The 56,493-nt window shown below is 62.9% G+C and carries 52 protein-coding genes and 2 tRNA genes (1 of these 54 only partly in view); 25 read left to right on the top strand and 29 right to left on the bottom strand.

Annotated elements, in window-relative coordinates:
• Positions 1-747, bottom strand: partial view of a Mu transposase C-terminal domain-containing protein gene (locus OLX02_RS15920; RefSeq protein WP_021224394.1) — the 5' portion only. The gene continues 657 nt to the left of window position 1, outside the view; only the first 747 of its 1,404 coding nucleotides appear in the window; its start codon is at positions 745-747; the stop codon falls past the left edge of the window.
• A 441-nt stretch (positions 748-1,188) separates the two neighbouring features.
• On the opposite strand from OLX02_RS15920, the gene OLX02_RS15915 reads away from it, so the two are divergent.
• Positions 1,189-1,734, top strand: coding sequence for a hypothetical protein (locus OLX02_RS15915; RefSeq protein WP_264424463.1), 546 nt, complete (start codon positions 1,189-1,191; stop codon positions 1,732-1,734).
• A gap of 1,764 nt (positions 1,735-3,498) precedes the next feature.
• On the opposite strand, the gene OLX02_RS15910 is transcribed toward OLX02_RS15915, so the two are convergent.
• The 3 genes from OLX02_RS15910 to OLX02_RS15900 all read right to left on the bottom strand — a co-directional run bounded on the left by OLX02_RS15910 (position 3,499) and on the right by OLX02_RS15900 (position 6,948).
• Entirely contained in the window at positions 3,499-4,611 is a 1,113-nt protein-coding gene (locus OLX02_RS15910) for a replication initiator protein A (protein ID WP_264424461.1), read from the bottom strand.
• A gap of 73 nt (positions 4,612-4,684) precedes the next feature.
• Positions 4,685-5,755: a ParB/RepB/Spo0J family partition protein gene (locus OLX02_RS15905; protein ID WP_264424459.1), complete on the bottom strand. Its 1,071-nt coding sequence runs from the start codon at positions 5,753-5,755 to the stop codon at positions 4,685-4,687.
• Positions 5,752-6,948, bottom strand: a complete 1,197-nt coding sequence (locus OLX02_RS15900) for an AAA family ATPase (protein WP_226019418.1) — start codon at positions 6,946-6,948, stop codon at positions 5,752-5,754. The genes OLX02_RS15905 and OLX02_RS15900 overlap by 4 nt, the downstream gene beginning before the upstream one ends.
• A 534-nt stretch (positions 6,949-7,482) precedes the next feature.
• Between OLX02_RS15900 and OLX02_RS15895 the strand changes: the two genes are divergently transcribed.
• The 6 genes from OLX02_RS15895 (at position 7,483) to OLX02_RS15870 (ending at position 19,569) form a co-directional block, all read left to right on the top strand.
• Complete coding sequence (locus tag OLX02_RS15895) at positions 7,483-8,145, top strand: toprim domain-containing protein (RefSeq protein ID WP_264424455.1); 663 nt, start codon at positions 7,483-7,485, stop codon at positions 8,143-8,145.
• A gap of 36 nt (positions 8,146-8,181) precedes the next feature.
• The gene (locus OLX02_RS15890) at positions 8,182-12,420 is read left to right on the top strand and encodes a strawberry notch family protein (RefSeq protein WP_264424453.1); all 4,239 of its coding nucleotides are present in this window, start codon (positions 8,182-8,184) and stop codon (positions 12,418-12,420) included.
• A 283-nt stretch (positions 12,421-12,703) separates the two neighbouring features.
• Entirely contained in the window at positions 12,704-13,240 is a 537-nt protein-coding gene (locus OLX02_RS15885; RefSeq protein WP_319641258.1) for a sigma-70 family RNA polymerase sigma factor, read from the top strand.
• Positions 13,237-14,208 (top strand): FecR family protein, encoded by a 972-nt coding sequence (locus OLX02_RS15880; protein WP_264424449.1) that lies wholly within the window; start codon positions 13,237-13,239, stop codon positions 14,206-14,208. Before OLX02_RS15885 ends, OLX02_RS15880 begins: the two co-directional genes overlap by 4 nt.
• Before the next feature lie 352 nt (positions 14,209-14,560).
• The gene (locus OLX02_RS15875) at positions 14,561-17,497 is read left to right on the top strand and encodes a TonB-dependent receptor (protein WP_264424447.1); all 2,937 of its coding nucleotides are present in this window, start codon (positions 14,561-14,563) and stop codon (positions 17,495-17,497) included.
• Positions 17,491-19,569, top strand: a complete 2,079-nt coding sequence (locus OLX02_RS15870; RefSeq protein ID WP_264424445.1) for an Atxe2 family lasso peptide isopeptidase — start codon at positions 17,491-17,493, stop codon at positions 19,567-19,569. The genes OLX02_RS15875 and OLX02_RS15870 overlap by 7 nt, the downstream gene beginning before the upstream one ends.
• On the opposite strand, the gene OLX02_RS15865 is transcribed toward OLX02_RS15870, so the two are convergent.
• The 5 genes from OLX02_RS15865 to OLX02_RS15845 form a co-directional block, all read right to left on the bottom strand.
• The gene (locus tag OLX02_RS15865) at positions 19,506-21,224 is read right to left on the bottom strand and encodes an asparagine synthase C-terminal domain-containing protein (protein ID WP_264424443.1); all 1,719 of its coding nucleotides are present in this window, start codon (positions 21,222-21,224) and stop codon (positions 19,506-19,508) included. The two genes, OLX02_RS15870 and OLX02_RS15865, sit on opposite strands and share 64 nt — an antisense overlap.
• On the bottom strand, positions 21,221-21,895 hold the full coding sequence (locus OLX02_RS15860; RefSeq protein ID WP_264424441.1) for a lasso peptide biosynthesis B2 protein: 675 nt from the start codon (positions 21,893-21,895) through the stop codon (positions 21,221-21,223). The genes OLX02_RS15865 and OLX02_RS15860 overlap by 4 nt, the downstream gene beginning before the upstream one ends.
• A gap of 59 nt (positions 21,896-21,954) precedes the next feature.
• The gene (locus OLX02_RS15855) at positions 21,955-22,086 is read right to left on the bottom strand and encodes a benenodin family lasso peptide (RefSeq protein WP_169495135.1); all 132 of its coding nucleotides are present in this window, start codon (positions 22,084-22,086) and stop codon (positions 21,955-21,957) included.
• A gap of 108 nt (positions 22,087-22,194) precedes the next feature.
• The gene (locus tag OLX02_RS15850) at positions 22,195-22,806 is read right to left on the bottom strand and encodes a GntR family transcriptional regulator (protein ID WP_264424437.1); all 612 of its coding nucleotides are present in this window, start codon (positions 22,804-22,806) and stop codon (positions 22,195-22,197) included.
• A complete protein-coding gene (locus tag OLX02_RS15845; RefSeq protein WP_264424434.1) occupies positions 22,803-23,696 on the bottom strand; it encodes a phytanoyl-CoA dioxygenase family protein in 894 nt (297 codons plus the stop codon). Before OLX02_RS15845 ends, OLX02_RS15850 begins: the two co-directional genes overlap by 4 nt.
• Positions 23,697-23,822: 126 nt before the next feature.
• On the opposite strand from OLX02_RS15845, the gene tnpA reads away from it, so the two are divergent.
• The 4 genes from tnpA (at position 23,823) to OLX02_RS15825 (ending at position 26,472) form a co-directional block, all read left to right on the top strand.
• The gene (tnpA, locus tag OLX02_RS15840; protein ID WP_264424432.1) at positions 23,823-24,167 is read left to right on the top strand and encodes an IS66-like element accessory protein TnpA; all 345 of its coding nucleotides are present in this window, start codon (positions 23,823-23,825) and stop codon (positions 24,165-24,167) included.
• Positions 24,164-24,505: an IS66 family insertion sequence element accessory protein TnpB gene (tnpB, locus tag OLX02_RS15835; protein ID WP_264424430.1), complete on the top strand. Its 342-nt coding sequence runs from the start codon at positions 24,164-24,166 to the stop codon at positions 24,503-24,505. Before tnpA ends, tnpB begins: the two co-directional genes overlap by 4 nt.
• 72 nt (positions 24,506-24,577) lie before the next feature.
• Positions 24,578-26,239, top strand: a complete 1,662-nt coding sequence (gene tnpC, locus OLX02_RS15830; RefSeq protein WP_264424562.1) for an IS66 family transposase — start codon at positions 24,578-24,580, stop codon at positions 26,237-26,239.
• Positions 26,239-26,472, top strand: coding sequence for a hypothetical protein (locus OLX02_RS15825; protein WP_264424428.1), 234 nt, complete (start codon positions 26,239-26,241; stop codon positions 26,470-26,472). Before tnpC ends, OLX02_RS15825 begins: the two co-directional genes overlap by 1 nt.
• On the opposite strand, the gene OLX02_RS15820 is transcribed toward OLX02_RS15825, so the two are convergent.
• Together OLX02_RS15820 and OLX02_RS15815 are read right to left on the bottom strand one after the other, a co-directional pair.
• On the bottom strand, positions 26,449-27,096 hold the full coding sequence (locus OLX02_RS15820) for an acyl-homoserine-lactone synthase (RefSeq protein ID WP_264424426.1): 648 nt from the start codon (positions 27,094-27,096) through the stop codon (positions 26,449-26,451). The genes OLX02_RS15825 and OLX02_RS15820 overlap by 24 nt on opposite strands.
• Positions 27,097-27,155: 59 nt before the next feature.
• A complete protein-coding gene (locus tag OLX02_RS15815; protein ID WP_264424424.1) occupies positions 27,156-27,923 on the bottom strand; it encodes a LuxR family transcriptional regulator in 768 nt (255 codons plus the stop codon).
• 287 nt (positions 27,924-28,210) lie between these two features.
• Between OLX02_RS15815 and OLX02_RS15810 the strand changes: the two genes are divergently transcribed.
• From OLX02_RS15810 to OLX02_RS15800, 3 genes are all read left to right on the top strand, one after another.
• Positions 28,211-29,122 carry a HEPN domain-containing protein gene (locus OLX02_RS15810; protein ID WP_264424422.1) on the top strand — a complete coding sequence of 304 codons (912 nt, stop codon included), beginning with the start codon at positions 28,211-28,213 and terminating at the stop codon, positions 29,120-29,122.
• A gap of 136 nt (positions 29,123-29,258) precedes the next feature.
• Positions 29,259-30,143: a 3'-5' exonuclease gene (locus tag OLX02_RS15805; RefSeq protein WP_264424420.1), complete on the top strand. Its 885-nt coding sequence runs from the start codon at positions 29,259-29,261 to the stop codon at positions 30,141-30,143.
• Positions 30,144-30,176: 33 nt separating this feature from the next.
• Positions 30,177-30,668, top strand: coding sequence for a DUF1810 domain-containing protein (locus OLX02_RS15800; protein WP_319641257.1), 492 nt, complete (start codon positions 30,177-30,179; stop codon positions 30,666-30,668).
• A 286-nt stretch (positions 30,669-30,954) separates the two neighbouring features.
• Here the strand turns inward: OLX02_RS15800 and OLX02_RS15795 are convergent, their stop codons facing one another.
• The 12 genes from OLX02_RS15795 to OLX02_RS15740 all read right to left on the bottom strand — a co-directional run bounded on the left by OLX02_RS15795 (position 30,955) and on the right by OLX02_RS15740 (position 47,251).
• Positions 30,955-32,313 carry a hypothetical protein gene (locus OLX02_RS15795; protein WP_264424416.1) on the bottom strand — a complete coding sequence of 453 codons (1,359 nt, stop codon included), beginning with the start codon at positions 32,311-32,313 and terminating at the stop codon, positions 30,955-30,957.
• 9 nt (positions 32,314-32,322) lie between these two features.
• Positions 32,323-32,841: a hypothetical protein gene (locus OLX02_RS15790; RefSeq protein WP_264424414.1), complete on the bottom strand. Its 519-nt coding sequence runs from the start codon at positions 32,839-32,841 to the stop codon at positions 32,323-32,325.
• Entirely contained in the window at positions 32,789-33,262 is a 474-nt protein-coding gene (locus OLX02_RS15785) for a hypothetical protein (RefSeq protein ID WP_264424406.1), read from the bottom strand. The genes OLX02_RS15790 and OLX02_RS15785 overlap by 53 nt, the downstream gene beginning before the upstream one ends.
• Positions 33,259-33,768: a ubiquitin family protein gene (locus OLX02_RS15780; RefSeq protein ID WP_264424404.1), complete on the bottom strand. Its 510-nt coding sequence runs from the start codon at positions 33,766-33,768 to the stop codon at positions 33,259-33,261. The genes OLX02_RS15785 and OLX02_RS15780 overlap by 4 nt, the downstream gene beginning before the upstream one ends.
• A gap of 107 nt (positions 33,769-33,875) precedes the next feature.
• Complete coding sequence (locus OLX02_RS15775; RefSeq protein WP_264424402.1) at positions 33,876-37,304, bottom strand: ATP-dependent helicase; 3,429 nt, start codon at positions 37,302-37,304, stop codon at positions 33,876-33,878.
• A 3-nt stretch (positions 37,305-37,307) separates the two neighbouring features.
• Positions 37,308-37,970, bottom strand: coding sequence for a hypothetical protein (locus tag OLX02_RS15770; RefSeq protein WP_264424401.1), 663 nt, complete (start codon positions 37,968-37,970; stop codon positions 37,308-37,310).
• Complete coding sequence (locus OLX02_RS15765) at positions 37,967-38,746, bottom strand: RNA polymerase sigma factor (RefSeq protein WP_264424399.1); 780 nt, start codon at positions 38,744-38,746, stop codon at positions 37,967-37,969. Before OLX02_RS15765 ends, OLX02_RS15770 begins: the two co-directional genes overlap by 4 nt.
• Positions 38,747-39,014: 268 nt before the next feature.
• Positions 39,015-42,500 carry a YhaN family protein gene (locus tag OLX02_RS15760; RefSeq protein ID WP_264424398.1) on the bottom strand — a complete coding sequence of 1,162 codons (3,486 nt, stop codon included), beginning with the start codon at positions 42,498-42,500 and terminating at the stop codon, positions 39,015-39,017.
• The gene (locus OLX02_RS15755) at positions 42,487-43,740 is read right to left on the bottom strand and encodes a metallophosphoesterase family protein (RefSeq protein WP_264424396.1); all 1,254 of its coding nucleotides are present in this window, start codon (positions 43,738-43,740) and stop codon (positions 42,487-42,489) included. Before OLX02_RS15755 ends, OLX02_RS15760 begins: the two co-directional genes overlap by 14 nt.
• A gap of 342 nt (positions 43,741-44,082) precedes the next feature.
• Entirely contained in the window at positions 44,083-45,210 is a 1,128-nt protein-coding gene (locus tag OLX02_RS15750; RefSeq protein WP_264424394.1) for a GTP pyrophosphokinase family protein, read from the bottom strand.
• A 499-nt stretch (positions 45,211-45,709) separates the two neighbouring features.
• Positions 45,710-46,096, bottom strand: a complete 387-nt coding sequence (locus OLX02_RS15745; protein WP_264424392.1) for a response regulator — start codon at positions 46,094-46,096, stop codon at positions 45,710-45,712.
• 48 nt (positions 46,097-46,144) lie between these two features.
• A complete protein-coding gene (locus OLX02_RS15740) occupies positions 46,145-47,251 on the bottom strand; it encodes a sensor histidine kinase (RefSeq protein ID WP_264424391.1) in 1,107 nt (368 codons plus the stop codon).
• Between the two features lie 354 nt (positions 47,252-47,605).
• On the opposite strand from OLX02_RS15740, the gene OLX02_RS15735 reads away from it, so the two are divergent.
• From OLX02_RS15735 to OLX02_RS15725, 3 genes are all read left to right on the top strand, one after another.
• Positions 47,606-47,767 carry a hypothetical protein gene (locus OLX02_RS15735; protein WP_264424390.1) on the top strand — a complete coding sequence of 54 codons (162 nt, stop codon included), beginning with the start codon at positions 47,606-47,608 and terminating at the stop codon, positions 47,765-47,767.
• A gap of 145 nt (positions 47,768-47,912) precedes the next feature.
• The gene (locus OLX02_RS15730) at positions 47,913-48,389 is read left to right on the top strand and encodes a hypothetical protein (protein ID WP_264424389.1); all 477 of its coding nucleotides are present in this window, start codon (positions 47,913-47,915) and stop codon (positions 48,387-48,389) included.
• A gap of 44 nt (positions 48,390-48,433) precedes the next feature.
• The gene (locus OLX02_RS15725; RefSeq protein ID WP_264424387.1) at positions 48,434-48,793 is read left to right on the top strand and encodes a thermonuclease family protein; all 360 of its coding nucleotides are present in this window, start codon (positions 48,434-48,436) and stop codon (positions 48,791-48,793) included.
• A gap of 12 nt (positions 48,794-48,805) precedes the next feature.
• On the opposite strand, the gene OLX02_RS15720 is transcribed toward OLX02_RS15725, so the two are convergent.
• Positions 48,806-49,414 (bottom strand): SOS response-associated peptidase, encoded by a 609-nt coding sequence (locus tag OLX02_RS15720; RefSeq protein WP_264424385.1) that lies wholly within the window; start codon positions 49,412-49,414, stop codon positions 48,806-48,808.
• 99 nt (positions 49,415-49,513) lie between these two features.
• Here OLX02_RS15720 and OLX02_RS15715 point away from each other — a divergent pair, with 99 nt between their 5' ends.
• A complete protein-coding gene (locus tag OLX02_RS15715; protein ID WP_264424384.1) occupies positions 49,514-49,696 on the top strand; it encodes a DUF6771 family protein in 183 nt (60 codons plus the stop codon).
• Here the strand turns inward: OLX02_RS15715 and OLX02_RS15710 are convergent.
• The 3 genes from OLX02_RS15710 to OLX02_RS15700 form a co-directional block, all read right to left on the bottom strand.
• Positions 49,640-49,846, bottom strand: a complete 207-nt coding sequence (locus OLX02_RS15710; RefSeq protein ID WP_264424568.1) for a hypothetical protein — start codon at positions 49,844-49,846, stop codon at positions 49,640-49,642. The genes OLX02_RS15715 and OLX02_RS15710 overlap by 57 nt on opposite strands.
• Before the next feature lie 185 nt (positions 49,847-50,031).
• Positions 50,032-50,292 carry a hypothetical protein gene (locus OLX02_RS15705; RefSeq protein WP_264424382.1) on the bottom strand — a complete coding sequence of 87 codons (261 nt, stop codon included), beginning with the start codon at positions 50,290-50,292 and terminating at the stop codon, positions 50,032-50,034.
• A 58-nt stretch (positions 50,293-50,350) separates the two neighbouring features.
• Positions 50,351-50,626, bottom strand: coding sequence for an HU family DNA-binding protein (locus OLX02_RS15700; protein ID WP_169495323.1), 276 nt, complete (start codon positions 50,624-50,626; stop codon positions 50,351-50,353).
• A gap of 196 nt (positions 50,627-50,822) precedes the next feature.
• Between OLX02_RS15700 and OLX02_RS15695 the strand changes: the two genes are divergently transcribed.
• From OLX02_RS15695 to OLX02_RS15685, 3 genes are all read left to right on the top strand, one after another.
• Complete coding sequence (locus OLX02_RS15695) at positions 50,823-52,838, top strand: ParB/RepB/Spo0J family partition protein (RefSeq protein WP_264424379.1); 2,016 nt, start codon at positions 50,823-50,825, stop codon at positions 52,836-52,838.
• Positions 52,839-52,972: 134 nt separating this feature from the next.
• On the top strand, positions 52,973-53,275 hold the full coding sequence (locus OLX02_RS15690; RefSeq protein ID WP_225010847.1) for a type II toxin-antitoxin system HigB family toxin: 303 nt from the start codon (positions 52,973-52,975) through the stop codon (positions 53,273-53,275).
• An 11-nt stretch (positions 53,276-53,286) separates the two neighbouring features.
• A complete protein-coding gene (locus OLX02_RS15685; protein ID WP_264424376.1) occupies positions 53,287-53,652 on the top strand; it encodes a helix-turn-helix domain-containing protein in 366 nt (121 codons plus the stop codon).
• 31 nt (positions 53,653-53,683) lie between these two features.
• Here OLX02_RS15685 and OLX02_RS15680 read toward each other — a convergent pair.
• Together OLX02_RS15680 and OLX02_RS15675 are read right to left on the bottom strand one after the other, a co-directional pair.
• Positions 53,684-53,759 (bottom strand) — tRNA-Ile (locus tag OLX02_RS15680).
• A gap of 5 nt (positions 53,760-53,764) precedes the next feature.
• Positions 53,765-53,850, bottom strand: a tRNA-Leu gene (locus tag OLX02_RS15675).
• 180 nt (positions 53,851-54,030) lie between these two features.
• On the opposite strand from OLX02_RS15675, the gene OLX02_RS15670 reads away from it, so the two are divergent.
• From OLX02_RS15670 to OLX02_RS15655, 4 genes are all read left to right on the top strand, one after another.
• Complete coding sequence (locus tag OLX02_RS15670) at positions 54,031-54,228, top strand: hypothetical protein (RefSeq protein WP_264424374.1); 198 nt, start codon at positions 54,031-54,033, stop codon at positions 54,226-54,228.
• 63 nt (positions 54,229-54,291) lie between these two features.
• Entirely contained in the window at positions 54,292-54,813 is a 522-nt protein-coding gene (locus tag OLX02_RS15665) for an MbcA/ParS/Xre antitoxin family protein (RefSeq protein ID WP_264424373.1), read from the top strand.
• A 110-nt stretch (positions 54,814-54,923) separates the two neighbouring features.
• Positions 54,924-55,481 carry an RES family NAD+ phosphorylase gene (locus tag OLX02_RS15660; protein WP_264424372.1) on the top strand — a complete coding sequence of 186 codons (558 nt, stop codon included), beginning with the start codon at positions 54,924-54,926 and terminating at the stop codon, positions 55,479-55,481.
• Between the two features lie 178 nt (positions 55,482-55,659).
• Positions 55,660-56,409, top strand: a complete 750-nt coding sequence (locus OLX02_RS15655; RefSeq protein WP_264424370.1) for an ArdC family protein — start codon at positions 55,660-55,662, stop codon at positions 56,407-56,409.
• The last annotated feature ends 84 nt before the right edge of the window (positions 56,410-56,493 follow it).

Here is a 56,493-nt window from a genome sequence, read left to right as displayed (position 1 = left end):
TGCCGCCTGTCCGGCGTCATAACCATCGCGCTGGGTGACATTGCCGCCCGTCGCACCAGGTAGCAGCCGCATCTTCCCAACCATTGTGCCGATCAGGCGCTCGATGTGGCCTCCGAAGTGGGCCGGTCCGCGTGGACGGATGTCGGGATCGATGCCGTTGGCCAGGCAAGCTCGCCTGAAGCTCTCCGCCCGGTGCGGTGCTGCGTGATCGGCATGGAGCCGCCGGAATTGCCCATACATCGGGTAGGAGACATCGACGCCCAATTGCTCAAGCAGCGGTTCCTTGGGCAGCAAGGCGTTGGCCACCGCCCGGCCACAGCGGAAAATCGAAGGATCGCCGAAACTGACATAAAAGCCCAGAATACTGCGGGTCCAGACCTCAACCAGCAACGTTATCCAGGGGCGGGCGAGCTCCTCGCGATGTACGCTGTCGACGAGAATCACATCTGCCCGCGTATGATCCATCTGCACGAGATCGAGCAGGCCCTCGCTGTGATAGGCGCCCGGATGAGGCTCATGGGCGCTGCGCTGCTTCGAGCCCATGCTCGAGCGAGCCCGCTGAGGCTCGGATATCTCGCCGATCAACCTGATCAGAGTGCGCTCGCTCGGTACCTCGCCCGGCGCGAAGCAGAACTCCCCATCCTGCGCGATCAAAAGACCATGAATTTCCCGGGCTGCCAGGGCCGCAGTGGGCGGTGGCTTTGTCAGGAATACTTCCTGGGTAAGCCGGTCGATCGCCTCCCTCACCGGCTCGGCGATGCGATGACTGCCAATCCGGGGACCGCGAGGGGTTGGAGCCAAGCTCGACGCCACAGGATTTGCGCGAAATCTGCCTACTAGTCGTCGTATCTGACGGTCGCTCAGCCCTGACTGGGCAGCGACAGCGTCAATGACTTGTGCTGTCAGTGGCCCGTCGAGTGGGACGAGGCGTCTGAAGATGGGGTAGAGTTCCGCACCTGTCGCCAGAGCTTCCGTGGACGCGACTTTCGTGCGGCTCGGTTTGCGTTCGATCACCCGACCTCCCGTGGCCGGATATCGACCGATTCAATGACATCAATTCTGGCAGAGGCATCGACACGGAATCCTAACCTGCCAGAATTGTTGGCATGGAAATCAGGATAATACATTGATATTCAGTGCATAAATGCGGTTTCCATAAACTTTGGCAGCCGACACCTGCCCTGCCTCGTGCTCGGCGATCCCGGCCAGCGGTTTGCGATCGGCCCCCGCCCCGCGCTGCTCAAGCGGCTGTTGAAACAGCTACGTCGCGCCGCCGAGGACGGCCTCGTCCGGCTCAATCGGCTCGAGAACCACGCCCAGCGCACCGCCGCCGCGATCGCGGCCGAACGCCGGCCGGGCCTGCTCGCCGATCTCGGCCGGCTGTCCCTTGCCCAGCCCTGCCTTGCCGCGCGCGCACTCGCCCCTTCGCTTGGGCTCACCATTTCTGGCGCGGGCAAGCTGCTCGAGCGGGCCACCCGTCTAGGCCTGCTAATCGAGACCTCGGGGCGTGCCACCTGGCGTAGCTACCTTGCGCGCGACGTCGCGCTGACGCTGGGCCTAATCGCCCCGCCGTTGGGACGGCCGGCGATCTCTGCGCCCCCCTCCCCTGCCCTCGCGCCCGTGCTTGCCGCTTTCGACGCTGAAATGGCCGCGCTGGACGCGCGCCTGGCGCGGCTTGGCGTGAGCTCGGAAGGTCCAAATTCGGAAGATACTGATTTATCGCAGGAAAATTGACGTCGCCGGAAACGCCCCTCAGAGCGCCGAAACACACCCTCGATAGGGGTATGGTGCGGAGAGGTTGCCAATGCGCTCACGGGGCTCCTGAGGGCGAAATTCACCGCTTAGGGATTGTGCGGGCCCATTCTGTCGCGTCATTCCGTTTCGGCCCCTAAAAATCGGTGGGAGGCTCCAAGTAGAGCGTCCAAGCGATCGATCGCTTCGTGAACAACCTCGCTACCGGTAGCAGCCCTTCGCTCTCGTGCCCCTCATGCACCACGGCGTACGGGGTTGGTGGCGGATCACCTTCAAGACCGATGGCGGCCAAATGTGTTGAAGGCACAGCGGCACAAGGGCGGGCATTGTTCTGCCGGTCCGCGCGCAATCCCAAGACGGCGGCGTTTTCTTTCGGTGCTCCCCTGCCCTCCAGATGTTCTACGCAAGGGAATGTGGTGCACAGGTGCAGGAAGTGAACCAGGGGCGGTGTTTGCGGCATTCAACTCCCAAAGCGGATGTGCTTTTCTGCAAGGACGATTGCGGTAGGCAACGGCGATCCCAGATCGGCCGTGCCCATCCGTGGTTGCAGGCAGATGAGACTGGGTACCGTAGTCATCGTTCTCGCAACCGGGCCTGATTGTGGAAAGCTGCAGTTCGAGATGGGTGCAACGTTTTGCGCTGAACAGCTGACTGATCGTCGCCATTGTCGCCATGGGTTCGGTGGTGCGATCTGGGCGTAGCGGTGGAATGTAGTGATGGTGCAAGCAAGGTCCGTCGTCAGATAAGTGACTGGACGATTGAGGGACCCAATTTCCCATAAAAATTCAAAGGAAGGATGCGCCGGAGGCGCCTTTTAGAATCCTTTTAGATAGAGATAAAAAGTTAAGGGCGAGAGTGACCCGCCCGACTCGCTGGCTCTTGGCGAGTCGGGTGAGGTGTGCCGTTCCTGAAATACCGGGCAAGCGTTCCTGAAGTACCCTCTAGGCGTTCCTAATGAACCGTGCCGCCGTTCCCATTGTCCCGTGCCGCGTTCCTAAAGTCCCGTGCCTTGCGTTGCCAGAGCGAGCGCTTTCCAATTGGGTAAAACGCGTTTTACTCACGACAAAATTGGCGGAAATCTGCGTCATTGGGCTAGTTTAGGGTGATGGAGATAGGGGTGGAATGGCCTTCGTGGCGGGGCTTTTGCCGCCTCCCCTGCCCTTTCGAAGTGTGAACCTCCATCGGATTGAGGTTGCCACTCACGGGACTTCAGGAACGCTAGGAAAGAACCCTGTCGCGCTAGATCTTCCAGATTTCTGGGTGCGGGCACTGCCAATCGTGAGCACTTGGTTCGAGGACATGGCACGTCGCGGAAGCTCGGCACGGTATTTCAGGAACGCCGATCGGCTTCCGCGGGAAACGGACCGAATGTGCTGTGCTTGATCTGTTCGGAAGTAACGCAACGGGCCTCGACGTTCCGTTCCTAATGTACCGCCACCGACGGTGGACGACCGCACGACCAGGACGTCCTGACCTTGCGGGAGATTTTTAACCCCATGAATTGCTTGTGGCTACGGGCTGATCGGTCCTGAAAGCGCCTGCGGTGGACGCACCGAATTTCAAAGCAGCGGCGCAAGCCATGCAACCCGGTACATTAGGAACGGTCTCGAGTGCGGCCGCAGCCAGCCAATTACCCCGCACTCGCTGCTCGCGTATCGGGTACTTTGGGGGCGGAGCTAACAGCTCGGGTAGGAAATGAGTTCCTTCAAATCCCTCGTTCCTGAAATACCGAGGGCAGGGTGCGCGTCAGTTCGCTGTGCGCTGCTTCGAGCAGAAGGTCGCAAATATCTGAGTGATGTTTGGCGCATCGAATGCGATTTCTCGCTGACGCAAGAAGGCACGAAATTCGTCACCAATCATGCCGTGGTCGCGTTGAGGCGAGGGCAGGTTTGCGCGTGCGATCGCACCAAATGCAGTGTGTGCAATGTGGCCTGTGCGAGGGAATTCGATCGAAGGTGCAGGGGCAGGGGGCGCAGTTTCCGCCTGCCTGGAAGCGGGCAGGGGAGGGCGGGCGGCCCGTTCCTTCGACGCCTCTTGTGGTCGGCGCGTCATGCGCAACAGGGGCTCCGCTTCGCTTCGTATTTCGAGATCGAGCGAATAGCCCGGCAGCCCGTTCTCCTTTGCAATCTTCGCGATCTCGAATTTGAAGCGACGGTAATCGCCCTCGGCCCCAGACTTCTCAAAAAGCGTAGGCATGGCGATTGCGAATCCATCGGCACCCGCACCGCCTGCGTGCTTGCGTGCAACGCGATAGAGCCAGCGTTCACGGCCACCAGTCAGTGCAAAATAGGCAGGGTCGATTGCGAGCACCCCCCCATCCATAAGCACACCGTCGTAAAACCATTTGGCCAGGGTGATCCGCATGCCGCGGATCTGGCCAGATCGGTCGCGGATCTGGCTGTAGCTGTCGATCCACGAAAAGGTCGTTTCGACAGCGTCGCCAGAGCGAATGTTGGTTTTCACTGTGGTGGACTGCAGTCGGTCAAGCGTGTTGCCCAGCAGATCGTACGCTCTGCCGCCCACATCGCGCTTGAGCGTCTTCAGCATGTCGTAGGGCACGACGTGAAGCGTTTGGGGAATATCGTTCGAACCACGGCGCTTTTGCTCGATCAGCACCGATGCGCAGTAAATTAGAATGTCGAGGTCGTAGATCGTGGCGAGACCATATTCGGAGTTCGCCGAAACATGGACTGTGATCTTGCCGTCGGGGCTGACGTAATCGATAGGCTTGAGCCGCTTGCGCTTCGAGAGCGAGAAAAACGGACGTTCCATGGTTTCGCGCTGATCGCGCAGGGGAAGGGCCGTCAGTTGCGGCAGAAAGAGGTCGACCTGGCCTTCGTCACACTGCTCTTGTGACATCTCGTATCCCGCAACAGGTAAAACGCGTTTTACCGCTATCTAAGTAAATGAAAAATATGGAAAAATAACCAAATCAGCGTGCGAACTTCGCATTCTCGATTGCCGTCCGCAGGCTGTCGAGAATCTCTTCAACGGACACTCGTGCCTTGGGGTTGATGTTGATGGTGATCCCCTTGGTCCGCGTGTCGGCGAGGATGATGCCTACCTCATTTCCGGAACTGGACTTGAGTGCAGGCTTCGATTTCGACGAAGCTTTGACACGTGGTGCGGAGGTTGCGTTCGAGAGGCGCTCGCATACCTTGCTGCCTTCGATCTTATCGGCCCCTCCCTCCCTGAGAGCGCGCTGCTCCTCGAAAATCGCACGCGCTTCCTCAAGAATAATCTCACGACGCGTATCGTCTTTCAGCAAGGGGGAAAGACGCATACCGTGTCGGATCTTCAGATCGCCTGGCTCCGCGAACGCCGCGACGACCTCGTCAGGCAATTCAGCCAATTGCAGCAGATTGTGCAGGTTCTGCTTCGGAATAGCCAGACGCTCAGCCATCTTGGTGCGGACGCCGTGGTAGTAGGCGTCGATGGCGTGCCGATAATTCCGCGCCCGCTCGAGATCGGTGACGTCCTCGCGCTCACGGTTCTCCAGATCTGCGAGGCGAAATGCCGCTTCATCGTCGAGGCTCTCGATCCGGGCGATAAGATCGATCTCGGAGTGATTGTTGGCATTCAACCAGCTCACGGAAAAGTGGCGTCGCGTGCCAACAATCAATTCGTACTGCCGTTCGGCGTTTGGCGTTCGACGCACAACGACGGGTTCTCGATTGGTCCCTTCCTCGCGGATGGATTCAATCAATGTGGCGCAACGGTCGTAGCTCAACGCAGCATGGTCGCGTGCGTTGCCAGGCCAGATCGAACACTCCGACGGCTTGAGCCGGAGAGTGGGGCGTTTGACGGTCCTGGCGATCTCGTCAAAAGCAAGGCCGCGCCGTTCAAGGAATGACGGCGTGACTTGATCATCTACAGGCTTGTCGACAACAACTGGCGCCTTGTCTTCACTCGCAACCGACGCGCTCGTCGCAGGAGGGGAGGTGCCAATGCTTTCGATAGCGTTGGCCAAAAGACTCCGACGCTTGCCGCCCACGCCGCTCATACCGCCTCCGTCAGACGATCGGTCCCGACCTGGGCCATGCGAGAAGGCCATTGTTTGCAAATGTCCTTCTCGATTTCACGGAACACCATATTCAGGTTATCCCGGCAACGGACATAGGTCTGGTGGGAGCCATAGGGTTTGTTGACCTCGTAGATCGAGGACATTGCCAGGCCGGCATTCTTGATCTCTTCAGACAGAAGGATGGGCGTCGAGAGCATTTGCCCTGCGTACGTCTTCTCCATTACCTGGAGCATTTGCGCTTCATTGGTGCGACTGGGCTGAAACATTGTGCAGACCACGCGGATGAATCCGTAATCGATCGAGGTGTCGAACTTCGAGACCAGATCCATCGCCTCGCGACAGGTCTGCATGAAGTGGATCGTCGAGAGATAATCCAATTGGCGCGCAGGTACGGGGATCAGCAGGCCGTCCGCCGCAGTCAACGTGTTGACGCCCAGAAAGCCCATGGCCGGCGGCGGATCAAGGATTACAACGTCGTAATCCAGGCGAATCTCCTCAAGTCCGACACGCAGCATGCGGAACGCACCTGCAATCGCAGTTGGACCTTCCTCGATCGTCGCAGTCAGTTCCCATTCGGTATCTTGCAGACCCAGGTTCGCAGGGCAGATGTCGATATTCGGCCAAGCCGTCTTACGGATCGTCTTGCGAAGCGAGTCCGCTTCGTCGATCCGCGGGGACAGGAAGTTCGAAAGGGTGTGAACCTCTTCCACCAAGGCTTCGAGATTGACGTCGAACATGACGCTCATCGAGGCCTGCGGATCACAATCAACGACCAGCACCTTGTACCCGCGCAGCGCGAGGTAATCCGCCAAGTGCTTCGCGGTGGTCGACTTGCTGACGCCGCCCTTGAAGTTCTGGACAGCTACGACAACTGCGCGTTCGTCGGGCAATTTGCCCATCTTGATGCCAAGGGCTTCGCGAATGGCGATGAGGTCGTCGACAGTGTAGATTCGGCGCCCGTTTGAGGCGGTTTTTGGTGCAGGCAGGCGACCGCGCGCTTCTGCTTTTGACAAAGCTTCAGGTGTGCGGCCGAGGAATTCGGCCGCGATGGTAGCGCCCATGGCAATGTTGAGCATCTTGCGGTCAGAAGGATCGATAGCCGCCTGGCGCAAGACGGTCTTGGCATTCTCACAAGACGTAATCATCGCATCGAGAATCTGTCCCGAAAGCATGAGAGTGTCCCTCTTTGAGCCCGGAAATTGCGCCGGTTCGTGAAAAATGCCATGAAATTGGCTATGATCCCGGACATGTATGGCAAATTGGTGAGGGTTAGTCAAATTTGGCTAGAATCGCCGCCTTCAATGCCGACACAGCGAATTGGACGTGCCTTGTCCGGGACATCGGTTGGCGCGATTCGCGTTCGAGCGATGCTAATCCCTTGCAACTGAAGAGCCGAAATCGCGGGCAAAGTTTTCCACCGAACTGGGAGAGAGCAGAGGCGGGGGCGTGAAGCGGAAGGAAGCGTAATCATGCCGCGGACCGCACACAGACCAACGCAGGCCACTCTCGATCTTGTACGTGCCCTCAAAGGGAGATGGCATGGAGACTGTGCCATGTGCCGATGCCCCGCACATGATGATCGAACCCCAAGCCTATCGATCCGCCAAGGGGATCACACGATCCTCGTGACGTGTTTCGCAGGATGTGACCGCAGGTCGATCATGCGAGAATTGCGGCGCATCCCCCTGTGCTCCCATGCACCCCCTTTGAAGTTCGAACCGGCCCGAGAGGGCAACTGGTTGCGCCTGTGGCGGGCGGCGCGACACCTTGAGGGGACTGTTGGCGAGCGGTATCTCGCTGATCGAAACCTCGCAATCCTGCCGCCAGAGCTGCGTTTCCATCCCCGCTGCCCACTTTACCCTCGTCCCCTGACGGTCTTTTATCCTGCGATCGTTGGTGCGGTGCGTTCGAACGACGCGCTGGTCGCCATCCATCGCACCTTCCTCGATACGGAAACGGACCGGGTGGCAAAGGTCGATACACCCAAGCGTGCGCTCGGACATCTCGGGGAAGGCGCCGTCCGCCTTGGTGGGGCTGTCGCCAGCAGATTGGGACTGGCGGAAGGCATCGAGACGGCTCTGTCCGCCACGCAGATATTCGGCATTCCGTGCTGGGCCACGCTCGGCAACGAACGTTTCGGCAAGGTTGCGATCCCCGACTGCGTCACCGAACTTCACCTGTTCATCGATGCCGACAAGGGCGGAAGGCTTGCGGAAACTCGGGCACGCGCTGCGCATGGCAGGCGCGGAAGGACGATGTTCACCCATTGCCCGCCGATTGGCGGCCAGGACTGGAACGATGTCCTGATGGCGGCAGCAAACCATGATGCGTCCAATCCTTCGGAAGGGGAGGGGGGAAGGGGAGGCTGAGGCCTCGCAGGTTCAGGGGCCTCGTCAGGAGGTCCCATGTCCGGTTCCAGTCTTGCCCTTGCTTTCGATGTTCCTGCCGAGCCGCTGATGCTGGTCGCCGCCCGCGCGGTTGCCGCACGTCTCACCGCGATCCAGCGGGTTGATCGCGGCGTCCTCAATTCGATCATGGCGACGGCGTTCGGCGGCAGCGATGCCGAAGGGCGCTGGTCGGTGCGCGATGCCCATGCTGCGCTCGAACTGGGGCAGGTGCTGTGGCTGCGGGACAATCCGCGCCTTAGTGTCGCGTCGCTCCCGGTGGTCGTCGAGGGCCTGCTTGAGATCGCCGCGGGCCTGGTGCCAAACCAGACGGTGCGCAGCGAGGAGCAGATCGAACTCCAGCAGTTCGCAACACCGCCACGCCTCGCCTGGCTTGCCACGAGGGCTGCGGGGCTGAAGCAGACGGACTGCGTGCTTGAACCTTCGGCGGGCACGGGCATGTTGGCAGTCTGGGCCGCAAAGGCGGGTGCGCGCCTTGTGCTCAACGAAATCTCGCCGCTTCGGCGCGAGTGCCTTGGGTACATCTTCCCTGACGCCACGATCAGCGGGCACGATGGCGAACTGATCGACGATCTCCTCGATCCCGCGTTGTTGCCGTCGGTTGTGCTGATGAATCCGCCCTATTCACACGGGATCGAGCGCGGGCACGATGGCCAGACCGCGGCGCGCCATGTTCGCTCTGCATGGAAGCGACTGGCCTCCGGCGGGCGTCTGGTCGCGATCCTTCCTGAATGGTTCGACCTTCACCGTTTCATGCCGAGCCTCGAAATGGGCTCGATATTGCGGGCCAACCTTGGGATTGATCGCGCCTTTGTCCGGCATGGCACATCGATCGCGACGCGCCTTGTCGTGATCGACAAAGTCGCGGGGAAGGGCAGGCCCGTCATTGCCAGGACCGGTGATCTTGCCCGTCTTGCCGAACTGGTCGAGGCGATTGCCCCGCGCGAACGCGCGGAGCCGGACCGGACGATGCCGGGGCGAACGCCGCTGCGATTGCCGATCCTGTCCAAGGCCGGCCGGACGGCGATTGCCCCGCCACCGGCACGCACCGCGGGGAAGGCGGGGGCAGCGCCCTGCGCATTCGAAGCCTTGAATGAACCCGCCCCGATCGCGGAGCAGGTTGGTCATTATCTACCCTACAGGCCGAGCCGTATCCGGATCGACGGCGCGGTCGATCATCCGACGCCTCTGGTGGAATCAGTGGCGATGGGTTCGATCACCGCACCAATTCCGACCGAGGTTCCGCAGTTACCGGCAGGCCTGATCGAAAATGGAGGGCTTTCCGCAGCACAGGCCGAAACGCTGATCTACGCTGCGAGCGCCCATGCGCGCGATCTGCCGGGCAAGTTTCGCCCCGAGGACAAGGGCTGCGCACTCGTCTCCGATGCCGAGGGCGCGGCCTACCGCATGGGGTATTTTCTGGGCGATGGCACCGGTGCGGGGAAGGGCAGGCAGGTTGCAAGCGTCATCCTCGACCGCTGGCTAAGGGGCGAGCGCAGGCACATCTGGGTGTCGAAGAACGAGGCACTGCTCGAGGATGCGCGGCGGGACTGGACCGCATTGGGGGGCCTTCCCATCGACATCCAGCCTCTGGGCACATGGAAACTGGGCGCCCCGGTGGCGATGGGCGATGGTATTATCTTCGTCACCTATCCGACGCTGCGATCAGGCCGGAACGATGCGACGCGACTTGATCAGATTCTCGCGTGGGCGGGGGAAGATTTCTCCGGCGTGCTGGTCTTCGATGAAGCGCATGCCATGGCCAACGCGGCGGGTGGCGAAGGCTCGCGAGGCAAGGTCAAGGGATCGGAACAGGGCGTGGCCGGGGTTCGCCTGCAAAATCTCCTGCCGCGTGCCCGTGTGCTCTATGCCTCGGCCACCGGCGCTTCGGACGTCAACAACCTCGCCTACGCGACAAGGCTGGGTCTGTGGGGACCAGAAACCGCGTTCGCCAACCGCGAGGCTTTCGTCGCCGACATCCGCGAGGGCGGAATCGCGGCCATGGAACTCGTCGCGCGCGACCTGAAGGCACTGGGTCTCTACACCGCGCGCGCCCTTTCCTTCGCGGGCGTCGAGTACGAGATCCTCGAACATGCGCTGACGCCCGATCAGGTCGCCGTCTACGACGTCTATGCCGACGCCTGGGCGGTGATCCATGCGAACCTGCGCAAAGCCCTCGAAGCAACGCGCATTGTCGACAGCGACGGTGGGGGCACGCTCAACAGCGGTGCCAAGTCCGCTGCCCTGTCGATCTTTGAGGGGACCAAGCAGCGGTTCTTCGCGCAATTGCTCCTTTCCCTGAAGTTTCCCAGTCTGCTTCCGGCGATCGAGGCGGCGCTCTCTTCGGACCATGCCGTCGTCGTCCAACTCGTCTCGACCTCCGAGGCCATGCTCGATCGGCGGCTCGCCGACTTGTCCGATGCCGAGCGCGAAGCGCTCGAGATCGACCTGTCACCGCGCGAAGCGGTTGTGCTGTATCTTGAGAAGAGCTTCCCGGTCCGGCTGATGGCGGTGTTCACCCACGAGAACGGCAATCCCCGATCCGAGCCGATGATCGATGAACAGGGCAACCCCGTGCTGTGCCGGGCAGCGGTCGCGGCGCGCGACCGGATGATCGAGCAACTTTGTGCCCTCCCGCCGATCGCGCCGGCGCTCGATGCCATCATCGAGCGGTTCGGCGTTGATGCTGTCGCCGAAGTGACGGGGCGCGGCAGGCGTCTGATCATCGGCGCCGACGGGCGGCAAAAGCTCCAGTCGCGCAGTCCGCGCGCCAACCTTGTCGAGACCAGGGCCTTCATGGACGGCGACAAGCGTATCCTGGTCTTTTCCGACGCCGGGGGAACGGGCCGAAGCTACCACGCCGACCTTGCCGCGAAGAACCAGGCGCGGCGCGTGCACTTCCTGCTCGAACCGGGATGGCGTGCCGACGCGGCGATCCAGGGGCTGGGGCGAACCAATCGCACCAATCAGGCATCGGCCCCCTTGTTCCGCCCGGTCACGACCGACGTCCGCGGAGAGCGACGTTTCATCTCGACCATCGCCCGTCGCCTCGACAGCCTTGGCGCGCTGACGCGCGGCCAGCGTCAGACCGGCGGTCAGAACCTGTTCGATCCGGCAGACAACCTCGAGAGCTCCTACGCAAAGGAGGCGCTGCATCGCTGGTTCGGCCTGCTGTTCCAGGGCAAGCTCGACGCCGTGTCACTGGGTCGGTTCCAGGAGCTGACCGGTCTTTCCATCGAGAACCCGGATGGATCGCTCGCCGATGACCTTCCCCCGATCCAGCGCTGGCTCAACCGCATCCTGGCGCTGCCGATCGCCTTGCAGAACGCGATCTTTGATGAATTCCTGGGGCTGGTCGAAGCGCGGGTCGATGCCGCACGGGCAGCCGGAACGCTGGACCTCGGTGTCGAAACGATCGCGGTCGAACGCTACGAGATCGTCTCCGACACACTCTTGCGCACCGATACGATTTCAGGGGCGACAACCCATCTCCTCGAGCTTGAAATCGCGCGCGCCCTCAAACCACTGGCGTTCGAACGCTTGGCGGGGCTCCATGCTCCCGCTGATCCGCAGCACCGCCCGGTGCGCAATGCGCGGTCGGGCCGTATCGCACTTGTCGTGCCAGCACGCAGCCTGCTGACCGACGAAGGTGCGCGCATCGCCCGGTTCGAACTGATCCGGCCGCTCAAGCGCACCTGGATGAGCGCCGACGATCTTGCCGAGAGCAATTGGGAGCCGGTCGATCATGAGATCTTCCGCGAATGCTGGCAGGGCGAAGTCGACGAGGCCGGGGCATCGCTCAGGATTGAGCGGCTGCATCTCGCCACCGGCTTGCTGCTTCCGGTCTGGGACAAGTTGCCCTCCGACCATGTTCGCGTCTCGCGCATCGCGGCGCGTGACGGGCGCTCGCTGCTCGGCCGCGAGGTTCCGGCAGCGCATGTGCCCGCGCTGTGCCGTGCGCTTGGGCTGGGGGAGGGGGCACCCCTGGCGCCGCACGTGGTTGTCGAAGCCGTGCTTGCCACGGGCCGCGCGATGGAGGTCGCGAGTGTCGATCCGCTCACGCTCAAGCGCAGCCTCGTCAATGGCGCCCAGCGGCTCGAACTCACCGGATGGTCGGTCGCCCGGCTCGACTGGTACAAGGCGCAAGGCTGCTTTACCGAGATCATCCGCTTTCAGACTCGCCTTTTTGTACCGCTTGAAACCGCTTTGGACGTGGTTTCGGCGATCACACGCGGTTGAGCGGCTTGTCACGGTCATCTTTCTGACATAGATTTCAAGTGCGTAGCCGGACATCGGTGGCGCCGAGGCCTGAGAACCTCGCTTGAGAGATTTCTTCGTTCTGCTGCGAACCGCAGCCGGATTGCCGGTGCGTATGTCCAAGCCCTTTGGGGCCAAAGGTGTCGGCGCGTGCGCTTCAAGCACGTTCTCAGAATCCGGTTGTTCGCCGGAGCGCCTCGTCTGTGAGGGGCTCCGGCATTTTGATGACGCGGACTATTGATCTGGCCAACAGGCGGCGCCTGCGATGAGCGAGGCTCCATTCCCCGTGCTTGTCCAACTTGACGCGATATCGGCGTCGCTGATCGATGAGATGTATCGGGCCGAGCGCCCGTCGCTTTTGCGGCGGATTGCGCGGCGCACCGGCCTCGATACTGCCGAGGACATGATGCAACAGGTCTTCGTCCGCCTCGCCGGGCGAGGCAGTGCCGTCGAGGAGATCGAGGCGCCTGCAGCGTTCCTTGCCGAAGCGGCACGCAATGCAGCCCGCGATCAGGCGCGCACCGCTCACCGACAGCACGCCGATAGCCATGTTCCACTCCACGAAGTCGAAATCGCCGGGAGCGACCCCGTCCGTCATCTCGAAGCGCGCGATCGCTTGCGGCGGCTTGAACGAGCGCTCGATCGTCTCAAGCCCATGACTAGGAATGTCTTTCTTGCCCGCCGGCTCGATGGCTATAGCTATGTCGAGATTGCCGAACGGACGGGGTTGAGCGTGCGCGCCGTGGAAAAGCAGATGAGCCGGGCGATCCAGCAACTGGCAAAGCACATGCGCGAGCCATGAACAGCGCGGGCAAGGATACGATCCCGGACTCGATCCGGGAGCAAGCAGCCCAATGGCTGGCACGGCACGAAGGTGACGAGCTTGGCAAGAGCGACCCGGCGTTCACGGCCTGGCTGGCGCGCGATCTTCGGCATCGCCTGGCCTATGCGGAGGCCGAGCGGACGTGGCGCGAAAGCCTGCTGCTCGTAAATAGCCCGATGGGCCAGGCGCGGACTTTGCCACGCGCACCGCTCTATATGCGCCGCAGCACGCATATCGTCGCCGCGACTTGCGCAGTCCTGCTTGTTGTCGGAACGCTGTCGGTACGGTTCGTTGCCGGCAATCCCGTGGTGAACATTGGAGCCGCAGTCGAGGCACGGTCCTATCATACGGGGCCTGGTGAAACACGCACCTGGCGGCTTGCAGATGGCACGGGACTGACTCTCATCGGAGAAGGCCGTGCCGAGACCCGGTTTGACGCGAGCACGCGGCGGATCGAACTCCGGGCGGGCCATGCGCGGGTCGAGGTGGCACCTGGCGATCATCGGGTCATGGCGGTGGGCGCAGGAACTGCGAATGTCCGAACACGTGATGCCGAACTTGAAGTCCGCGTAACCGAAAACGCTGGACGGATCGATGTGCGAAGCGGTCAAGCCGATGCTGTCGATCGCGACGGGACCACGCACTTGCTCTCGGCGGGGCAGGGCGTTGATACTGCGGAGAAGGTCTCGGGCTCGGCGGATGCAGGAACAGTGCAGCGAGGTCAGCAGCTCTCCTCCAGGCGCGACATGACGGTGGGCGAGGCAATTGCGCTCCTCAATCAGCGTAATTCCATCCAGCTTCACCTCGGTGCGCCAGCGGTGGCGGCGCAGCGCTTGAGCGGCGCTTTCCGTCTCGACGATCCTGACAGCTTTGCCCGCACCCTTGCGCTGCTCAACGATCTCGACGTCGTGCGGGCGACCGGCACCATCGAACTCAGGCGTCACTGACAGCCTTGGACTACCCAGAACGGCTGCGGGCCCTTTGCCCTGTAAACGTCGGTCGGCGTTCGGCTTGATTGTCGGCGTGCGGATGGGGCGGACCATCCGGCATCGATCCACCGTTCGGATTGCAGTGATTTGCAGGGAGCGGAGGGGAGGGGGAACCGCGCAAGTGCGCTGGGCTGAGGATTTGCCTTGTCCCCTGATTTCCGGCTCCGACGAGCCGGCCGCGTCCCGCGCGCTTCGCTAGCGCCACGCACGCCTCACCGACTTCTTTTCAAAAATATCTGTCGGGTGTTCGCGCCGCACGGCGTCTCCACGGCCATGAGCGCCCTTTCGAGGCGCCAGGGAGGTACGAACCATGACGTCCATCACCCATTTCCGTTCGATCGCTGCTGCGCTGCTGGCAGCAGCTGTGCTTGTGGCGCCGCAGGCGGCGATCGCGCGCGACGGCCGCCGCATTCCTCTTGATCTGCCGGCACAGCCACTGGCCGATGCCTTGCGCAGCCTTGCCCTTGCATCGGGCCAGACCGTGCTGGCCGATACGCAAGTCGTGGGCTCGCGCCTTGCTCCTTCCGTGCGCGGCACGTTCACGGTTGGCGAGGCCCTGACACTGTTGCTGGCAGGGTCTGACTTGCAGAGCGTCGAGGTCGGTGATGCCTACGCGGTCAGGCCGGTCCCGGCGCGTCTGCCGGGGGAGGGGAGTGGAGCGAGCACCCCGGAGATCCTGGTCACCGGCACCCGCATTCGCGGGTCTGCGCCTGCCGGCGCACAGGTGATCGCGATCGACCGCAAGGACATTGAGCAAAGTGGCCTTGCCACGACCCAGGAGGTCATGGCCGCGATCCCGCAGAACTTCGGCGGCGGCGCCAATGAGGGCACGGTCGGCTTCACCACGCGCAACAATGCCGGCGGCAACATCGGCTACGGCGCGAGCGTCAACCTGCGCGGCCTCGGGACGACTTCGACGCTGACGCTCGTGGAAGGCAACCGGCTCGCGCTGGGCGGGGGAGGGGGCACCTTCGTCGATCTCTCGCTGATCCCGACGAGCGCGATCGAGCGGATCGAAGTGCTCGCTGACGGGGCCTCTGCAATTTACGGCTCGGACGCGGTTGCCGGCGTGGTCAATGTCAGGCTCCGCCGTAATTTCGAGGGCGCGGAAACCAGCCTGCGCACAGGGATCGCGGATGGCTTCACCGAATTCCAGACGAGCCAGATCGTCGGCAAGAAGTGGTCCACTGGCCGAATCATGGGGTCTTACGAATACTACGATCGCACGCGCCTTGGATCGGAGGACCGCGCTTATGCGACCGAAGATCTGCGCCGCTTTGGTGGCCCCGATTATCGCCAGGCTTATGCCAACCCGGGCACGATCACGGCGGCTGACGGCAGCGTCTATGGCATTCCGAAGGGGCAGGATGGCACGCATCTGTCAGGGTCTGACCTGATCCGCGGCGTCACCAACCTTGGCGATGGCCGTAGCCAAACCGATCTCCTGCCCGCAACCCGCCGCCATGCCGGCGTCATTGCCTTCGAGCAGGAAATCACCCCCGCGGTCACGCTGCGCGTCCAGGGCTTTGCCGCCGATCGCCAGTCGTCTCAGCGCTACTTCGCGCTCAATTCGCCGGTCACGGTCACGTCTGCGAACCCATTCTACGTCGATCCGATCGGCACCAGTCAGCCGGTCAGCGTCACCTACGACTTCCGGAAGGATCTCGGCGCGCCGCTCAACAGGGCGCACGTTACCAACTGGGCGACCTCGGCCTCGCTCGAAGCGCGGTTCGGGCAGTGGCGCGGCGAGGTCTATGGCAGCTACGGCCAGCAGCACGAACAGCTGGATTCACTCAATGAGGTCAACAATGCTCGCCTGGCGGCCGCGCTTGCGGACAGCAATCCGGCGACAGCCTTCAACGTGTTCGGCGATGGCTCGCACACCGACGCCTCGACGATCGACAAGGTGCGCGGCTCTGCGACGCAACGCGATCGCTCGCGCCAGACCACGGCAGGGTTGAAGTTCGACGGGCCACTGTTCGCGCTGCCGGGTGGTGCTCTACGGCTTGCCGTCGGCTCCGAATACCGGGCCGAAGCCTTCGGTTCCGCCTATGTCTACGACGATTTCAGCCTCAGCCCGATCTCGGGTGGCGATACCGGCTACCCGCTCTCGCGACATGTCGTTGCGGGCTATGCCGAACTCATGGCGCCGCTGGTCGGACCGGAGCAGGGCATTTCCGGGATCCACCGGCTCGAGCTCTCGGTGGCGGGCCGCATTGAGCACTATTCCGATTTCGGGACGACGACGAATCCGAAAGTTGGCGTGACGTGGGAACCTGTCGGAGGGCTGGCCCTGCGCGGCGCGTACGGCACGTCGTTCCACGCGCCAGGCTTCTTCGATGTGCGTCAGGGACCAGGGCTCAGCCAGGTCGTGCCGCTGCCGGTATCCGATCCGACATCGCCTGGCGGATCGAGCAATGTCGTCGCGCTGTTCGGCAACAATCCTGCGATCGGACCGGAACGAGCGCGCACGTTGACGGCCGGTATCGATCTCCGGCCGAAGGCCGTGCCCGGCCTTGCATTGAGCATGACCTGGTTCGACGTCTCCTACCGCGACCGCATCTTCAACCCGGCGGTCGATGCCTTCACGTTCCTCACCCAGCGTGACCGCTACGCCTCGCTGATCACCGCGAACCCATCGACGGCAACGCTGGCCGCGCTCTATGCCGATCCGAACTTTGCGAACCCGTTCGGCATTCCCGCCTCGGCGATTGCCTATGTGATCGATGCCCGCAACGCGAACCTTGCGCGCAACCACCTCGACGGGATCGACTTTGATCTTGGCTACCACAAGCCGCTTCGCGGCGGCGCCTTCGAGATCGGTGCGTCGGGAACCTGGCTGTTTCACCTGACGCAGCAATTTACCGCGACATCGCCCGTGGTCGAAGCGCTTGGCACGATCGGCAACCCAGTGCGCTATCGCGTCCGTGGTCGCGCATCGCTTCAGCTTGGTAGTGTCGGGTTTGCAGGTTTCGTCAACCACACCGCCGGCTACGCCAACACTGCGGTCAGTCCGGTCGAACATGTTGCCAGCTGGACGACCGTTGATGTCCAGTTGAGCAAGACCTTTGGCGAGGTCGATGGCCCGATGCGCGGGACCCGGTTGTCGCTCAGCGTGACGAACCTGTTTGACCGCGATCCGCCCTACGTCAACAATCGCACGCCCTATTCGGCATCGGGCTTCGATCCCGAACAGGCGAGCGCGGCCGGTCGGGTTATTGCTCTCCAGCTGGTAAAGGCATGGTGATGCGCAAGGCTTCAGCTCCCCTTGCGCTCGCCCTGCTGGTTCTGGCTCCGGTTGCGGCAAAGGCCGCGGCCGGGGCCGGGATTCGCTCCGAGATCGAGATGACCCGCATCGATAGCCCGTCGATTTCGCCGGATGGGCGCCTTGTCGTCTGGCGTGAAGCGCGCGCCTCGATCGACCGGAACGCATATGACATTGCCTGGTTCGTCGCGCCCGCAGACGGTTCCAAACCGCCACGGCGGTTTGCTGACGCGGGTGAACCAACCTTGCTCAATGGTACGATGCTGGCGCGCGCGCCGATCTGGACCTCGGATTCGCGCGCGATCCTGTTCCGCAAGCTTGCGAAGGGTGAAGCGCAGGTCTGGCGTGCAGAGGTCGATGGCAACGACGTGCGCGAACTGACCCACGAGGACGGGAACGTCACCGACGTGGCGGCGCTCGAGAACGGGCACAAGATTGCCGTTGCAGTCGGCCAATCACGTGCGGCCATTACTCTCGCCGAGGACGAAGAGAAGGACAGGGGGACCCTGATCGATGCGAGCGTTGATCCACAGCGACCGCTTTATCGGGGCGACTGGATCGACGGGCGCTGGGCGACAGGTCGTTTGCGCGGGGCTTGGTTCGAGCAAGGGGGTATTTTGCCCAAGCAGGCGCCACACCTTGAGATCCTCGATCCCCAATCCGGTATACTGCGCAATGCCAGCGGGCAAGAGCAGCAGCTCTACGCGCAACCGATCAAGGGCTTCGATAAGCTAGGCGGCGAATTTGTTATGGTTCGCGCAGAGTCGGGCGATGATCGCGGCAATGTCCTTCTGCTTGGCAAAGGGGAGGACTATCGCCTTGTCCTCGCCGCGCCCGATGGGAAGGAAGTCGCGCGGTGTACCGATGCGTTGTGCAATCCGTCGAAGGTGCGATCGATCAGCTGGATCGGGCACCGCAATGAAGTGATGCTCGAGGTTCGCCAGACACCCAACAATTCCTCGCTGATCGTCTGGAATCTTACCGACGGATCCATGCGCCAACTGGTGGCTGGCGAAGGTCTGCTTGAAGGGGGCGCAGATCTTGGTGATCCCTGCGCGGCGCACGAAGTCGTGATCGCCTGCGTTGCGGCCAGTGCGAATGTTCCACCGCACCTCGTACTGGTCGATCCGCAAAGCGGTGCCCTGCGGACCCTTGCTTCCCCCAATCCTGAATTGCCATCGAGTGAGCCCCATTTTGCGCCGCTGAATTGGGTCGATGCCAAGGGGCGACCCTTTGCAGGGTTCATTGCTCTGCCGCCTGGGCACATCGGGCCTGTGCCCTTGTTCATCACCTACTATTCCTGCGCGGGCTATCTGCGCGGCGGGCTTGGCGACGAATTCCCGTTGAGAGCGCTCGCGGCACATGGGATCGCGGCGATGTGCATCAATCGCTCTGCTGGCTTTGTCGGTGGGGGCCGCAACACCGAGGCTTATGCGGTAGCTGAAGCCGGCATCGGAACGATCATTGACAAGCTGACGTCCGAGGGCACCATCGATCCTGCGCGCGTGGGCGTCGGCGGGGTCAGCTTCGGCGGCGAGGTTGCCGCGTGGCTCGCCATCCACACCCGCCGGCTCCGGGCGCTGTCGGTGGCGAACGTCATGCTGACCCCGGCCTATTATTGGTACAATGCGGTCGACGGGCGCGATGTCGCTGGTGTGTTGCGCAGTTCATGGGGGATCGGAGATCCCGATCATGACCGCAAAGGATGGCGGCGGATATCGCCGGCGTTCAACGCGGACCGGATCTCGGCGCCATTTCTCATGCAGGTGCCCGAGCAGGAATATCGGTCCAATGTCGAGCTGCTGTCCCGATTGCAGCGCGCCGGCAAGCCCGCCGAACTCTGGGCATTCCCCCAGGAAATGCACATCAAGTGGCAGCCTCGCCACCAGCTTGCTGCCAATGAACGCAACCTCGACTGGTTCCGATTCTGGCTGGCCGGCGAGGTGGATCCCGATCGCGCCAAGGCCGCGCAATACGTCCGCTGGCGAGGCTATGGCTCGTCGAGCCAGGCGCGTACCCAGGCTTCGGTGTCGATCAAGGGGAAGAGCAGATAAGTGTCGGCATCGCCGCGACGAGGTTGCCGCGCGAGTGCAGCCTCGAGCCTCTGCCGGTCGAGTAGCCCGCTGCGCGACACGTGTCCCTCGAGCAGGAACGGCTGCAGCGCGTTGCGATTGCGGGCCAGCATCGCAATGGCATAGCTGTCGAGTCCCCCCTTGGTGCGTCGGTCGAGCACGCTTGCAGGAAGAAAGCCGCTGTACGCGGTTCGGGCGACCGCGCGATCGCGCCCCTGCTCGATCCATAGCCACGAAGGGATGCGCAGCGCGGTTTCGACCACGGGCTGGCTCAGCAGCGGGAAGCGCGAGGGCGCCAGTGCGTGACGCCCGTACCCCTCGACATGGGCAAGCGCTGCGAGGATCGCGCGAACATGGCTGCGCTTGCCGGGCAGCACATCGGCCGGTTCCGCGAGCCAGGGATGGACAGGTGCGATGGTGGGTAGAGCGTCTTGCGCCAGAAAGCCGGTGGTCCGCGGCCATTGAGACTGCGCCGTGCGCTCGCGTGCCTGTCGCCAGGCCATTTTCGCGACGTCCCACACGCTGGCGTGGTGGATCCGCGCCAGAGCATCGACCGCAGACCACGCCGCGCGGCTGATGCCTAACCGGCGCAACACGTCGGCGGCAGGCGCGGCCGAGGCGGGCGAGCAGAACACGCAATCGCCGCCTGCACCGCTGACGAAGGCGCCGATGGTCTCGGCGCGCGCTTTCTCGGCCAGCAGGTCGTCGGCGAGCGACAGCGTCCTCGGCAAGCCGGGTCGCGCGCTTCGCATGCTGGCGGGGCGGGCGAGATTGACCGCCCCGGTCACGGCTACTTCGTCGAGCAGCAGCCCCGTGGCGATCGAGACTGCGCGGGCATAGATCCGTTCGTCGCCCTCGCGCTCATCGGTCACGAGCGTGGCGGCCCGTGCGTTGGCTTTGTGGCCTGCGAGCGCAGCAGCGAGGATCGAAGAGTCTACTCCCCCCGACAGTTCAAGAAGGCAGAGAACGTCGCGCGGGATCAATCCTGCAACCGCGCGCTCGACGCTAGCGCGCAGGTCCTGTCGTGCCCTTAGCGGGTCGCCTATCTCGCGGCTCTGCGCGGTCCAGGTCCAGGGCGACCACACTTGGCGGCGATGCCAGGCCCCGTTCGGCCCTTGTTCCAGGCTTTCCCCGCCGAGCAACTCCTCGATTCCGGCAAGGCCCGTCTCGGTGGTCTGCAGATGTTGGAACGCGAGATGTCGCCCCACGAACTCCCAGGCAAGCGCGGGCTTTTCACCCGTAACGGCCAGGATAAGGTCCGGATGTGAGCCGATGATTTCGGTGCCGTTTGCGCTTCTGCGGTAGGCAGGAAGATGTCCCAGCGGCGCGCGCATTACCCAGTGGGGTTTGCCATCGGTGCCAAGGCCCAGAGCTAAATAGTTGCCCCAGGATTCGGTTATGAGCTCATCGGGCGTCTCGCATTGCGCGAGCAGGGCCGGGGTGGCATCGGACATCTGTCCGATCACCACTAATGACGGATGCTGCACGACGCCAAGGCCCGGTGCTGCAAACAGGGTAAGGTCCTTACCGAAGTCCCGGCGTTGAAGGCCGAATCCGGGCAGCTGTGCCCCGGCGCGCGACAGCAGGGCAGGGGGGCGATCTGCACCGATCACCAGAAGATAGCGTTCGGAATTCACAGCGCCAGGATCGGTTGGAAGCGCAGCACGCGCTCGAGCGGGTCAGTCAGCACCACCTCGCCGATCTGTGCCCAGCAATGCGCTTCGAACGGGTGGCACTTCACGCCGAACACGAGCCGCACATCGTGGCCATGCCGCCTTGCGCGTCGCGTGAAAGCCAGCGCATCGGGCAGGCAACAGGGGCGGAAAGGCGCCAGCCGTCGTCCCATGTCGAAGTCGCGGGCCAGCTCGCCGATCTCTTTTGCGGAACGCCGTTGTCTGGCGTTCCGCAGCGCACGCAACACACGCTCAAGCGGCCATCGCCGGAGATCCAGCCTGCTCGCGGCACAGTCGAGGACGACGCCCAGATCGTGGCGGGTAGCCGCCCGAAATGGCGCGCCACCTTCAAGCACGCTCGACGTCGGGAGCGGGATGCTTCGAGGATCCAGATATGGCGCATCGGATTGTAACCGGTCGGCAATGAAGCCGGCACGATGCAAAGCCGCGAGCCCGGCATGGTCCGGGCCAACCGGGCGCGAATTGGCGATCTCCAGCAGCGCGACCGCCGCTTCGCCGCCGACTTTTCGGTAGCGATCGCACGGTACATCAAGAACGATGACGGAATCCTCGCACCGGGCAACGCCGATCCCGTCGGCTAGCCGGAAGGTGGGGGGAGGGGGCGGCGATGCCATCGGCGTATCCCTGAACCCGGCAACAGGCGCGCTTGTGACCAAACGCGCCTGCCGAAGGCTTATTCGGAGTCCAGGCCCAGCGGGCGGGCGATCACCCCGAATTCGAGCTGGTTGCCTGGCGCGCCGAGCGTTTCGGTGCTGGCGGCGCCGAGGTCTTCGACGTCTTCGATCAGTTCGATCTTGCGTTCCATTGCTTTCACTCCATCACTTGCGCCGCACGATCGCGGCAAAGTTCAGGCTACGAAGCCGGTCTTCCGATCCGAATTTTATACCGCGGTGATATGCCGATTGTTGGCGCCTCACGCGCTCCCGCGTAGCCTGTAGGCCGCGCGCACCAGTTTCGCTGCGGCGCCGATCCTGCGATGATACCAGGCCCGCCACATTCGGCGCAGCGCGGCGCGATCAGCCTGGTCCAGCACCTGTTCGATGTGTGCGAGTTCGCCGGGCGCATTCTCGATCACTTTTTCCTCGAGGGTACGCACGGAATGGAGCCGTGCGCCGAGCCGGGCGAGGGCGCGAGCGTGTTCACTATTGCCCGATCCTTCGGCCACTGTCCGGACAGCACCGGCCACACGCTCGGCATAAGTGAGTTGCTGGCGGTTGGCGGTTGGCGATGCCGGGATCAGCTGGGCTTCCTTCAGTGCGAGGCGCAGGATCTGTGCTTCCCAGGCGAACATGTCCCGCAAGCCCGGCTCATCGAGCGGCGGCAGATGGAAGCCACCCGCCCGGCGGGATTCGACAAGGCCTTCACCGGTAAGCGTGTTCAGCGCATCGCGCACCGGCGTTACGCTGGCCGACAGTTGCTCGGCCAGCAGCGCCGCGTCGAGACGATCGCCCGGGCAAAACCCATGATTGAGAATAAGCGAGCGCAAGGCCTCGTATACCCTGCCGGCAGTTGGCCCGGCATTCATGCAGCCTCCCGTCCGCCCGCGGTAAAGGCATCGGCCGCCGCCATCTGGTCGGGGCGCAGCGCATCGATTGCGCCCAGCGGACTGCCGTCATAATCTCCCAGCAGTACCGAGGGACACTGTCCCTCGAAATTGCCGAGGTTGGGCCGGTGCTGGCGATATCCCACCAGGGCGGCAAGCTCCGGGTCGAAGTGCCGCGCGACTTCTGGTGGATAGGCCAGCCACTGGTTCTCGTAAGGTTTGAGCCACCCGAGCGAATAGCCGATGACGATGCCTCGCCGCACCATCTCGCTGCAGTTGGCGCCTGCGCCATGGAGCGTGGAGCCAAGGAACAGCAAGGCTGCGCCCGGCGCCATCTCACCGATCGTCTCCAGGCCGTCGGCTCCGGCACCGGCTTCGAGCGCCCGGGCCCCGTGGCTGCCAGACCAGAGCCGGGTAGCACCATTCTCTGCCGTAAACGGTGTGAGTGGCCACATCACGTTGACGAGGTACTCGATCTCGCCGACAGGCCCGCGCCACATGTCCTGGTCGCGATGCGGGAACTGCGCCGGCGCGCCCGGATGCACTGCAATCGCCTGCGTGGTGTTCAGCTGGATGCGGTCGCACCAGGGCGAGAGTACCTGCTCGACGATCGACAGGATCAGCCGATGACAGACGAGGGCGCGGGCATGCGGCGAACGGATCAGAAGTCGCCCGAACCGTTTGGTAGTGCGGCCGTAGAACGAGCCTATGCCGAACGGCGTGTCGGCGAACGGTTGTGCCAGATCCTTGTCCAGCGTGCGAACCATCCGGGGCGGAAGCGCGCCGCGGACGATCGTGAAGCCGCGCGTCGTCAGCTCGTGGACATGACGCTCGACCTGAGCCGTGGCGATCGCGGAAGAGAGAGCATTCATGGAGTGTCGCTCCTTTACGCAGCAAGGCTGGCAGGAATGCTCGTATCCATCCGGCGGCTCCCGCCTTGCCGTGAAGTAGGCGACCGCTCTTAAGGGTGCTCTCGAGAGCGCACTCAGGAGCGGTGGATGCGGCAGATCACGGTGATGCACGGGCCAGAGCGCCGACGTCGTTGGAGTGATGAAGATCGCCTGCGGATTCTGGCCGAAGCCTTTGCGCCGGGCGCGTGCGTGGCAGACGTGGCGCGGTTGCACGACATTTCGACGGCGCGGATCTACACATGGCGGGCCAAATTGCGGCAGCAGGTTGCAGTGCCCCAGTTCGCCGAAGCGGTGGTGGATGGCCCGAAGCCATGCAATCCCGCGTCGTCGTCACCGGTCATCGTGGTGGAATTGGGCAGCAAAGGTCAGGTCAGCATTTTTGCCGCGGCATCGCCAGACTTGGCAGCGGCCACGCTGAAAGCCTTGCGATGATCCCAGCGGGCGCGCGGGTGTGGATCGCGATGGGGCATACCGACATGCGTAAGGGCATGCAGGGCCTCGCACTTCTGGTGCAGCAAAGCCTGAGCCGCGATCCCCATGGCGGTGATCTTTTCGTGTTTCGCGGACGGGCCGGGGCGCTGATCAAGATCATCTGGCACGACGGTATCGGCATGTCGCTTTATGCCAAGCGTTTGGAGAAAGGGCGCTTCATCTGGCCTTCAGCAAAGGACGGCATGGTGTCGCTGACGGCTGCCCAACTGGCCTGCCTGCTGGAAGGCATTGACTGGCGTAACCCACAGCATTCGTGGCGCCCGGAGAGTGCCGGATAGGTCTGCATTTTTGGCGGTTTTCTGTGAATTTTTCGCTTCAAGATTGGCGAATTATGTGATTCCATCATGGCCATGGACACGGTCGTTTCGCCTCTGCCGAATGACATTGAAGCGCTGAAGGCGCTGGTTCTGGAAGCAACCTGGCAGGCCGACGCTGCCACGCAGCGCGCGATAGAAGCCGAAGCCCGGTTGGCCAATGCCCAGGCACAGGCCAGTGCCACCGAAGCCCTGATCGCGCATTTCAAGCTGCAGATCGCTAAGTTGCGGCGTGATCAATACGGTCCCAGCGCAGAGCGCACCCGGCGCCTGCTCGACCAGATGGAACTTCAGCTTGAAGATCTGGAAGCTGACGCCACCGAGGACAATCTAACGGCAACGGCGGAGAAGGCCTCCACTGTCGCAGCCTTCGAACGCAAGCGTCCCGTCAGGAAGCCGTTCCCCGAACATCTGCCGCGCGAGCGCGTGGTCATCCCGGCACCATGCTCCTGCCCAGCCTGCGGTGGCGTGCGTCTGTCCAAGCTGGGCGAGGACGTGACCGAGACACTGGAGGTGATCCCGCGCGCGTGGAAGGTCATCCAGACGGTGCGCGAGAAATTCTCGTGCCGGGACTGCGAGAAGATCACGCAACCGCCGGCACCGTTCCATGTTGTGCCGCGTGGTTGGGCGGGTCCCAGCTTCCTCGCCATGCTGCTGTTCGAGAAGTATGGGCAGCACCAGCCCCTCAACCGCCAGGCTGAACGCTTTGCGCGCGAGGGGGTGCCGCTCAGCACCTCGACGCTCGCCGATCAGGTCGGGGCTGCAGCGTTTGCACTGATGCCACTTTATCGGTTGATCGAGGCGCATGTGCTGGCGGCCCAGCGGTTGCACGGTGACGATACCACCGTGCCGGTGATGGCCAAGAGCAAGACCGTCACGGCACGATTGTGGGTCTATGTGCGCGATGATCGGCCCTTTGCTGGCGATGACCCACCCGCTGCGCTGTTCCACTATTCACGCGACCGGCGCGGCGAGCACCCAAGGGCGCATCTGGCGTCGTGGTCGGGGATTCTGCAGGCCGATGCCTATGGCGGATACGGCGAGCTTTATGCCGCTGGCCGTCAACCTGCACCCGTGCTGGAAGCGGGTTGCTTTGCCCACGCGCGGCGCAAATTCTTCGAGCTGGCCGATGTTGAGGGCGCTGCCCGCAAGAAGAGCCGTGGTGAGCGTTCGGGCCAGATTTATCCGATCGCGCTGGAAGCCGTGCAGAAACTCGATGCGCTGTTCGACATCGAGCGCGGCATCAACGGCAAATCCCCAAGCGACCGCCTAGCCATCCGGCAGGAGCTTAGCGCGCCGTTGATGACCGAGCTGCGTGATTGGTTGACCGCCCAACTGGCAAGGCTGTCGCGCAACCATGACCTGGCCAAGGCCATCAACTACATGGTGCGCCGATGGGACGCCTTCACCCGTTTCCTCGACGACGGCCGGGTCTGCCTGACGAACAACGCTGCGGAACGGGCGTTGCGCTGTGTGCCACTGGGCAGGAAAGCTTGGCTGTTCTGCGGGTCCGACCGCGGCGGTCAGCGCGCGGCGGTCCTCTACACGCTGATCCAGTCCGCCCGTCTCAACGACATCGACCCACAAGCTTGGTTGGCTGACGTCCTCGCTCGCATCGCCGCCCACCCTGCACAGCGCCTCAGCGAACTGCTCCCCTGGAACTGGACACCAACGTCTCAGGTCGCAAAGGTTGCCTGATGGCAGCTCCCTCCATGGTGTTTACCGCCCGTTATGCAGCAAGCCGATTGGGCATCGACATTGATGTCATCGAGGAACTGGCCGAACAAATGGCGCCAGAAGATGGCTGCCTGAGCGTTGTCGACAGCTTCGACGAGATGGCGGAATCCGTAACCGCGTTCACCCGGCAAGGCCTCCAATATCTCGACGGCCTCCTCGACCAGCGCCGGTCAGAGTTCATGAAAGACACCTGACGCCGCTGCGGCCTTCGGCGGATGGATACGAATGCTCGGAAGTCCGGTCGCGCGGATTCCGCCGGCGAAAAGGCGAGCAGGTGTGTCTGCATCGATCAGGATGCGCACTGCGGCGAGCCGCTCACCCTTCATCTGGCCAAGTGGTCCGAGCGGGCGGCAATCCCATCCGAAATCCACGATCTGGCGCAGCCATCCCAGCTCAGCGACGGCGCAGTACTGGGCAATGCCGTTAGCCAGCGCGTAGTCGACGAGCGCCAACACCAGCGCATCGCGCGCCTGGCGGCGCTCTGCAGCGCGCAGGCGACGATCGAGGCAGAACCGCGTGATCTCCAGGATGTCCGGAGCCGAGGGAACCGGGCCATCGCACAATTTGCGGAACAGGCCGGACAGAATGCCCTCCCTCGTGGTCGGCAGCAGACGCGCTGAAGCGAGGTGATTGCCGTCGGGGTCCGTCAGCACGAGGTAACGGGCGTGGACGTTGTCGAACTGGTCGATTTCGTATTGTCCGTCGAGGACCGGCACGTCCCATTTGAGCAGATCGACGAAAACCGATTTGCGGGCCGCAAACATGGCGCGCATTACTGTTGCGTCCGGCTCGCTGCCGGGCGTGAGGATGTTCAGCATGAGGGTGCTCCTGGACCGCTGTGGTCAGGTGCACGATCACGCCAGACGGGGTGCTCCGGCTATGCCGGGAAAGGGGTATAGACCCACGGACCGACGTCGTGGATCGTGATGATTCGCTCGCTCACGGCGCAAAAGGCGAGCGCAACGCGTTTGGTGACGCCATAGCGATCACAGGCGAGGCGAATGTGGCGCGCGACCGTTTCTTCGGAAATGCCGAGAATTTTGGAGATCTCCCAGTCGGTCTTGCCGCGGGCCGCCCACAGCACACAGTCGCGCTGGCGATCGGTCAGTGTCGGGCGCTGGACGTCCCCTGAAAAGCCGCGGGGCAACCACAATCGGCGAGCGACCTCGAATGCCTTGGTGCCGAGGACCTGAGCGAGCGGCAAAACATCGCTCACCGCTACTTGTCCAAGCGAATTGACGAACGTGCAGGAACCGCAGGCTTCGCCGGGGACGTTGACAGGAATCGTATAGCCGTCGTGGAAGCCCTGGTTGCGCCCTGCCTCGAGAATAGCGAGATCCGCCCGGTTGAGCGGTATGAGAGTGCGCATCCTGGACCACTGAAAGCCAAAGGCGGTTACCTGGCTCGCGCGATGGACCGGGTCCGATAGGGACAAGGTCTGGCTGTCATAGTGCTCGGCCCAGCGCTCGGGATAATTGTGCAACCTGATGGCGCCATTGCCGGCCTTCAAAAGGTCGACATGGTGGGTCAGGGCAAAATACTGGAACCCCAGAACTCTGCACACCTCGCTCATGACGCCGCCAAGTTCGTCGCGGCTTCCCACACCTTCAACAAGATCGAGTAGCGTTTTAGCCGAGACCTGCATGGACGCCTGGCATAGCCACGATCGCACAGGAGCATCTTCAACTGCCGTGGTTCCTGACGATCGTCCTTTCCGTGTCTGCTGGACGGCCCCTGCGGTTCCCAGACCTCCGAAATCGCCCAAGTGTTGCTGGATTATTTCTAACACACCTCGATTATGCTGCAATGCAAGATGTTGCTGATTTGGTGAGGATTTGATTGCCCTGCGGCAGTTGTGCAACGCATCCCCCAGTCGTCCCTCTCGCGCATTTTCACTTGGCAGAAGCGTGCAAACCGGCGAGTCTGGCCCTCATGCGCTCGACGATTGACCACTTGCCCGAAACCAAGGCCAGGGAACTGGCCTACGTGGTCGAGGTCATTCGTTCCGGCTTCGAGGCCGCCACCGCGCGCCGCACGCAGGAGCGCTTTCGTGGAGGCAAGCTCCTCAAGATCATCCTGTTCGGCAGCTATGCCCGCGGCGACTGGGTGGAGGATCCGGTCGGGCGCTACTTCTCGGACTACGATCTGCTCGTCGTCGTGGACCGCGAGGAGCTGACCGACGTGGCCGAGTTCTGGGACAAGACCGAAAGCCGGCTGTTGTCCGATCTGACCGTCGGTACGATCCTGCGGACCCCGGTGAGCCTGATCTACCATGCGCTCGACGATGTGAACGACAAGCTTCGGCTTGGCCGCTACTTCTTCATGGACATCCTCAAGGACGGTATCGTCCTCTTCGAGGAACCAGGCCACGCGTTCGTCGAACCGCTGCCGTTGTCGCGGGAGCAGGCGTTGAAGGAAACTCAGGACTATTTTGATGATTGGTTCGAGAGTGCATCGACGTTCTTTCGCACTAGCGGCCTGGTTTCTGAAATGGGGCGACCCAAGGAAGCCATTTTTCTCCTTCATCAGGCTGTCGAGCGCTTCTATCATTGCATATTCTTGGTTCGCACATTGTGGTCGCCTAAATCGCACAACCTAAACAGGCTGCGGGACCTGGCCGAAGAGATGGAGCCAAGCCTGAAAGCGGTTTGGCCGCGCGCAACGCGCGCCGAGCGGCGCTGCTATTCGCTGCTACGCGATGCTTACATCAAGGCGCGATATTCCTCCTCGTATCACATCACGAACGACGAACTTGCCTGGATCGCAACCCGTGTCGCGGTCCTGGAGGACGCTGTCCGTGCGGCGTGCGAAGCTCGTATCGAGGATCTGGAGAAGGCCGCCTGACGCGCCCTCGGGTTGCGCCGATTCTTGGCTGGTTCCCTGCCTACAACATTGCGCGCAGCTTTGACCGTCCCTGGCCGAACCTTTGTCCGATGCTGGCAGCTGCTGCCCGCGCCCTTTTCAACGATCGAGCAAGCCCATGTCCTCCACAGATCATGACACCTTCGAGCGCGCCGCGCGGTTCCTGGAATCCAGTGGGGATTACCGTGTCCTGCGCAAGCTGAGGCCCGTAACGGGTTTTCATGCGCCGATCCCCGGTGCCGAATATCGCGTCGGTGTGGCGATCGATGTCGAAACCACAGGTCTCGATTGTTCAACCGACAGGATCATCGAGCTGGCCGTTCAGCGCTTCCGCTACGATCTGGCAGGGCGCATCGTAGAGGTGGGGCAACCTCGCGTCTGGCGCGAAGATCCCGAGCGTGCATTGGATCCTGTCATCACCCGACTGACCGGGCTGACGGACGACATGCTCAAGGGACAGGCCATTGATGACGAGGTGGCGCTGGAGATTCTCGCGTCGGCAGACCTCATCGTTGCTCACAATGCCGGTTTTGATCGTCCGTTTGTCGACAAGCGCCTGCCTGGCGTTGCGGGCAAGGCGTGGGCCTGTTCACTGGCAGAGCCAGACTGGCTGGACCTCGGGTTCGACGGGCGAGCTCTTGCCCATCTCGTGTCGCAGTGCGGTTGGTTCTACGAGGGCCACAGGGCCGAGGTCGATATTCTCGCGCTCATCTATCTGCTCGCGCACGACTTGCCCGACGGGCGTACCGTCATGTCACACCTGATGGCCGCGTCCGAAAGGCCGAGCTTCACGGTCAATGCGGTTGATGCACCGTTCGACAGCAAGGACCGCCTGAAGGCGCGGGGATATCGCTGGAATTCGGTTCTCCGTTGCTGGTCCAGGGATATTCCCGAGGTCGAGCGCGATGCGGAGGAGGCCTGGTTGAAGGCGGATGTCTATGTCGGGCATGGAGCACCGGCATTTTTGGCAGTATCAGCGTGCGACCGGTACAAGGCGCCGTGATGCGATCGGGTGATGTTGGACGGGCACATAACAGTGAACTACGATCTGGAGCGCTTTGTCGACGCGCAGCGCGATACCTACCAGGCCGCTCTCAGCGAAATCAGAAAGGGTCGAAAACAGACTCATTGGATCTGGTACATTTTCCCGCAAGTGGGCGGGTTAGGTCGAAGTGGAATGGCGCAACGCTTCGCCATCCGTTCGCTGGAAGAGGCCCAGGCGTACCTCGCTCATCCTGTCCTTGGCAGCCGTCTCCAGGAATGCGTCACTGCACTGCAGGATTTGCCGATGTCTGACCCGGTGGCGGTGTTTGGCGCGCTCGACGCCGTGAAGGTGCGATCATCGCTGACATTGCTTGCCGAGGCGGATCCGGAGCAGCGGTTATTCTCGGCCGCGCTGGACCGTTGGTACAAAGGTGCGAGAGACCCACGCACGCTGAATATCCTAGCCGCTGCAACGGCTATCGGCCGTGCCGTCGAAGACGTTGGCGATGACGCCCGACCGCACTCGAAGTCGCGGCCTCGATAAGTGAATGGTATTCGGTGACAGGCCATTGCCTTGGTTCGGAACTATGTAAAATCTGATTGGAACGCAGGCTATTCAGAGCCGATTATGGCTCTCGAACGACCATGGTTGGGACGGTCCGGAAGGTCACTTAAGAGACGTCGATTGGCGCAAGCTGCCCTTTGTTCATTCGGCGTGAAACTGGCAGATGGACGCCTAGGGTGGCGGACGTTGAGGTCTGACAGGATTTCCTGCGCTAGTCGCCACAGCGGTCCTTCATCCACCCCGGCCTGCCCGGCGCCCAATAAGCTTAACTGGCGTTCGTAAAGCCGGGGTTGAGCCTTTTAAAACCGTCCCCATGCAGCACTATCGAGCGGTGATCGACGCCGAGCAAATCGAGATCAATCAGACGGTGAACAGGACCGCCATGCAGCAGGCGCAGGATCTCCGAAAGCGCCAAGGCTGCGGCGACGGCTCCCACAAACGGTGCGCCCACGGCCTTGCCGGCGAGTAGCGTCATGCCGCAGCGATCTAGGACGCCTTCATTGATCAGGTTGGCATAGGCGGGCCGGTCCTCGACCTTTTCTCCGGCCGCCGCAGCCTTCCACATGTCGGCGGTCGGACGAGCCCCGGGAAGAGTGTGCAGGCGCATGGTTCGAAAATCACGATGGCCTCGGCCAAGGCCCGCTTCCACGATCATGTCGAAGCCGACCTGATCGAGCGCCCTGCGCCCTGCCGCGTTGTCGAGGCCGCACAGGGCGACCGCCGGCTCGTCCGGGCGACGCCTGAAATCAGCGTCGAACAGCCGTTCCTGGATCGAGGCCTGAAACCCGCGGCGCTCTGCCCAGGCCGCCATCGCGCGGGTCTTCTTCACCCCGATCAGGGTTGCGTCGGTCAGAATGGAGGTGCTCTCGGTCGAGGCCGTGATCGCATCGACATCCTGCAGCACCAGCATAACGTCGGCAGGCGCCGCGAAAGGTAAGAGGCCGAGCGCCCAGAGATAGGCCTGGCCCAGGTGCCCAAGGCCGATCAACCAGAGCTGTGACGGCAGAAAGGTCAGCGCGGGTTCGGACGGATCCGCGGCGAGCCAGTCGACATCCCGAGATGGCCGCCACAAGGACAGTCCGACCGCGCTGCGTCCAGCCGCCTTCGCGCCGTTGACGTGCAGGAAAGCTTCGTTGATCGCCAGCGCCGCCGCCAGCATTCCGGCCAAAGGGTTTGCGGGTCCGGCCTCGGGCGTGAGGTCGGCATGGGCCGGAACGATGCCGCCGCGCCAGCCTGCCGCCGCGGTGCGAATGGCGAAGCCGTCTCGACGCCCCAGCCTCGGCCCGATGACCACCATCGGCGCGCCCGAGCCGCCGCCAATCTCGCCCCCCAGCGCCTTGACAGCGTCGCCGAGCGTCGGCCCCAGTGGCAGAAGGGTGCTGACCGGAATTTCGAGAGCCCCGACGACGGTGACGCCGCCTAGAAACACGCGCCGCCCAAGTGCCACGGCTGTCAGCAGCGTCGCCTGTTCGACCGGATCGGCTGGATCGTCGGGCATGAAGGTGATGGCGAGGCGAAAGCCCTGGAACAAGGCCTCGGCCTCGGCGACGGTCGCGGCGGCGCCGCTGTCGATCGCCTGCTTGACCAGGCGGTGCAGTGAGTCTGCGGAGACGATGGCAGTCATGGCGTTTCCTTAGAAACCGATGTGGAAGAAGGCGGCGCGGTCGTCGCGGCCCACGGCCGCCCAGCGCTTGCCGCCCAGGTAGCGGTAGATGCCGATCGAGGCGCGGGGCTGCGGCGGGGCGGCGAAGTTCGGAAGGATCAGCGCCAGGTGACCGGCGCGCGAGATCATCGGATGGTCGCGATCGAATTCGCTCTGACCGGCTCCGGCCGGATGGACATGGATGTCGGCGACCACGCTCAGCGCGCGCTCCTTGCAGATCGCCCAGAGCGCGCCGAAGTGACGCCCATCGAAACGCACGATCCCGGTGTCGAGACAGTGCGGATCGAGATCGTCATAGAGGACGAAGTCGACGATCCGGCGCCGGCCGTTTTCCTGCCGCCCAAGCAGAAAGGCGCCGCTCTCGCGGCTGGCGCCGCGGCCACGCTGGCGGAGCGCGCGAAGCAGGCGCCACCAGGTCCACCAGGAACAGGACAGTTCATGCCGCGGCGCGAAGCGGCGGCGAATAATCGCGGCAATTGAGAAGTTCATGGACCAGCTCCAGATATTGGACGACCCCGTCGGCGGGACGCCAAATTTTCGAGGGCATCTCGTGACGCCAGTTCTCGTGACCGGCGAAGGACTCGCGGTCGCACGGCAGATACAGCGCGCTGCCGCTTTTCCAGTCGGTGCGGAAAACCGCCGAGACACGGCCACCCTGACCCCGCGGCCAGAGGTCGAACGGCAGGATCTGGTCGGTCGCCATGTCCCAGGGACCGCCGGTCGGCAGCGCCTGCGGAAAGCCAGCGCAGTTCAGGCGCAGCACAAACTCACGGCGGTCCTTGGCGGTGACGCCGATGAAGGCGTGGGGCCAGCGGGTCTCGACCAGCCGCCAGCGGCCTTCGACTTGGCCGAGGCGGAACGTGGCGCGGGCCACGTCCGCCTCGAAGGCGCGCTGATCGGGCCCGATCACCACCGATCCTCGCTCGCGCCGTTGACGCGCTCGTCAGCGACCAGGTCGAAGGCGAGCCCGCAGGTCTTGCGGTTCGCCAGCACGCCGATGTGGGTGCCGGGCGCCGGCCGCTCGTGGGTACCGGCGATCTGGAGGACGTGCTCGCCGGCCTCCTCGTCGGTCATCCCGAACTTGCGCTCGGCCGCCCACCGCTTGACGCGCGCGACGGTCGCGCTGGGCGCGAACTTCCGGTCGATCGTCTCACCGTTGTAGGTGACCGCCGCCGTGATGTGGCGGCAGCGGTGGAGGTGCAGCTTCAGACCCTTGCCGGTGGCGCGGTCCTTCACCGTCTGGGTGTCGTCGAGCGGGTCGTCCTCGTCCTCGGCGAACAGCAGCGCATCGGCCGCGCCGCCGTGCTTGGCGATGAGGCGGGCCTTGAGGTCGGCGAAGGTGGTGTCGGGCTCGATTTCGAGGTGCTCGATCTCGGCAACGCCTTCGCCCTGGTAGAACAGGTCGATGGTCTTCATGGGTTAACACTCCAGGATCGAAGTGTGAGGCCCAATTGCCCCTCTTTCGTCCCTTACCTCCCTGATCGGAAGGCGAGCGCAGAACCGGAAAGCCGGATCGCCGTTTGTCAGGTCAGATCGAGATCGCCCCCAGGCGTCGCCGCGCAGACGAAGAAATGCGGGCAGCGTGGACAGGTGACCGCGTCGATCTCGACCGGGAAATCGCCGACGGCGATGCCCGCCAGCATGGTTTCGCTCTTGACCCGGCGGTTGCCGAGCTTTGTCGCCGAGAGCGTGACGGGCTCGGCCGAGCCGTCAGTCAGGTGCAGTGCCTGCACCACCACGCCCGCGCCGAACTGGGCTTGGGCCGCCAGCTGGTAAAGCGTGTACTCCAGCCGGTCGTACTCGTCGCTGCGCTTGTAGCCCGTGCGCACCCGCCGGACGACGACGGTGCCGTCGGGAAGCTCGGCCAGCTCATTCGGCTCGACCATGACCCGCCCGTTGGCGAAGTCGATGGCGAGCGGCTGCGCCTTGCGGAATCGGCGACCCGCGCCCGCATCTATCAGCGCCGCCACCAGACGACCCGCGAGCCGTCGATAGTCGGCGGCGAAGGCGTGGTCGGCAGGTCCGCGCTTCGCCCAGATCGCCTCGAAGGTGGCCTCCACCTCGGCAAGCGTCGGCGTCGACGTCCGGCGGGCGTCGGCGAGCCAACGGAGCAGGTCGTAAAGGCAGTCGTGTGTGCGCGAGAAGGCGGTCGGCTTTCGAGCGCTGCCCAAGCCAAGCACGTGGGTGTAGAAGAAGCGGCGCGGGCATTTCTCGTAGGCACCGAGCCGACTGTCGGTCAGCGCCCAATTCTCGGGCCAAGCGATCGCGATCGGTCCCAGCGAGGAGGCACCTTCCGGGGGCGGCATCATCGCCGGTCGGGCGATCTCGCTCACCCGGCCACCCGGCAGCCAATCCAGATAAGGTGACGGCGAGCGGTTGTTGCCGTTGGGCTGTTTGCGTGCAAGCGAGAGCGTTAGGTGCGTGCGCGCCCGAGACAGCGCCACGAAGAAAAGGCATTCCTCTTCATGCTCGTGCGCCCGTTTGGCCTCGTCCGAGACGGACAGCGCTTGCGCGCCCTCGATCAACCCGATTGGCGGCGGGCAGCGCTGGCCGCGATTCGAAGCCGGGAAGCTCGATTTAGTGAGGCCGGGCACATGCACGGCCTCGAACTCGAGGCCCTTGCTGGCATGCACCGTCATGAGACGGACCGCGTCCAGATGCAGTGCCGCCGCCGGCACTTGGCGCAGGTCGCGCTCCTCGGCTAGCAGCACCAACTGCCGCACTCGATCGAGCGTTCGTTGGATCGGCGCGCCCGCCCCCACCGGGCTCTGCTCGCGCGCGAAGTTCAGGAACTGCCAGATGGCGACCGCGCGCATTCGCGCCGTCACCGTGCCGGCCGCCCCGTGACGGCGCGCAAGGTCGGTCCGGTCCAGCAGATAGGTCGACAAGAAGTCCCAAGCCGAACTGCGCGGCGAGAGCCCCGCTAGATCCGCCGCGAGCCGCGCAACGCCCTCTCGGCCGCCCCGCGAGAGCCCGGGCGCGCTCGCGGCCTCGGCGAGCCCCGTCAGCGCCGGCCGCTTGTCCGCGCGAAGGTGGCGCGAGACCGCCCTGACGTCCTGCAGGCTAAGCCCGTATCGCGGCATTGCGCCGACGCGCACTAGCCCGTCGCCGAACGGATCGACCGTCAGGCTGAGCAGCGCTAGCAGGTCGCGGACCTCTTCGCGTTCGAAAAGGCTACCCAGATGCAGAACCGGAATGTCGCGCGCCTCCAGCGCCGCGGCGATTTCGTTCAAGCGGTTGTTGGACCGGCAGAGCACCGCCTGGTCGCGCAGCCGAACGCCGGCGGCTTCGACCTCGCGGACTCGCGCTGCGACGCCGGCGGCTTCGTCCGACAGGGTCTCGAAGCGGCGAACCTCGGGCTGACCCGGCCCCGCGCCCCGATCCGCCTCGAGCGCGAGCGGAAGCATGCCGTGCGACGCGCCCATGTGCGGAGCGACCGCCGCGAAAGCGTGAACCACTTGTTCGGTCGAGCGGTAATTGACGCCGAGCTGGTCAACGACGGCGCCCGGATAGTCCGTGGAGAACCGCGCCATGTTGACCGAGGACGCGCCGCGAAATCGGTAGATCGACTGTCGCGAGTCCCCGACCACCCAGAGCCGCTCACCGTCGCCGACGACCGACTTGAGCAGGCGCGCGCTGGCCCGGTTCACATCCTGATACTCATCGACCAAGACATGCCGATGGCGCAGCTGCACCGCCGTCCGGATCGCTGCATCCGTATCCAGGAGCCTCGCCGGCAACATGATCAGGTCGCCGAAATCGACCCCGCCATGGCGGGTCTTGGCGTCCTCGTAGAGATCGTAGATGTCCGCGATCTCCAGGCATTTGGCGGCCGCGACCTGCCTATCTTCGTCGGTGCCAGCCGCATCGCGCATCGCCAAGGCCAGCGCGCGGTAGCGCACCGGATCGGCCATCTCGTCCTTGGCGCGCGAGATCGCCGCGACTACGTCGCGGAGCACCATCGCGGGATCCCACAGATTCCGATAATGGATGAGCGGAAGCGTCGGCAGAATCTCCTCAAGCAGCTCGATCGCATCACTGCGGTCGAACAGGGCGGGGTTCGACGACAGGCCGAGCCGATGATGGTGACGACGCACCAAATCGAGCCCGAAGGCATGAAATGTCCCGACCCAGAGTTTGGGCGCGGCCTCGGGCAGCGCGCTCGACAGGCGCTCCGAAAGCTCGCCGGCGGCCCGGTTTGAGAAGGTGAGGATGAGCATTGCCGCCGGATCGATCCCCTCCGAAGCCAGCGAGGTCACGCGCTTGACGAGGGTGCGCGTCTTGCCGGTGCCAGGCCCCGCTTGGAGCTGGAACGGCGAGCCGCGATGCGCGGCCGCCCGATCTTGCGACGGGTCCGGTCTCGGCAGATAAGCGGGTGCCGGCTCCGCCGCCGCGAGCTCGGCCTCGGGCAAAAGCAAGGCATCGAAAAGCTGTTGGCGAACGAGCGCGATCGGCAGCCCCGTCCGGGCGGTGATCTCCGTGGCGCCAAGCCCTTGGTCGACATGAAGACGTCGCGCGAGCGCGCGCGGAAGCATCAACTCGCGTCCGAAGACGTTCGCCTGAAGCTCGCGGCGCTCGCGCGCGCCATAATCCTCGACGCGTTGCAGCCCGACTTGCGCGGCCTCGGTCGAGCGCGAAGCGTCGATGTCCGTCGCCGCGCAAGTCGCCGAGCCGGCATGGAGCCGAGCGTGCCCGATCTCGTGTGCAACCAGCAACGCCCGAGCAGGCCCGTTGCCGTCGGATTCGCAGCAGATGCTCCCGCTTTGATCGTCGTATAGTGCGCGTGCGCCCTTTAGGGCCGGATCGTCGGCTGGCAGCCAGACAAGCTCGAGGTCGAGATCCGCCGCAGCCGCCTCGACCAGCGCCAAAGGATTGAGCGGGTCGGCGCCCTTCGCCACCAGCGTCTCATGGAGCGCTGCGGCGGCGGACCGGATCGGCTCGAACGCATCCATCGATTAGAGCGCCAACAGCGCGCTTTGTTGAGCCTCGCTCAAGCCAGAGCTCCGCACGGCCTCCTCGAAGGTCTGGCGGCCGCCGTTGTTGGGCTTGCCGTCCGCCTTGTAGAATTGTGGGCCCGTCGCACCGGCCTGAGCGGCCGCAAAGTGAGCGATGACCACATTGAGCGGCGCGTGCAAATCATCGGCGACCCGCTTCCGAAATCCCGGCGTCAGCGTGTCGGGCTTGATCTGTCGATCTCTCAGTTTGGCGACAAAAACGCTGTTGGCGTCCAGCCGCCTCGCGAACCCGCGAAAATCCTCGCGCGAGAGCGAAGCGAACGGATTTATTGCGTCCGCCGAGACCAATTGATCGGTCGCGGCCTGCAAGCGCGTCGGCTCCGAGACCGCATGCAGCCGGTTCTGAAATCGGCTCATCGCGCGCGAGACGGCCGGGCTCAAGACATTCGGATCAAGAGCAGCTTCAGCCGCCTCGACGACCGCATCACCATGCAGCGCGTCGATGGCGATGGCGATAGCGTAGTTGGTCAGTTCGCCGCCGAACTGCGGGAAGCGACGCACGACATCATCGAGCAAGGCCGCGTCAGGGACATCCTTTGCGATCGACAAGGCATAGAGCGCCTCCCTGAGACTGGGCGGGCTAGCGGTGAGTGTCGGGGTCATAGATCCTCCTTGAAACGGGCCAGCTTCGTCGCCGCCCGTGTCAGTCGGTTGCGAATTGTGCGTCCGGTGCAGTCGCAGCGTGTCGCTGCGGTCTCCTCGCCTGGATCGTCAGACTCTTCCTGATAGCCGAGCGCGTGAACGAGGATGACCGCGTCGCGCTCATCGGGCGGCAGTTCTAAAATCGCGTCGTGAAGCTCGGACCGGAAAACGTCGCTGTCCTGCGTCGCCGGCGAGCGGAACGCCTCAGACACGCGAGCGAACACCTCGTCGTGAGGTTCAGGCTCGCCGTCCTTGTCAGGCTCAGGCATCTGCGCCACGTGCTTGAGCCGCCCGGTCTCGCGACGGACGACGTCGATCCGGAAGAAGCGGAAGGCGCGATTGAATTTGCACTCATAGAAGTCCAGCTCGTCAGGATCCTTGCCTGTGCCGTCGCTGGCGAACAGTTCGCTGAACTCGCCCAGTATGTCCTCCCGAACGGTGGCGGCTTCCGGCAGTTGGCCGTCTGGAACCTTGACAATCAGATTTGCCTCACAGCGGGCGAGCAGAACCGGCAGCACCAGACTGATCAGCCCTTGATCGCCGGTCCGGCGCCCATGCCGGACCAAGTGGACGAGCGTCTCGGAGCGTAGATGGTTGGCGTCTCGTGGGTCGGTGATGGCAAGCCGGGCGCGAAGCGGCTCAGGAGACAGCGTGAGAGCTGCGTCGATTTGCGCTTCAACGGCATCCGGGCGAACGAGGGGGCCGTCGGCGCCGATTTTCTGTAAAGTTCGAGCCATTATGCCCCCTTGCCTTATGCAACAGCGGTTCTGCGAGCGTCCCAAAAGCCCGCTCGTCTCCGCAGATCGCGGCGGGGCCGGAAATCCGGAAAGCCATTGTTGCTTATTTCGACGGTTTCTAAGCCTTGGCGCAAACCGTCCTTCGAATGGCTTTGATGTGCCCTTCGCAACTTAAGCCACCCCCAGAAATGGTAAGTTCCTGCAGTTCGTGCCTGCACCGGTCGATAATTCTGGCAACAGTATCGGCGGGTAAGTCGGCGGAACGACCTCACGCCGCACGATCTAGGTCGATTAAGTTTGCAAGGCCTCGTTGCGTAAGCGGTTCGGCGAGGGCCCGGACGCTGCGATGGTGCGTGAACAACAGGACCTGGTTGGTCTTGCCAAACTCGGCGAGCAGGTCGAGCGTGGACCGGCTGCGCTCATCATCAAAATGCACCAGAATGTCGTCCGCGATGAAGGGCAGCGGCTCCGTCGCACCGGCATAATTCTCAAGACTTGCCAGCCGAAAGGCGAGGAAAAGCTGGTCGCGGGTGCCGTCGCTCATGGTCGCGACCGCAGCAATACCACCATTGGCTCGCCTTCCAACCACGACCGGATGGCCTTTGTCATCTATATCGGTCTCGATTGCGGCAAATTCACCGAGGGTCGTTGCCGTGAACAGTTCGCCTGCCCGCGCAATGAGCGGATCTTGCTGCTCTGCGCGGATCGTTGCCATGGCCGACGTCACCAATTCGCGCGCGACCGATAGCTCGAGATAGCGTTCGAGGGCGAGATGCATCTGCGCAGCCGCCGCCTCGCGTTCTGCAACGGCGTGATTGACCTCGCTCTGGCTCAGATAGGCAGCAAGATCGTCCTTTGCCGCCTTCTCAGCGAGAATGGCTGCCTCGATTTCGCTCTCAATTTCGGTTGCCCGCGATGTCTGCTCGGTCAGTTCCGCGCGAACCTCATCGAGGTCGCGTCCATCCCATTCAGCCCGCAAAGCAGTGAGATCAAGCTTGTCACCAACGTCCGTCGCAGTGCGTTCCGCCAGCGCGATCTCGTTGCACAAAGCCATGCGTGCTTCACACCGTGAAGCTGCGTCCAGAAGGGCCCCATCATCGCCGCCATCAAGTTTTGCCGAAGCCGCGAGCGTAGCCAGCTCCTCCCGAGCGGTGCCGAGGGCCTCTTGCGCCTGGTCGGCCTCGACCTTCGCCTCCTTAAAATCGGGCAGAACCTCATCATGTTGGGTTTGCGCTGTTGCGTTGTCGGTAAACCGGGCCAGCAGCATCTGCGCTGCAACCACACAGTCTTCGCCGATCTGGATGGCAAGTTCGGTCGCGAGGTTGCGCACATCCGCCGTTAGGCTCGCCTCAGCTTCGTCCATGCGCTTTAGCCGCTGGCGGGACTGTCCTATTGCCGAAAGCACTCCGCGTGCCCCGACCCATTCGGTGACGGCACTGTTGGCATCTGTTGGCGAAATGTCTGGTTTCAGCCCCAGCGCACCTGCCGCCGCAGGCCATGCCGCGTCCCAGGCAGCCTGTGCATCCGACAATTGTTGCACTTCCGCCTCAACCAGCTTGTGCTGCCGCGCCAAGTCCTCCCGGTCCCGCGTGTCCCGGACATATTCGGCATGGGCCTGTTCGTGCCGGGAGATGGCATTCTGCACCGCGCTGACTCGCGCTGCGAATGAGTGACTGGAATCGAGCTTGCGGCATTGTTCCACCCGTTCGAACAGCTCGACGGTCGGCGCAAGTTGGGCTTCGTCAATTGCGAGCGCACTTGATGAAGTGCGTAGCCGTTCCGATTCGTCCAGCACCAATCGCCGTGCCTGGGAAAATTGGAGCAGTGAGGCCAGTTCTGGATGTTTGGCTTGAACTTGCGGGAAACTCTTTCCCCATTGGGCGATGCGCACTTCCGTCTGCGCCGCAAGTGCAGCCGTCTCGGCCTCTGCCGCCGTGACCGCAGTCCTTGCCTCTGCGACGCGCCGCAACGCGAGTGCGAGCGATGCAGCGCGTTCTGCCTCTTCGGCTCGGCGATCGGCAAGTTCGTCCGCAGACACGATTGCCGTTTCCAGACCGTCGGCAGCGGCAAGGCGAGCGGTGGGATCATCGGGCAAATGTCCAGAGACATATGCCGATTTTATTGGCTTCCAGGCATCGGCGCGCAGCGTGCGCGCTTCGGCAAGTGACGCGTCACTTGCAATGGTCCCGGATGCCTGAAGCGCGCCAATCTCAGCCTCACCGGCTGAAATCTCGCGCTCGGCTTGTCGCTTCAGCTTGGCCTGATCCTCGATTTGCAAAGTCAACGACTCGCGCGCGGCCTGCTCACCGCGAGTATCGTCAACGCTGGGACATGGCAGAGTGGCAAGCGCATCGATGGTCTCGAAGCCAAGCGCCTGGAGCCGTCCGGTTAATGTGGCGCTGTCAGTATCCAGCGCCTGCTGACGTGCCTGGTGCGCCGACTTCTGGGCCGCAAGGCTGGCAAAGGCCGATGACGACGCCTCGGGCGGAGCATCATGCCCCGCCAGGCGTGCCGCTTCCAGACGATCGTCAATTGCCGCAAGCGAAGCCGCCAGTTCGCCAAGTCTCTTTCGGGCAGAAGCCAGACTTGGACGGCGCTCCAACATCTCGTCGGCAGCCGAGCGCACAAGATTGAGGGCAGACTGGTCCGGGATCAGGGGTGCAAGGTCCGCATCGGCTGGCAGACCAAGCATCCGGCGGAGCGCCGCCAGTTGAGCCTCGCCCTCGTCAATCTCGCGCTGACGATTGGCACGATCGGACCGCGCCTTGCTGACGTGAATGGCGCGTTCAGCCAGATCACGCACCCGCTGTTCGGCGGCTTTGAGACCCGGGTTCACCACCAGCGCATCAAGCCGTGCCTTCAGGCGGTTCCGCCGCTCGATCGCGCCCTCGAGCCGTGTTTCAGCCTTGTTGCACTGGTCCAGGGCAGTCCGCATTTTGGCCGCAAAATCATCCGGGAAGGACGCGACATCGTCGTAGTCGACCAGATTCAGTGTAAAGTTGGCCAGCTGACGCAAGTGAGGAGCGACGCGCAGGACGCGCTCCAGCCGGGATGTCGATGCACCAAGGCTGCGCCTCTCTGATCGTAGGGCCTCGAGCTTTTCCGCGGCTGCGAGCGATGCCTTGCGCGTCTGCTCAAAGGTTTCCCGGGTCAGCTGCGCGCCGCGTGCCGTCTTTTCGGCTGCCTCGAACGCCGTCAGCTGCTGGTAGAAAACACGATTTGCCGACCGCCTCGTATCGAAGAGCTTGGCCGCTTCGCCATCGATAACTTCGAGGCGAGATACCAGCGTGCGCAAGCCGCCGCCTGCTTCGACGATCAGACGCCCGATGTCGCCATCGGCATGAAGCAATCGCTCCCCGCCGTTGCGCAAGGTTTCGTGGTTCAGACCGAAGAGCGTTTGGAACCGCTCTCGTGTGATGGCGCCTAGTACCGGCGCAAGGACGGTGTCATCGAGCGCCGTTCCAGACAGATCAGCCAGTGTCTTGCCGTTGCCCTTGCGGCGCTTGAGCGCAAGTGTGCTGCCATCGGCCATCAGCATCGAAGCCCCGATGCGCATGCCATCATATCCGAACAAGCTGCCACGCTGGGTATTTTTGGGGATCGAGAACAGAAAGTCGCTGATCGCCTCGAGACAGGTGCTCTTGCCCGCCTCATTTGCGCCGTACACCACAGTGAGGCCCGCCGTTTCCGAAATGGTGAGTTCGCGGCTGGTGCAACCGCCATATTTCTCAAGGCTGAGTTCAGTCAGGCGCATGACCAGCCTCGCTGACTAGACTGCGCGCAAGGGCTGCGGCGCGTTCGGGTATCTCGGTGCGCATCTGCTCAATGAATGCATCGGCATGTGCGCCAGCGGGCAGTTTCGTCCGGATCTCGGCAAGACGTGCTTCGAGCACTTGTGCAATCGCGCTGTCCTGGCTGAGGCGGGTTACCTCCTGATCAAGCTTTCCAGCCACGGTCGGGTCGACTGCGTCGGGGGCTGCCGGATGTTCGGTATCCAGCCTCAGCTTCTCGAGCCACACATCATCCGAAAGCGTTGCCAGCAATGTTTCCACGTCCTCGCGGAAGACGGCGCGCTCGAGGATCAATTTGGAATGGAGCGGTGTTGTTCCAGCCACCGTCAGACGAAGGGCAACGGGCCGTCCGTCGCCCTGCTCTACGCTTTGTGCGATATGGCTGCGAATGAGATCTAGTAGTTCCGGATGTTCGCTCGTTCCCGACACATCAACCGTGATCGATGCCCAGCGCACCACATCCAGCGCACGATGCTCGAGGCTGGTGACTCTGCCGTCATTGACTTTGACTAGGACGGCCCCCTTGGGGCCCGTCTCTCGTGGGTGCCGGCCCTGAAGATTGCCGGGATAGACGATGTGCGGGTGCTCCGCGAGCACGGCATGGGCGTGGACGTGGCCTAGTGCCCAATAGTCATAGCCATGATTGGTTAGCTGCTCGGGCGTGCAGGGAGCATAGCGGGCGTGATGACCTTCGCTGCCCGCACAGGCGGTATGGAGAACGCCGATATTGAACATTGCCTTGGCTGCCGCCGGATATTCGCGCGCCAGATCTTCGGAGACGTCCGGGCGGGGGAAGCTCCGCCCATGGATCGCGACCCCGACATCATCGAGCCGATGTGTTGCAGCCTTGGTCTTCGGAAAGACATGGACATTGCCCGATAAGGACAGCTTGTCGGCAAAACGATTGGCGGAGTCATGGTTGCCAAGCACCATGAACACCGAGATGCCGGCTTCGTCCAACCGGCGCATTCCTTCCATGAAGTAAAGACCCGTCTGGAAGTTACGCAGATCGCCATCGAAAATGTCACCGGCCAACAGCATGAACCGGCAGCCCTCATCGATCGCAAGGGCAACCAGGTTATCGAAGGCTTCACGCGACGCCGCCTCGACGCGTACAGCATATTCCGCAGATTTACCCGCCAATCCAATTAAGGGGCTATCGAGGTGAAGATCCGCGGCATGTACAAAGGTAAATTCGGTCAATCGAAGGCCTCCCGTCTCTGGTGTCGCACGAACCACCTTAAAATGTCTTGTGGAAATAATTCCATAGCATTTGAGGAAAGTGGCCTGAGCTCCACAATCTCGTCAAGATGTAGTTTGCGGGCGGCCTTGGGATGAGTCGGTTGGCGCCGATGGTTGGTCGGTCCTGGCAAGACATGTCATGCGACCGGTTGTTTGGGAACGAGTGAAACGTCCCAGCCCTCGTCATTCCAGCGCCCCGCAACGACTGTGAATGAACGATGGGTTCCGACACCGCAACCCAAGCCCCTGAATGTCCGGAATGTCAGCGCTTTCAGCCGTGCTCGCTCAGTACCCGATGGCCTCCTATTCGCGGGCCGCAGGTCGCGCCCGCGCCACGCGCGGGCGGGAATCCCGCTCCTCGGCCGGCGCAATATCTGCGATCCATGTGTCGAAGCGCTCGCGTGCGATGTTCACGAGCATATCGGAAAATAACTCTCTGTTGGCCGCGTAAAGGCAATGGCGCATTTCGGTGTAAGCGTTGAACGTGTCGCCAAAACCGTTGGCCAAGAAATATTCCCGATACCGTCGAACTAGTCCGATCGTTTCGCGCAGGTAGTAGTTGAACCTACCCCGACTGATGCCGGGCTGGCGGTTGATAACCTCTGTCGTGAAGCCATCCACCTTCTGGGGCTCGAACTCGAAGTTTGGGAAGAAGTGACGGGCGATGCGCAACAGGCGGAATGAATCCAGCGCAGCGTATTGTCCAGGCGCGACATCCTGGGCGTCAAGGGCCTCCTGCTCAGCCTGCGCAGCGCTTTCCGCTTCCAATTCCTCGCCCTGCGCCTTTTCGATGGCAGCGCTGGTGGCATCCCGGACCTGGCGGAACTCGCGGTCCGCCAGTTCGAAAAGCGCGGCCAGAGTGTTGATGCGACGCTTCAGATCGGCTGGAATTGATTTCTTGTACTTGATCTTGTGATCGAGCGTGCTCCACGAATCCTGCACGATTGTTCGTATCTGCAATTCAAAACAAAATGGAGCGAAAGGTGCGTACTCGGGCATGCGCGCGCGTGCCGCTCCGAGGCGCAGGTCGAGATGAAGGCCTTTATAACCGAACTCATTATCGGTGCTCTCGATCTTCGTGATCTTGTCTGTGACGTCTATTACTTCAAACTGATCGCGAATGATTGCAGCGATCGGCTCAACGTCGTCTTCGTAAAGGCATACTAGACGGAGGCCGATCAGATCGGTGATATGGTCCTTAATCTCATAGTCCGTCTCGCTGTTCTCGAGTCCTTCGCGATATTTGCGGCCGAACTTCCGGATAGACTCCTCGCGGTCCTTGAGCCGACCGGTTACAGTAGCGGTCGCATATTCTCCGCCAGCGAGCAAAGACCGGAGGAGGGTCATGAAGGATGCCTTGGCTCCCTCCATGAGCGCTGCGGTCTCATCGTAATAGTTACGAAACGCCGCCTTCTCAGCGTCGAAGTCCAAAGATGCCACTCGCCCCATCCCTTCTATGATCCTCATTGGCGCGTTTATTCGAAGCGATCACCACGCGACAAGAGAGAAGGATCCGGACTGATAATCACGGGCAACTGACGTGCGCTGCTCAAATGCATAATAGCCGCCTTCGGGGTTTGCTCGGGGCTATGCGAAACACCCGAACAAGGACGCGAATCTGCCGTCAACTCGGCACATGAATGTACGGCAACTTTCAGGGTGCTCCGAATCCTGTTCGAACGTCTGCTCAGTCAGCGACCTTGGTCGACCCGCTCCGCCGCAATTGAAGCGGCAGCTGCCGACCATCTCAAGTCATTCCTTGGACGGCGTGTATACCGCTGGTCTTGACAAATGCTGCCATTCGCGAGCGCGGAGTGGCGTATTCGGTTTGGACTTCCGACTGTCGGGTTTAGACCGGTGATCTTGAGCTGCCGATGCTCGATCTCGACATAAATTCGCGCGCCCAGGCAGAAGCCAGGCAGTCAGCGCGCTATTCGGAGACGGTCAGCAGGGAAGAGATCGCTACTACAACCTGGGCTAGCGCGAAGGGCTTGGTGATCATCGCGCTGTGGGGTACGCCTCGCGACGTCCACTCATGTTCGCTCGCCGCGGTGACATAGACGACAGGAATTCCGGCGGTTATTTCGCGTGCGGCGCGTGCGATATCCCAGCCATCTGGACCAGCGCCAAGATTGATATCGGTGATGAGGCCCTGCAGAACGTGTGCCGGCGACGCCAGGATCTTGAGCGCCTCTTCCCCATCGCTGGCCACCATAACATGGAAACCCGCATCTTCCAGGGCCGTGACCATCAACTCCTGAATGAGCAACTCATCCTCGACGTAAAGCAGGACGGGTGCCGCCGGATCGGTGGGCATGGGTTGCACTACTTTCTGTGGGAGCCGCGTGCGGTGCGCGCGGGTATTCTAAAGAACGCTCCGCGTGTCCGATTGTGCCCGGCCCCCGCCATGGATTACCGCAACGAGCGTCCCAGGATTTGCATCACTGATTTCGACGATGGCCTGGAGCTGCTTTGCCAGCGCCTCCACTATCCCTGTGCCGAGCCCTAGCTCCGGCTTTGCCGGTCTGCCAACGCCGTCATCGGCTACAGATAATGTCCACGCCGGTCCGTCCACCGCATAGTCGACGAGCACTTTGCCGCTCTGCAGCTTGTCCGGGAACGCGTGCTTCAGGGCGTTGATGATCAATTCCGTTACGATCAACCCAAGGCTGACAGACACGTCGGAAGAGGCTTCCGTGTCGACAATGGTGGGCGTGATCGTGATGCGGCTTGTATCAGCAATCATCGAGGCGCCTATCGAGGCGCAAAGATCAGTGATGTAGGGCCGCAGAGCCACCGCGCCCGTCGCCTTTTCCGCAAGCTGCCGTTGCAGCGTGGCGATGGACATAACGCGATGATGGGCGTCGTTGAGATGGGTGCGGGCTTCCTCGGACTGGACCTTGCGAGCGCTCTGCATAAGCACGCTGGCGATGATCTGGAGGCTATTGGCCACCCGGTGTTGAAGCTCCTGGAGCAGCACCTGTTTGGTGCGCACGAGATCATCCTTTTCACGTGCCAGATCCTCGTTTTGACGCGCGGCGTTGCGGGCCGCAGTCATGTCGGACACGGCCAGGACAAGGCGAACGTCGCCGGGCTCGGCAAAGCCGAGTCGCTGGGCATTGATAACCAGATGCCGAACGTTCGCCCCCTGCACGAAATCGAGTTCGTATTCCGGGATCGCAGCGCTGCCAGTAAGCGTCGCGTTCATAAGGGATCGCAGCTTGGGAAGGTTCCACTCGCCGGCACCAAGCGCGAACAGTTCGCTTCCCGTCACCGTATCCGGATCAAGCCCGAACGCCTCGCAAAAGGTTGCGCTCGCCGCCTGAACGACAAATCTGGCATCGAGCAGTATGAGCGGAGTGCTGGAGCAAAGGACGAGTGCCAAGCCCAGGTCGATGGGCATAGGGGTCAAATCTGGCGTAAACAATTCCATGGCCGAAGCCTGCCAATGCCAGAGGATCGCGGTGCGCAAGCCATACCCGGTAGTGCTGGAGCTGGTCCGAAATGCGGTATGGTCCAGTCCGTGCCGACGATGGTAACACAGCCTGGCCCGTTCGATGCATTAATTCGAAAAGCCGTCGAGCACCCTTTCGGCCAGATGGAGATGGTCAGCAATGGCCGCCCACGGGACACAGGCTAACGGTCTACGAGGCTGTTGTGCAGTCCGCTTCGGCCACGGCGATACTCAAGTTTTGAACGCCTGCTCCCGGCAAATGCCGACGATCAGAAGTTGCTTCGGCAATGACGGCAATGTCCCAGGTATCGTCAATCCGCGATCAGTCCGTCGATGTGAAGGAGCGGCAGGTCTCTATCCGATGATCCAAGTGTGGGAACGGCGGCAATCGAGGCGCCAACTGACAGCTATTCGCGCCGCCTCGATAATCTCGCGCGTGTTCGCAACCTGCTGGGCGGTGCGCCATCCACTTTGTGGCAAAAAGAAAAGGCCGATCAAAAGACCGGCCTTGAAAGTTTGGGAGAGGATGCCTGAAAGGCACGCCCTCCCTGAACCTCAAGAGCCGATGTTGCAAGTGCGAAGGACGTAAGCTCCGTTGCAGTTTCCGCAAGTGCGCCTGCGCACCGACGCCGCGCGGCTGCGCCCATCACTCCTCAGTCACTGATATCAGGAGGCTTTTATGGTGGATCGCGTATCTGCATCGATCACGCTCGGCGGTGTGCTGTCGTCGGAAGACTTTGCCCATTTGCTCAAGCTGATCGCGGACGAAGACCTGTCCACAGAATGGTATGGTGAAGCCTTTGATCCTGCCCACCGCGTCCCCGGACAGTCTTTGACGCTTCATGCGCACGAGGTTGCGTGGGGGCGTTTCGACGCCCTGGCGCGATGGTGCATTTCGAGGCAAGTGCCGTTCGCCGGCTGGTCGGGCGCATTTTCTGGCGAATGCGGCGGCGGGCGCGTCGTGTTCGAACGTGGCACTGAACCGGAATATTACGCAGCTGACGAGGTCGATGAAGTCGTCATCACGCGGCGCATGGTCGAGAGGCTCGGGTCGATCGAGGCCATCCTTGCCTATTTCGATGCGGCCGACGTCACTATTCCGCCATTGGTCATCGCTGGCGACGACACCGGCGTATCGGGTGCCGCCCAGTCCTGAGTTGCTGGCTGGCCTTGCGGCAGAGGGAACGATAGAAGCGGCCTATGTCCTTGTTTTCCTTCCTTGCGCTTGGCGCCGCCAGCACGTTGTGCCCATCGATGTCGGTCCACGATGGCGACACGATCCGGTGCGGATCCGAACGCATCCGCATCGCCGACATCGACGCCCCGGAACTCCCGGATTCGCCGAAGTGCCAGGACTATCGCGCGCGCTACGCCTGGTGCGATTTCGAGAAGGGCTATGCGTCCCGTGACGCACTCCGTGCCTTTCTTGCTAAAGGGCGCGTTGTCGTCGTGCGCCAGGGCGTTGATCGCTATGGCCGCACCCTTGCACTGATAAGGGTCAATGGCGTTAATGCCGGAGACTGGCTGATCGGCCGTGGTCTCGCCAGGCGCTGGAACTGATGCCAGGGGCACTCAGGTGCCGCGGGACCTGACCCAGGCTTGGTCTGTGCGCTCCACCGTAAGCGGATAAGGACACGGGCGGCAGAGCGCGAAGGCTTCGTCCGGCTCGGCTGCAAGCCAGCGCGACCAGTCGTCCGGCGCGAGCACGACTGGCATCCGGTCATGGACATCGGCCATCTGCGGGCAGCCATCGACCATGACCATACTGTAGGCATCGCCCCACTCGTGGGTCGGTCGCCAGATGCCGGCGACCGCGAAAAGTTCGGCACCCGCCAGCGAATACCAGGTGCGGGTCATCCGTCCTTTCTGGCCTTCGGCTTCCGCCCAGGCCGTGACCGGGATCAGGCACCGCCGCTTGACGAAGCTGTCGCGCCAGAACGGGGTTGCCAGCTTGTCCTCGCGGGCATTGTTGACGGTCTTGGGCTTCAGGGCCTGACCCTGTTTGCCTTTGAGCGTCAGCGGAAAGCCCCAGGTCATCGTACGGGCTGTTCCTTCCGCCACGACGAGGCCGGGATAGCCGGGATAGACTTCTTCGCCAAAGTTGGCGCCGACGTCCGCGCGAGCGCCAAAAAGCTGCCCGACTTCGGCGACGTTGGCCCGCATCTTGTAAAGGTTGCACACGCGCGGAGTTCATCTTGGCTCGGCCGGGAAGTCAATCGGAGAGCACGCTCCCGGTGCTCCGTCTTGCGTCAATGTTCCTTATATGTTCCAATATGCGTCATGCGAATCGACCATGACACCATAGCCCAGGCCATCCTTGCGGCGCCCGGTTGGGCGCGTGTCGGCATAACCGCCCCTGATGAACGGATGCGCGAAGATGCGGCGCAAGAACTCGCGTCGGTCATTCTAAGCGACAAACGCCGCGACACTGGCGGCGATGACCAGCTTGCTCTCGCGCTGTGACCAGTGCGCTGGACGGCCGATGGAACGCACCAGGCCACGTGCATCTTTGAGGCTGCCTGCTTCCACCAGGCGATCAAACCCGTTTGCCAGTGCGGCCATGCTTCGACCTTCAATCCGCATGGCCTGTGGTGGCTGTTCCAGCAGCGACACTGGGACGACCGTTTCGCTGAGGCCCGGTCCCACTTCTGGTGCAGGGTCTGCGGGATCCGAACCCGCAGAAAGATCATGTCCGTCAGGATCGAGACTGCAAAGCCATCGGCTGTCGATGTGATCCTGCCATGGCCCGACGAGCGTGAATGGAAGCGCGCCGTTCGGCGTTTTCGAGCCTGACGGGCTCAGTTGTCGGTCACGCGACCCAGCATATCCATGAAATCGCGCGCTGCGTTCCGGTCGTTTGCCTCCTTGAAGGCGACGTCGAGATCCGGGGCGTTGCCAAGAATGTACATCAGCGCCCACATTGCGAACTTGCGGCCGCGATCCTGCTCGAGCCCGAAATCGACGGCCAGTCGCTCCTTACCGGCTTCGAGCGCCGCCGGACTGACCGCGCCAAGGTCGGTCGCCCCGAAATAGCGCTGCATCTGGTCGTCGAAATCCATTTCTCGTCCATCTACCCGAAGAAGGCAGGGCGTCCGGCTTGACCGGACGCCCGATCGATCAGGCGTTGATCTTGTCCTTCACCGCCTTGGCGGGCGCGAAGGTCAGCTTGCGCGCAGCAGCGATCTGGATCGTCGCGCCGGTCGACGGGTTACGACCTTCACGCGCCGGCGTGTCCTTGATCTTGAACTTGCCAAAAGCATTCAGCGAAATTTCGTCGCCCTTGGCGGCGGCATCCGCGATCGCCTCGAAGACGGCGTCGACGATCTTGCGTGCATCGGTCTTGGTCAGACCGTGGCCGTTGGCAACGGCTTCGGCGAGGTCGGCAGTGTTCATGGTGAGTGGCCCTCCAGAATTCGCGGAATGACTAACCCGCAAGCGGGGCATCGTCCAGCCACGCGCATTTCGATCGGGATGCACGGGCGACTGCGGGCGGCAGGTGCTTCGAAGTCGGGAGGGAAGGGGGAGCGGGGCTTTGAGCCTGGCGGACCGATGGTCGGTGCACGGAGGCTCGCTAGTCAGGAGCCAGTTCATGATTTCAGGAATTCCCCTCAACAAGCTCGCGCCCTCGCCGCGCAATGTGCGCAAGCATTCGGACGCGGCAGCCGATGCCGAACTCAAGGCCAGCATTGCGGCCGTCGGCCTGCTGCAGAACCTCGTCGTGCGCGCGGCCCCCAAGGGGCGCTACACGGTCGAAGCCGGCGAACGCCGGCGCCAGGCGCTGATGGCGCTGGCCGATGACAAGGTTCTGCCGCGCGATCATCCGGTGGCCTGCCTGGTGCTTGATGCCGATGATGCGAACGCGGTGGAATCGAGCCTCACCGAGAACTTCCAGCGGTTGAACATGAACCCGGCAGACGAGGCACAGGCCTTCGCGACGCTGGTCGCCGAAGGTGCGCGCGCCGAGGACGTCGCCCGGCGCTTCGGGCTGACCGTACGCTTCGTCGAGGGACGCCTGCGGCTCGCAAACCTGGCGCCGGTCGTGTTCGAGGCTCTGGCCGCCGGTGAAATCACGCTCGATCTTGCCAAGGCGTTCGGGGCGACCTCGGATCGGGAAATCCAGGCGCGCGTGTTCGGCCAGATGTCCACGTCCTACTATGCGCTCAACGCAGCCAGCATCCGGCGCATGGTCCTGTCCGAGACCGTGCGCGGCAACGATCCGCGCGCGCGGCTTGTGGGCCGCGAAGCCTATGATGCCGCTGGCGGCCGCATCGAGCGCGAACTCTTTGATGATGAAGACAGCGAGGCGTGGCTCGACGTCGCCCTGCTCGAGCAACTCGCGACGGCACGCATGGAAGCTGAGGCGCATGCCCTGGCCGAACAACATGGTCTTGCCTGGGTTCGCCCGACGCTCGACAACTACGCCAGCCACGAACTGACAACGGGCCTGACTCGGCTCGTCAGCGAGCCGGCTCCCTTGTCGGACGATGATGTCGCGCAGTTGGAAGCCCTCGATGCCGCTTACGACGAGCAGGCGGCGATCCTGGAAGACGAAGACAGCGACGACGACGCGATCGCTGCTGCCGAAACCGAAATCGAGCGGATTGACCATGAAAGCCGCACCATTCGTGATCGCCCACAGGTCATTGCGCCTGAGCTGCGGCCACAGGCGGGCATGATCCTGACGCTCGGTCGCGACGGTACGCCCGTGCTGCAGCCGGTATTTTACGGAGAAGGCGCCCCTCGGCCCGACGGAGAGGACGACGATGGCGTCGAGGCCGTCACGGAAAAGGGTGCGGCCGGCCCGCGCCGATCGGTGCTTTCGAAGCGGCTTGTCGATGAGCTCGCCATGCAGCGGCGCGATGTGCTGTCGCTCCATGTGGCGTCCGATCCCTCGCTCGCCCTCGACGTGCTTGTCTTCACGCTTGCCGATGCAGACACGACCGATTGGAAGAACAAGGCCGCCTCGACCTTGCGCGGTGGCGTGCCGAACGGCCCGATCATCGGTTTTGAACCCGCTGATGCTCCGGCTAGTGCAGGCCTGGCCGAGTTTCGGGCCAGTCTCGATGAAAGCTGGCGCGCCGGTGAAAGGCCCGCTGCCCGGTTCGACCTTTTCCGCAGTCTCGATGACGAAGCCCGCGCAAGCTGGCTGGGCTTCCTGGTCGGCCGTACGCTCGAAGCCAGCCTCAACCTCGACGGTGACCGGCGCATTGGCTTCATCGACCACCTTGGGGGCATTGTCGGCATCGACATGGCGCGCTGGTGGCGACCGACGGCCGCGAACTACTTCGACAGGGTGTCGAAGCAGGTGATCCTCGATGCCCTGGGCGACGTTGGCGGGCCTGAGCTTTCGAGCCGGTTCGCGTCGGTCAAGAAGCGCGACCTCGCCCTGAGCGCCGAAAGGGTCTTTGCAGGGGCCACCATTACCGAAGTGGATGTCCGCGACCGAGCGCTCGCCTGGGTGCCTGAGGTGATGCGCTTCGGAGAGCAAGACCCCGCAGTTGCTGAGCATACCCCCGCGGATGCAGTCGATGGCAACGGCGACGAAGCCATCGACGCAGCTTCCGCTGTCGGCCTTGATCCGGTTCCGGAAGCCCGAGCCGCCTGAACTCTCCTGACGGGCTGGTGGGTCATGGGCGAAGCGGCTTCTTCCTGCCCTGGAAGGGGCCGCTTCTGCCACTCCGATTCCCATCTCGGGAATTTCCAGTTGATTCCCATTTTGGGAATTGCTAGGTGCTGTGGATGAGACTTATCGCCCGTTCGAATCTGGTGGCGTTCTGGGAAGCGCATCCTGAAACCAGGGCATCTCTGGCCCATTGGATAACGGTCGTTTCCAACGCTAGCTGGCAGAACACCGGCGAAGTGCAGGCATCGTTCTCAAAGGCAAAGGTGCTGAATGCTGAACGCGTACGTTTCGAGGTCGCCGGGGGCAATTATCGGTTGATCGTGGCGTTCAAATTCGAGGCACAGATCGCCTTTGTGAAGTTCATAGGCACGCACAAGCAGTACGATGCCATCGACGCGCTTACGATCAGCGTGTTTTGAGGAGGTACGACATGGATATCTTTCCCATCAGGTCGGACGCGGATCATCGCAAGGCCGTGCAGGAAATCGAGCGTCTGTGGGATGCCAGGGAGGGGACTGAGGAGTTCAACCGCCTCGATATACTTGCGACTCTGGTCGATGCCTACGAAGCCAGGCGCTGGCCCGTGGAGGATCTCGATCCTGTCGACACCATCAAGGCGGATATGGAACTGAACGGTCGATCCTTGAGCGATCTGACCAAGGTCATTGGCAAAAGCCGGGCTAGCGAAATTCTGAAGCGTCGTCGGCCATTGACCTTGGGGATGATCAGGAAGCTGCATCATAGCTGGCATATTCCAGCGGACCGCCTGGTCGGAGAATACGAACTTTCGCACTGAGCAACCCGGCGGGATCTTCCGGAAATCGAAGTGGTGGGCCCGGCAGGACTCGAACCCGCAACCTAGCCGTTATGAGCGGCCAGCTCTAACCGTTGAGCTACAGGCCCCACCCTGGTGCGGACGGCGGGACTCGAACCCGCACGGGCAAGGCCCAGAGGATTTTAAGTCCCCGACGTCTACCGGTTCCGTCACGTCCGCATGAAGCGCGGCATTTGCGGCAATGGGACTTTCGATGCAAGCCTTCGCTCCCGACGGGCGTTGGTGCTGTGGTGAATTTGCCTTATGCTTTGGACGTCCTTTTACATGCGGAGGCGTCCGTTCGAGCGTGGCCGTGGCGATTGCTCGTCCCCACGGGGTCCAGTGGCGATTGAGGCTGAAATGCGTTTCGATTTCTATGCATACCTGGTGGAAGCCGAGGAACGGAAGCGTGAATTTGGGCTAACCGACGAAACTGTGGTCACTGAAGTTCTCCGCAACAAGGGGGGAGCCAGAACCCCGCGCAAGCGCGTGGCGCTGGAGCGCATGGAGCAGCGGGCGCGTGCTGCTGGCCGGAAGCCGGTTCGCGCGCATTTCTGACGGACGTCGGCCGCACTTGCGAAATGTCCAGATTTGGACTATATCCAGATCAGGAGTAAAGCGATGGCACAACCTCGTACAGCGATCAACGGACCCCAGGCGGCAGGAGGGCTCGATCCCTCTCGCTTTGCGCCGGCCAACCGGCGCCGCTTGAGCGCACCGGGAGTGCGTACGTTCCTCGCCATTGCTGATCTGTGGGGGCTGAACGAGGAGCAGCGTCGCCTGATCCTCGGCTATCCATCGCGATCAACCTATCATAGCTGGTGCAAACATGCGCGCGAGCATGGCGCTTTCACGCTGGATGTTGATGTCCTCACGCGAATTTCTGCGGTCCTGGGTATTCATCAAGCCTTGGGCGTGCTTTTCAATGATGAGCATGAGGGCGTGGCATGGCTCCGCCAACCGCATGATGCGCCAGCCTTTGGCGGCCATCCGCCGCTCGATCTGGTCGTCAGCGGTACGCAAGACGGGCTGATGGTTGTCCGGCGTTTTCTCGATGCCGCACGGGGCGGGCTCTATATGCCACCTGGCGCCACCGATGTTGGTTTCGCGCCGTACAAAGACGGTGAGATCATTTTCCAGTGACTGCGCGCTTTGCGAAGGCACCCAGGCCCAGTTTCCGCTTGGTTCCATCGCGCTTTCCCCCGATTGGACTGTTCGACACGGTTTCGACCACGGCTGATGCCGAGGCGGTCATGGAACTTGCCGGATGGACCAACGACAGACTGGTTGCCGCGCGGATCAACCGCCTTCCGCGTGATCAGTGGGTTTTCGGTCGACCCAATTCCAGCGTCGTGATGGCGAGTTTCCTGCATGTTGCGCCGGGCGGCATGCGTTTCAACGGACCTGATCTTGGCGCCTGGTACGCCTCGCCAGAAATCGAGACGGCTGCAGCCGAAGTCGCGCACCATCTGAGGCGCGAGGCGGTCGCACGAAACGTGCCGGGCATGAGGCGGGTCTACCGGACCTATTCTGCCACGCTGCTCGGCGACTATCGCGACATTCGCGCCATGCAAGTCGATTGCCCGGACCTTTATGGGCAGGAAAGCTACGAGGCCGCCCAGAGCTTTGGCGAAGCCGTGCGCCAGGAGGGCGGGGCGGGCATCCTCTATGACAGCATGCGCCGACGTGGGGGTGTAAACATCGCCGCCTATCGACCGGCCAACGTCATTGATGTCGTGCAAGCAGACCACTTTGAAATCAACGTGGAAGCCCGTGGCAGAAACATCGTGGTCAAGCGCCTGTCTGCGTGATGGATACAATCTGGCAGCGGAGGGACTGCGGTACTGTTCGCGTGAACACGCTTCCCAGTTTCTCATTCCTTATGGACCTGCTGACAACCAATCCGTGAAATGAGAGGAGAGGAGAGGGGGCTTTGCCTGCGGCGAGCCAGACGGCGTTTGTGCCTGTCGGCTCGTCAGGAGGTCCCCCATGTCGAAGTTTGCTTCGCGCCAGACCCACGAGAGTCCGGCAGCGCGCATCACGCGCGAGATCATCGCCCGGCTCGAAGCCGGCACCAGGCCGTGGATCCGGCCCTGGCGCGGCACGACCACCACGCGCCCCTTGCGCGCCTGCGGCATCCCCTATCGTGGGTTGAACGTGTTCTGGCTCTGGATGATCGCCGATTTCTGCGGTTTTATGTCGCCCTACTGGATGACGTATCGCCAGGCCGCGCTGCTCGGAGGGCAGGTGCGCAAGGGCGAGAAGTCCACCATCGCCATCTTCTACAAGAGCTACGCCAAGGAAGTTGAAGCCCCGGACACGGGCGAACGCACCAGCGAAGCGCGCCGCGTGCTCAAGGCCTACGCCGTGTTCAGTGCGGACCAGGTGGTTGGCCTCCCCGAACGGTTCCATCCGGTGCCTGTCACCGCTCCGGTTGAACCGGAGGGCCGGGAGGCCGAACTCGATGCCTTCTTCGCAGCGCTCCCGATCCATCTGCGACACCAGGGCGATGAGGCCTACTATGAGCACGTGGCTGATCGGATCACGATGCCCTCGCCGACGCTCTTCTCAGGGTTCGATCAGTATTACGCCACGCTCGGCCACGAATGCTCGCATTGGTCAGGGCATAAGTCCCGCCTGGATCGTGATCTGAAGGGGCGGTTCGGAAGCAGTGCCTACGCCATGGAAGAGTTGATCGCTTTATCTGGACAGTCTGCACCGTGCCTGACGCTTCATTGAAGGGTATCGTCCGGGCGCGACGCAGGGGGGCATCAGGCCGGATGAAGCGCTCCCAATAAGCTGGCGTAGTCCGGCCTGATGACC

This window comes from Novosphingobium sp. KCTC 2891, from assembly GCF_025938155.1.
Lineage (GTDB): Bacteria > Pseudomonadota > Alphaproteobacteria > Sphingomonadales > Sphingomonadaceae > Novosphingobium.
This window is presented reverse-complemented; position numbering and strand designations above follow the sequence as displayed.

Excerpts from the sequence above, each read along its gene's own strand:
- OLX02_RS15825 (WP_264424428.1), top strand. The coding sequence starts at position 26,239 with ATGGCAGCTCCCTCCATGGTGTTTACCGCCCGTTATGCAGCAAGCCGA.
- tnpB (WP_264424430.1), top strand. The coding sequence starts at position 24,164 with ATGATCCCAGCGGGCGCGCGGGTGTGGATCGCGATGGGGCATACCGAC.
- OLX02_RS15900 (WP_226019418.1), bottom strand. The coding sequence starts at position 6,948 with ATGCTTTCGGGACAGATTCTCGATGCGATGATTACGTCTTGTGAGAAT.
- OLX02_RS15690 (WP_225010847.1), top strand. The coding sequence starts at position 52,973 with ATGAGACTTATCGCCCGTTCGAATCTGGTGGCGTTCTGGGAAGCGCAT.
- OLX02_RS15795 (WP_264424416.1), bottom strand. The coding sequence starts at position 32,313 with ATGACTGCCATCGTCTCCGCAGACTCACTGCACCGCCTGGTCAAGCAG.
- OLX02_RS15880 (WP_264424449.1), top strand. The coding sequence starts at position 13,237 with ATGAACAGCGCGGGCAAGGATACGATCCCGGACTCGATCCGGGAGCAA.
- OLX02_RS15860 (WP_264424441.1), bottom strand. The coding sequence starts at position 21,895 with ATGGCATCGCCGCCCCCTCCCCCCACCTTCCGGCTAGCCGACGGGATC.
- OLX02_RS15700 (WP_169495323.1), bottom strand. The coding sequence starts at position 50,626 with ATGAACACTGCCGACCTCGCCGAAGCCGTTGCCAACGGCCACGGTCTG.
- OLX02_RS15765 (WP_264424399.1), bottom strand. The coding sequence starts at position 38,746 with ATGGCTCGAACTTTACAGAAAATCGGCGCCGACGGCCCCCTCGTTCGC.
- OLX02_RS15845 (WP_264424434.1), bottom strand. The coding sequence starts at position 23,696 with ATGAATGCTCTCTCTTCCGCGATCGCCACGGCTCAGGTCGAGCGTCAT.
- OLX02_RS15910 (WP_264424461.1), bottom strand. The coding sequence starts at position 4,611 with ATGTCACAAGAGCAGTGTGACGAAGGCCAGGTCGACCTCTTTCTGCCG.
- OLX02_RS15725 (WP_264424387.1), top strand. The coding sequence starts at position 48,434 with ATGTCCTTGTTTTCCTTCCTTGCGCTTGGCGCCGCCAGCACGTTGTGC.
- OLX02_RS15885 (WP_319641258.1), top strand. The coding sequence starts at position 12,704 with ATGAGCGAGGCTCCATTCCCCGTGCTTGTCCAACTTGACGCGATATCG.
- OLX02_RS15745 (WP_264424392.1), bottom strand. The coding sequence starts at position 46,096 with ATGCCCACCGATCCGGCGGCACCCGTCCTGCTTTACGTCGAGGATGAG.
- OLX02_RS15730 (WP_264424389.1), top strand. The coding sequence starts at position 47,913 with ATGGTGGATCGCGTATCTGCATCGATCACGCTCGGCGGTGTGCTGTCG.
- OLX02_RS15870 (WP_264424445.1), top strand. The coding sequence starts at position 17,491 with ATGGTGATGCGCAAGGCTTCAGCTCCCCTTGCGCTCGCCCTGCTGGTT.
- OLX02_RS15790 (WP_264424414.1), bottom strand. The coding sequence starts at position 32,841 with ATGAACTTCTCAATTGCCGCGATTATTCGCCGCCGCTTCGCGCCGCGG.
- OLX02_RS15905 (WP_264424459.1), bottom strand. The coding sequence starts at position 5,755 with ATGAGCGGCGTGGGCGGCAAGCGTCGGAGTCTTTTGGCCAACGCTATC.
- OLX02_RS15850 (WP_264424437.1), bottom strand. The coding sequence starts at position 22,806 with ATGAATGCCGGGCCAACTGCCGGCAGGGTATACGAGGCCTTGCGCTCG.
- OLX02_RS15810 (WP_264424422.1), top strand. The coding sequence starts at position 28,211 with ATGCGCTCGACGATTGACCACTTGCCCGAAACCAAGGCCAGGGAACTG.
- OLX02_RS15820 (WP_264424426.1), bottom strand. The coding sequence starts at position 27,096 with ATGCTGAACATCCTCACGCCCGGCAGCGAGCCGGACGCAACAGTAATG.
- OLX02_RS15780 (WP_264424404.1), bottom strand. The coding sequence starts at position 33,768 with ATGAAGACCATCGACCTGTTCTACCAGGGCGAAGGCGTTGCCGAGATC.
- OLX02_RS15695 (WP_264424379.1), top strand. The coding sequence starts at position 50,823 with ATGATTTCAGGAATTCCCCTCAACAAGCTCGCGCCCTCGCCGCGCAAT.
- OLX02_RS15805 (WP_264424420.1), top strand. The coding sequence starts at position 29,259 with ATGTCCTCCACAGATCATGACACCTTCGAGCGCGCCGCGCGGTTCCTG.
- OLX02_RS15670 (WP_264424374.1), top strand. The coding sequence starts at position 54,031 with ATGCGTTTCGATTTCTATGCATACCTGGTGGAAGCCGAGGAACGGAAG.
- OLX02_RS15665 (WP_264424373.1), top strand. The coding sequence starts at position 54,292 with ATGGCACAACCTCGTACAGCGATCAACGGACCCCAGGCGGCAGGAGGG.
- OLX02_RS15855 (WP_169495135.1), bottom strand. The coding sequence starts at position 22,086 with ATGGAACGCAAGATCGAACTGATCGAAGACGTCGAAGACCTCGGCGCC.
- OLX02_RS15815 (WP_264424424.1), bottom strand. The coding sequence starts at position 27,923 with ATGCAGGTCTCGGCTAAAACGCTACTCGATCTTGTTGAAGGTGTGGGA.
- OLX02_RS15685 (WP_264424376.1), top strand. The coding sequence starts at position 53,287 with ATGGATATCTTTCCCATCAGGTCGGACGCGGATCATCGCAAGGCCGTG.
- OLX02_RS15760 (WP_264424398.1), bottom strand. The coding sequence starts at position 42,500 with ATGCGCCTGACTGAACTCAGCCTTGAGAAATATGGCGGTTGCACCAGC.
- OLX02_RS15660 (WP_264424372.1), top strand. The coding sequence starts at position 54,924 with ATGGAACTTGCCGGATGGACCAACGACAGACTGGTTGCCGCGCGGATC.
- OLX02_RS15875 (WP_264424447.1), top strand. The coding sequence starts at position 14,561 with ATGACGTCCATCACCCATTTCCGTTCGATCGCTGCTGCGCTGCTGGCA.
- OLX02_RS15890 (WP_264424453.1), top strand. The coding sequence starts at position 8,182 with ATGTCCGGTTCCAGTCTTGCCCTTGCTTTCGATGTTCCTGCCGAGCCG.
- tnpA (WP_264424432.1), top strand. The coding sequence starts at position 23,823 with ATGCGGCAGATCACGGTGATGCACGGGCCAGAGCGCCGACGTCGTTGG.
- OLX02_RS15715 (WP_264424384.1), top strand. The coding sequence starts at position 49,514 with ATGCGAATCGACCATGACACCATAGCCCAGGCCATCCTTGCGGCGCCC.
- OLX02_RS15775 (WP_264424402.1), bottom strand. The coding sequence starts at position 37,304 with ATGGATGCGTTCGAGCCGATCCGGTCCGCCGCCGCAGCGCTCCATGAG.
- OLX02_RS15705 (WP_264424382.1), bottom strand. The coding sequence starts at position 50,292 with ATGGATTTCGACGACCAGATGCAGCGCTATTTCGGGGCGACCGACCTT.
- OLX02_RS15655 (WP_264424370.1), top strand. The coding sequence starts at position 55,660 with ATGTCGAAGTTTGCTTCGCGCCAGACCCACGAGAGTCCGGCAGCGCGC.
- OLX02_RS15770 (WP_264424401.1), bottom strand. The coding sequence starts at position 37,970 with ATGACCCCGACACTCACCGCTAGCCCGCCCAGTCTCAGGGAGGCGCTC.
- tnpC (WP_264424562.1), top strand. The coding sequence starts at position 24,578 with ATGGACACGGTCGTTTCGCCTCTGCCGAATGACATTGAAGCGCTGAAG.